60 protein-coding genes and 3 tRNA genes (2 of these 63 cut by a window edge) are annotated in these 55642 nt (G+C 54.9%); 30 read left to right on the forward strand and 33 right to left on the reverse strand.

The genetic code is table 11. The features are described from left to right. Positions 1-407: the final stretch of a DMT family transporter gene (locus P8T57_RS03735; protein ID WP_341364633.1), read on the forward strand. 535 nt of this gene lie to the left of the window's left edge; 407 of the gene's 942 nt are visible here — the last part of the coding sequence; the start codon falls outside the window, past its left edge; its stop codon occupies positions 405-407. 60 nt (positions 408-467) lie between these two features. Here P8T57_RS03735 and P8T57_RS03740 read toward each other — a convergent pair whose 3' ends face one another. The 3 genes from P8T57_RS03740 to P8T57_RS03750 all read right to left on the reverse strand — a co-directional run bounded on the left by P8T57_RS03740 (position 468) and on the right by P8T57_RS03750 (position 2443). Continuing rightward, on the reverse strand, positions 468-1166 hold the full coding sequence (locus P8T57_RS03740) for a hypothetical protein (protein ID WP_341364634.1): 699 nt from the start codon (positions 1164-1166) through the stop codon (positions 468-470). Positions 1167-1286: 120 nt separating this feature from the next. Then, positions 1287-1964, reverse strand: a complete 678-nt coding sequence (locus P8T57_RS03745; protein WP_007092026.1) for a response regulator transcription factor — start codon at positions 1962-1964, stop codon at positions 1287-1289. A gap of 158 nt (positions 1965-2122) precedes the next feature. Further along, the gene (locus P8T57_RS03750; protein ID WP_341364635.1) at positions 2123-2443 is read right to left on the reverse strand and encodes a DUF1476 domain-containing protein; all 321 of its coding nucleotides are present in this window, start codon (positions 2441-2443) and stop codon (positions 2123-2125) included. A 145-nt stretch (positions 2444-2588) separates the two neighbouring features. Here P8T57_RS03750 and P8T57_RS03755 point away from each other — a divergent pair, with 145 nt between their 5' ends. The 5 genes from P8T57_RS03755 to purL all read left to right on the forward strand — a co-directional run bounded on the left by P8T57_RS03755 (position 2589) and on the right by purL (position 7680). Further along, entirely contained in the window at positions 2589-3368 is a 780-nt protein-coding gene (locus P8T57_RS03755) for an NRDE family protein (RefSeq protein WP_181849929.1), read from the forward strand. A gap of 217 nt (positions 3369-3585) precedes the next feature. Next, a complete protein-coding gene (gene purC, locus P8T57_RS03760; protein WP_007092029.1) occupies positions 3586-4344 on the forward strand; it encodes a phosphoribosylaminoimidazolesuccinocarboxamide synthase in 759 nt (252 codons plus the stop codon). A 118-nt stretch (positions 4345-4462) separates the two neighbouring features. Beyond that, positions 4463-4702, forward strand: a complete 240-nt coding sequence (purS, locus tag P8T57_RS03765; RefSeq protein ID WP_007092030.1) for a phosphoribosylformylglycinamidine synthase subunit PurS — start codon at positions 4463-4465, stop codon at positions 4700-4702. 81 nt (positions 4703-4783) lie between these two features. Then, entirely contained in the window at positions 4784-5473 is a 690-nt protein-coding gene (gene purQ, locus P8T57_RS03770; protein ID WP_341364636.1) for a phosphoribosylformylglycinamidine synthase subunit PurQ, read from the forward strand. Next, complete coding sequence (gene purL, locus P8T57_RS03775; protein ID WP_341364637.1) at positions 5470-7680, forward strand: phosphoribosylformylglycinamidine synthase subunit PurL; 2211 nt, start codon at positions 5470-5472, stop codon at positions 7678-7680. The genes purQ and purL overlap by 4 nt, the downstream gene beginning before the upstream one ends. Positions 7681-7757: 77 nt before the next feature. Here the strand turns inward: purL and P8T57_RS03780 are convergent, their stop codons facing one another. After that, entirely contained in the window at positions 7758-8573 is an 816-nt protein-coding gene (locus P8T57_RS03780) for a helix-turn-helix transcriptional regulator (RefSeq protein WP_341364638.1), read from the reverse strand. A 133-nt stretch (positions 8574-8706) separates the two neighbouring features. Here P8T57_RS03780 and P8T57_RS03785 point away from each other — a divergent pair, with 133 nt between their 5' ends. Together P8T57_RS03785 and P8T57_RS03790 are read left to right on the forward strand one after the other, a co-directional pair. Beyond that, positions 8707-9111 (forward strand): hypothetical protein, encoded by a 405-nt coding sequence (locus tag P8T57_RS03785; protein ID WP_341364639.1) that lies wholly within the window; start codon positions 8707-8709, stop codon positions 9109-9111. Positions 9112-9157: 46 nt separating this feature from the next. Continuing rightward, positions 9158-9931, forward strand: coding sequence for a transporter substrate-binding domain-containing protein (locus P8T57_RS03790; RefSeq protein WP_341364640.1), 774 nt, complete (start codon positions 9158-9160; stop codon positions 9929-9931). 16 nt (positions 9932-9947) lie between these two features. On the opposite strand, the gene P8T57_RS03795 is transcribed toward P8T57_RS03790, so the two are convergent. Beyond that, complete coding sequence (locus P8T57_RS03795) at positions 9948-11150, reverse strand: Mrp/NBP35 family ATP-binding protein (RefSeq protein ID WP_114094798.1); 1203 nt, start codon at positions 11148-11150, stop codon at positions 9948-9950. Between the two features lie 277 nt (positions 11151-11427). Here P8T57_RS03795 and hflK point away from each other — a divergent pair, with 277 nt between their 5' ends. The 4 genes from hflK (at position 11428) to P8T57_RS03815 (ending at position 15469) form a co-directional block, all read left to right on the forward strand. Further along, on the forward strand, positions 11428-12558 hold the full coding sequence (gene hflK, locus P8T57_RS03800; protein ID WP_007092037.1) for an FtsH protease activity modulator HflK: 1131 nt from the start codon (positions 11428-11430) through the stop codon (positions 12556-12558). Beyond that, the gene (locus P8T57_RS03805; protein WP_341364641.1) at positions 12558-13430 is read left to right on the forward strand and encodes a protease modulator HflC; all 873 of its coding nucleotides are present in this window, start codon (positions 12558-12560) and stop codon (positions 13428-13430) included. Before hflK ends, P8T57_RS03805 begins: the two co-directional genes overlap by 1 nt. A 132-nt stretch (positions 13431-13562) precedes the next feature. Next, a complete protein-coding gene (locus P8T57_RS03810) occupies positions 13563-13754 on the forward strand; it encodes a DUF2065 domain-containing protein (protein WP_007092039.1) in 192 nt (63 codons plus the stop codon). A gap of 218 nt (positions 13755-13972) precedes the next feature. Next, entirely contained in the window at positions 13973-15469 is a 1497-nt protein-coding gene (locus tag P8T57_RS03815) for a DegQ family serine endoprotease (protein WP_341364642.1), read from the forward strand. Positions 15470-15554: 85 nt separating this feature from the next. Here P8T57_RS03815 and serB read toward each other — a convergent pair whose 3' ends face one another. Together serB and P8T57_RS03825 are read right to left on the reverse strand one after the other, a co-directional pair. Further along, on the reverse strand, positions 15555-16445 hold the full coding sequence (gene serB / locus P8T57_RS03820; protein WP_341364643.1) for a phosphoserine phosphatase SerB: 891 nt from the start codon (positions 16443-16445) through the stop codon (positions 15555-15557). Positions 16446-16530: 85 nt separating this feature from the next. Then, positions 16531-17172 carry a glutathione S-transferase family protein gene (locus P8T57_RS03825; RefSeq protein ID WP_341364644.1) on the reverse strand — a complete coding sequence of 214 codons (642 nt, stop codon included), beginning with the start codon at positions 17170-17172 and terminating at the stop codon, positions 16531-16533. Positions 17173-17303: 131 nt separating this feature from the next. Between P8T57_RS03825 and P8T57_RS03830 the strand changes: the two genes are divergently transcribed. The 7 genes from P8T57_RS03830 (at position 17304) to P8T57_RS03860 (ending at position 23680) form a co-directional block, all read left to right on the forward strand. After that, positions 17304-17558 (forward strand): type II toxin-antitoxin system Phd/YefM family antitoxin, encoded by a 255-nt coding sequence (locus P8T57_RS03830; protein ID WP_341364645.1) that lies wholly within the window; start codon positions 17304-17306, stop codon positions 17556-17558. Further along, complete coding sequence (locus tag P8T57_RS03835) at positions 17558-17977, forward strand: type II toxin-antitoxin system VapC family toxin (RefSeq protein WP_007092044.1); 420 nt, start codon at positions 17558-17560, stop codon at positions 17975-17977. Before P8T57_RS03830 ends, P8T57_RS03835 begins: the two co-directional genes overlap by 1 nt. Positions 17978-18002: 25 nt before the next feature. After that, positions 18003-18971, forward strand: coding sequence for a tRNA (adenosine(37)-N6)-dimethylallyltransferase MiaA (miaA, locus tag P8T57_RS03840; protein ID WP_341364646.1), 969 nt, complete (start codon positions 18003-18005; stop codon positions 18969-18971). Between the two features lie 151 nt (positions 18972-19122). After that, positions 19123-20886 carry an acetolactate synthase 3 large subunit gene (locus tag P8T57_RS03845; protein WP_341364647.1) on the forward strand — a complete coding sequence of 588 codons (1764 nt, stop codon included), beginning with the start codon at positions 19123-19125 and terminating at the stop codon, positions 20884-20886. Between the two features lie 104 nt (positions 20887-20990). After that, complete coding sequence (gene ilvN, locus P8T57_RS03850; protein WP_007092047.1) at positions 20991-21500, forward strand: acetolactate synthase small subunit; 510 nt, start codon at positions 20991-20993, stop codon at positions 21498-21500. Between the two features lie 97 nt (positions 21501-21597). Further along, positions 21598-22617, forward strand: a complete 1020-nt coding sequence (gene ilvC, locus P8T57_RS03855) for a ketol-acid reductoisomerase (RefSeq protein WP_007092048.1) — start codon at positions 21598-21600, stop codon at positions 22615-22617. Positions 22618-22771: 154 nt separating this feature from the next. Next, a complete protein-coding gene (locus P8T57_RS03860; RefSeq protein ID WP_341364648.1) occupies positions 22772-23680 on the forward strand; it encodes a pseudouridine-5'-phosphate glycosidase in 909 nt (302 codons plus the stop codon). Positions 23681-23766: 86 nt separating this feature from the next. Here P8T57_RS03860 and P8T57_RS03865 read toward each other — a convergent pair whose 3' ends face one another. Together P8T57_RS03865 and P8T57_RS03870 are read right to left on the reverse strand one after the other, a co-directional pair. After that, positions 23767-24048: a hypothetical protein gene (locus tag P8T57_RS03865; protein ID WP_317339787.1), complete on the reverse strand. Its 282-nt coding sequence runs from the start codon at positions 24046-24048 to the stop codon at positions 23767-23769. A 495-nt stretch (positions 24049-24543) separates the two neighbouring features. Continuing rightward, positions 24544-25230 carry a GNAT family N-acetyltransferase gene (locus tag P8T57_RS03870; RefSeq protein WP_341364649.1) on the reverse strand — a complete coding sequence of 229 codons (687 nt, stop codon included), beginning with the start codon at positions 25228-25230 and terminating at the stop codon, positions 24544-24546. 134 nt (positions 25231-25364) lie between these two features. Between P8T57_RS03870 and P8T57_RS03875 the strand changes: the two genes are divergently transcribed. Continuing rightward, on the forward strand, positions 25365-25733 hold the full coding sequence (locus P8T57_RS03875) for a hypothetical protein (RefSeq protein WP_341364650.1): 369 nt from the start codon (positions 25365-25367) through the stop codon (positions 25731-25733). Here P8T57_RS03875 and P8T57_RS03880 read toward each other — a convergent pair. Together P8T57_RS03880 and P8T57_RS03885 are read right to left on the reverse strand one after the other, a co-directional pair. Then, positions 25720-26460 carry a hypothetical protein gene (locus P8T57_RS03880; protein WP_341364651.1) on the reverse strand — a complete coding sequence of 247 codons (741 nt, stop codon included), beginning with the start codon at positions 26458-26460 and terminating at the stop codon, positions 25720-25722. The genes P8T57_RS03875 and P8T57_RS03880 overlap by 14 nt on opposite strands. A gap of 98 nt (positions 26461-26558) precedes the next feature. After that, positions 26559-27215 (reverse strand): pyridoxamine 5'-phosphate oxidase family protein, encoded by a 657-nt coding sequence (locus tag P8T57_RS03885; RefSeq protein WP_341364652.1) that lies wholly within the window; start codon positions 27213-27215, stop codon positions 26559-26561. Positions 27216-27349: 134 nt separating this feature from the next. Between P8T57_RS03885 and P8T57_RS03890 the strand changes: the two genes are divergently transcribed. After that, positions 27350-28861 (forward strand): PLP-dependent aminotransferase family protein, encoded by a 1512-nt coding sequence (locus tag P8T57_RS03890; RefSeq protein WP_341364653.1) that lies wholly within the window; start codon positions 27350-27352, stop codon positions 28859-28861. 109 nt (positions 28862-28970) lie between these two features. Then, positions 28971-30455, forward strand: a complete 1485-nt coding sequence (locus tag P8T57_RS03895) for a deoxyribodipyrimidine photo-lyase (protein ID WP_341364654.1) — start codon at positions 28971-28973, stop codon at positions 30453-30455. 30 nt (positions 30456-30485) lie between these two features. Here P8T57_RS03895 and P8T57_RS03900 read toward each other — a convergent pair whose 3' ends face one another. Further along, the gene (locus P8T57_RS03900; protein ID WP_341364655.1) at positions 30486-32033 is read right to left on the reverse strand and encodes a CYTH and CHAD domain-containing protein; all 1548 of its coding nucleotides are present in this window, start codon (positions 32031-32033) and stop codon (positions 30486-30488) included. Between the two features lie 1266 nt (positions 32034-33299). Between P8T57_RS03900 and P8T57_RS03905 the strand changes: the two genes are divergently transcribed. Next, a complete protein-coding gene (locus P8T57_RS03905) occupies positions 33300-34262 on the forward strand; it encodes a hypothetical protein (RefSeq protein WP_114094787.1) in 963 nt (320 codons plus the stop codon). Between the two features lie 105 nt (positions 34263-34367). Here P8T57_RS03905 and P8T57_RS03910 read toward each other — a convergent pair. The 5 genes from P8T57_RS03910 to infA form a co-directional block, all read right to left on the reverse strand. Continuing rightward, positions 34368-34443, reverse strand: a tRNA-Phe gene (locus tag P8T57_RS03910). Between the two features lie 97 nt (positions 34444-34540). Further along, positions 34541-34747: a DNA gyrase inhibitor YacG gene (yacG, locus tag P8T57_RS03915; protein WP_007092056.1), complete on the reverse strand. Its 207-nt coding sequence runs from the start codon at positions 34745-34747 to the stop codon at positions 34541-34543. A 1-nt stretch (position 34748) separates the two neighbouring features. Continuing rightward, positions 34749-36173 carry a ribonuclease E/G gene (locus P8T57_RS03920; protein ID WP_341364656.1) on the reverse strand — a complete coding sequence of 475 codons (1425 nt, stop codon included), beginning with the start codon at positions 36171-36173 and terminating at the stop codon, positions 34749-34751. 2 nt (positions 36174-36175) lie between these two features. Beyond that, positions 36176-36754: a nucleoside triphosphate pyrophosphatase gene (locus P8T57_RS03925; RefSeq protein ID WP_341364657.1), complete on the reverse strand. Its 579-nt coding sequence runs from the start codon at positions 36752-36754 to the stop codon at positions 36176-36178. A 128-nt stretch (positions 36755-36882) separates the two neighbouring features. Beyond that, positions 36883-37101: a translation initiation factor IF-1 gene (gene infA / locus P8T57_RS03930; RefSeq protein WP_007092059.1), complete on the reverse strand. Its 219-nt coding sequence runs from the start codon at positions 37099-37101 to the stop codon at positions 36883-36885. A 220-nt stretch (positions 37102-37321) separates the two neighbouring features. Between infA and P8T57_RS03935 the strand changes: the two genes are divergently transcribed. After that, positions 37322-37846 (forward strand): GNAT family N-acetyltransferase, encoded by a 525-nt coding sequence (locus tag P8T57_RS03935; RefSeq protein ID WP_341364658.1) that lies wholly within the window; start codon positions 37322-37324, stop codon positions 37844-37846. 10 nt (positions 37847-37856) lie between these two features. On the opposite strand, the gene P8T57_RS03940 is transcribed toward P8T57_RS03935, so the two are convergent. The 7 genes from P8T57_RS03940 to P8T57_RS03970 form a co-directional block, all read right to left on the reverse strand. Then, on the reverse strand, positions 37857-38303 hold the full coding sequence (locus P8T57_RS03940) for an arsenate reductase ArsC (RefSeq protein WP_007092061.1): 447 nt from the start codon (positions 38301-38303) through the stop codon (positions 37857-37859). 6 nt (positions 38304-38309) lie between these two features. Continuing rightward, positions 38310-38786 (reverse strand): UPF0262 family protein, encoded by a 477-nt coding sequence (locus tag P8T57_RS03945; RefSeq protein ID WP_110252823.1) that lies wholly within the window; start codon positions 38784-38786, stop codon positions 38310-38312. Between the two features lie 50 nt (positions 38787-38836). Next, on the reverse strand, positions 38837-40132 hold the full coding sequence (gene hisD, locus P8T57_RS03950; RefSeq protein WP_341364659.1) for a histidinol dehydrogenase: 1296 nt from the start codon (positions 40130-40132) through the stop codon (positions 38837-38839). Next, positions 40122-40781 (reverse strand): ATP phosphoribosyltransferase, encoded by a 660-nt coding sequence (hisG, locus tag P8T57_RS03955; RefSeq protein ID WP_007092064.1) that lies wholly within the window; start codon positions 40779-40781, stop codon positions 40122-40124. Before hisG ends, hisD begins: the two co-directional genes overlap by 11 nt. A 74-nt stretch (positions 40782-40855) precedes the next feature. After that, positions 40856-42148 carry a UDP-N-acetylglucosamine 1-carboxyvinyltransferase gene (murA, locus tag P8T57_RS03960; protein WP_341364660.1) on the reverse strand — a complete coding sequence of 431 codons (1293 nt, stop codon included), beginning with the start codon at positions 42146-42148 and terminating at the stop codon, positions 40856-40858. Between the two features lie 82 nt (positions 42149-42230). Further along, a complete protein-coding gene (dcd, locus tag P8T57_RS03965) occupies positions 42231-42785 on the reverse strand; it encodes a dCTP deaminase (RefSeq protein ID WP_341364661.1) in 555 nt (184 codons plus the stop codon). 142 nt (positions 42786-42927) lie between these two features. Next, positions 42928-43110: a hypothetical protein gene (locus tag P8T57_RS03970; protein ID WP_341364662.1), complete on the reverse strand. Its 183-nt coding sequence runs from the start codon at positions 43108-43110 to the stop codon at positions 42928-42930. A 177-nt stretch (positions 43111-43287) separates the two neighbouring features. Here P8T57_RS03970 and P8T57_RS03975 point away from each other — a divergent pair. From P8T57_RS03975 to P8T57_RS03985, 3 genes are all read left to right on the forward strand, one after another. Continuing rightward, positions 43288-43362 (forward strand) — tRNA-Thr (locus P8T57_RS03975). 27 nt (positions 43363-43389) lie between these two features. Further along, a tRNA-Thr gene (locus tag P8T57_RS03980) sits at positions 43390-43464 on the forward strand. A 222-nt stretch (positions 43465-43686) separates the two neighbouring features. Beyond that, on the forward strand, positions 43687-44505 hold the full coding sequence (locus tag P8T57_RS03985; protein WP_341364663.1) for a hypothetical protein: 819 nt from the start codon (positions 43687-43689) through the stop codon (positions 44503-44505). Positions 44506-44519: 14 nt separating this feature from the next. Here P8T57_RS03985 and P8T57_RS03990 read toward each other — a convergent pair whose 3' ends face one another. Beyond that, entirely contained in the window at positions 44520-45551 is a 1032-nt protein-coding gene (locus P8T57_RS03990) for an NAD-dependent epimerase (RefSeq protein ID WP_341364664.1), read from the reverse strand. Between the two features lie 212 nt (positions 45552-45763). Here P8T57_RS03990 and P8T57_RS03995 point away from each other — a divergent pair, with 212 nt between their 5' ends. Both P8T57_RS03995 and P8T57_RS04000 read left to right on the forward strand, forming a co-directional pair. Next, positions 45764-46495, forward strand: a complete 732-nt coding sequence (locus P8T57_RS03995) for a putative metalloprotease CJM1_0395 family protein (protein WP_114094776.1) — start codon at positions 45764-45766, stop codon at positions 46493-46495. A 285-nt stretch (positions 46496-46780) separates the two neighbouring features. Further along, positions 46781-47434 carry a response regulator transcription factor gene (locus P8T57_RS04000; protein WP_007092070.1) on the forward strand — a complete coding sequence of 218 codons (654 nt, stop codon included), beginning with the start codon at positions 46781-46783 and terminating at the stop codon, positions 47432-47434. A 59-nt stretch (positions 47435-47493) separates the two neighbouring features. Here the strand turns inward: P8T57_RS04000 and P8T57_RS04005 are convergent, their stop codons facing one another. From P8T57_RS04005 to P8T57_RS04035, 7 genes are all read right to left on the reverse strand, one after another. Beyond that, positions 47494-49452, reverse strand: a complete 1959-nt coding sequence (locus tag P8T57_RS04005) for a response regulator (protein ID WP_258548472.1) — start codon at positions 49450-49452, stop codon at positions 47494-47496. Positions 49453-49528: 76 nt separating this feature from the next. Continuing rightward, positions 49529-50527, reverse strand: a complete 999-nt coding sequence (locus tag P8T57_RS04010; protein WP_341364665.1) for an MDR family oxidoreductase — start codon at positions 50525-50527, stop codon at positions 49529-49531. A gap of 83 nt (positions 50528-50610) precedes the next feature. Next, entirely contained in the window at positions 50611-50982 is a 372-nt protein-coding gene (locus tag P8T57_RS04015; RefSeq protein WP_341364666.1) for a DUF1232 domain-containing protein, read from the reverse strand. Between the two features lie 56 nt (positions 50983-51038). Continuing rightward, a complete protein-coding gene (locus P8T57_RS04020; RefSeq protein WP_341364667.1) occupies positions 51039-51314 on the reverse strand; it encodes a hypothetical protein in 276 nt (91 codons plus the stop codon). A gap of 129 nt (positions 51315-51443) precedes the next feature. Continuing rightward, positions 51444-52376 (reverse strand): glycosyltransferase, encoded by a 933-nt coding sequence (locus P8T57_RS04025; RefSeq protein ID WP_051682413.1) that lies wholly within the window; start codon positions 52374-52376, stop codon positions 51444-51446. A 27-nt stretch (positions 52377-52403) separates the two neighbouring features. Further along, positions 52404-53348, reverse strand: a complete 945-nt coding sequence (locus P8T57_RS04030) for a glycosyltransferase family 9 protein (RefSeq protein WP_037992252.1) — start codon at positions 53346-53348, stop codon at positions 52404-52406. Between the two features lie 3 nt (positions 53349-53351). Then, entirely contained in the window at positions 53352-54392 is a 1041-nt protein-coding gene (locus P8T57_RS04035) for a glycosyltransferase (RefSeq protein ID WP_037992251.1), read from the reverse strand. A gap of 148 nt (positions 54393-54540) precedes the next feature. Here P8T57_RS04035 and P8T57_RS04040 point away from each other — a divergent pair, with 148 nt between their 5' ends. Beyond that, a complete protein-coding gene (locus tag P8T57_RS04040) occupies positions 54541-55455 on the forward strand; it encodes a folate-binding protein (RefSeq protein ID WP_341364668.1) in 915 nt (304 codons plus the stop codon). Between the two features lie 84 nt (positions 55456-55539). Here P8T57_RS04040 and ppdK read toward each other — a convergent pair whose 3' ends face one another. Beyond that, positions 55540-55642: the 3' portion of a pyruvate, phosphate dikinase gene (gene ppdK / locus P8T57_RS04045; protein ID WP_341364669.1), read on the reverse strand. It continues 2561 nt past the right edge of the window; only the last 103 of its 2664 coding nucleotides appear in the window; the start codon falls outside the window, past its right edge — the gene reads right to left on this strand; it ends in the stop codon at positions 55540-55542.

Below are 55642 nucleotides of genomic sequence, written 5' to 3' on the forward strand. Positions count from 1 at the left end.
TTTCGCCAATTGCACTTTGCACTTATCAGCTTGGTATTTCGGCGGTAACGCTTCTGCTGATTTGCGATTTTTCCGGTATGGATGCGATCTTTACCAACTGGAAAATCGCCACCGGCCTTTTCATCGGCCTTGGCATGTTTGGAACCGGCATTGCCTATATGTGTTATTACTTCCTGATCGGTAAACTGGGCGCTGTCAAAACCGCCGGGGTCACCTATATCCCGCCGGTCATCGGCCTTCTGACCGGCAGTCTGATTTTGGACGAACCGGTTTCCGCAACCGATATCGTTGCGACCGCAATGATCCTGTCGGGTGTCTTCATAATCCAGTCGGGCAGAACGCCGCCGTCATCTACAAACACGACATCACCGAATGTCCGGGCACACAACCTGCCCGAACGTGCCTGAGACTCTCCATCTCATGGACGGCACCCCCGCGTTGATCACGGGGGTGCCCTTTTTGGGTGGCTATTTTTCCGATGCAGCTTTGACAAAGGCCGTGATCAGCGGATGATTTTCACCGCGCAGGGCGGATCGTTCCGGCTGAAATGCCGTGCCGATAAAGAAACGATGATTGTGCAACTCCACCGCACGTGGATCGCCATCTGCATCCCATGCCCCAATCTGCAACGCCTGCCCTGCCAGCAGCCCCGCATAATCACGATTAAACCCATAACTGCACCGATAGGTTTCAATCAGATGATCCGATCCGCAATAATCACGGATCAGGCTCCCCGCGGCCAAATCAATCGCGCCATCCTGATCAATCAATGCACAGGTTAGCGGCGCGATCAGCGGCAATTCCGCATCCGGATCAATTTCGGCATTCGCGGCATTGGAAAGCCCCAGAACATTACGCGCATATTCCAGAACCGCATGCTGATAGCCACCGCACGTGCCCAGAAAGGCAATATCGTTTTCACGCGCAAAACGGATGGCGGCAAGGGCACCTTCAAGACTTTCATACGGACTGGCCGGAACACACCACATCCCGTCATAGCCAGACAGTATCTGCCCCGCACCACCATCAAAACACGGCGTTGCGATCCAGTCATATTCAACGGGAATACCGATTTCGGCAGCCGCGATTCCAATGGCCTTGGGGATAGCCTGATGGGCAGTAACGGCGGGATTATAATCCCCGACAAGGGCGATACGGATGGTCATTTCAGTTCCTCGTTTCAGGTGACATTACGAGGGGAGTAGCCCAAACCGCCAAAGAAAAACGGCCCGTGAAATCACGAGCCGGGTTTCGAGCGTCAGATAGCGCTGCCTTTGACAAGCTTACTACAAGTTTCCTGCGCGCGCCATATCTTCAAGTGCAATTTTTACCGCCTGTGCACGGTTGGACACATGCAGTTTGCGGTAAATGTTTTTCAGGTGATATTTCACCGTAATTTCGCGCAGATCAAGATGCCGCGCGATATCCTTGTTCGGCCGCCCTTCGGCCAAAAGCGCAAGAACTTCACGCTCCCGCGGTGTCAACCGGCTGAAATCGCCTTCGTTGCCAAATCCGCCAGCCATGCGCGGTTCGCCGTCACTACCGCCGCCAAATCCATCCCCCATGTCATTAAGGATCGAGGATGGCAGATACTTTTCACCCGCCAGAACCAACTGGATCGCATTGGCAAGTGCCTGCCCGCGCAGTGTTTTGGGGATAAAGCCGTGTGCGCCATTTTCGATGGCATGACGCACATCTTCGCTGCGATAGGCACCGGAAAGCAAAACGACCGAGGTTGTTTTGGATGCCTTTTCAAGCGTGCGTTTAAGTCCCTCAAGCCCGTTCATGCCGGGCATGCGCAAATCCAGAAGCACCAGATCGAAATCATTCTGAGCTTCGATATGCTCCAGCGCCGGGTCAAGCGCCCCGGCTTCGACCACTTCACAACCTTCGAAATATTGCTGGAATAGCAGTGATAATGCTTCACGAACCAGATCGTGATCGTCTGCCAACAGGATACGCAAAGCCTTTACCCTTCTTTACCTGACCCACAACCATGCCTGAACATTAACAAGCAAAACAACGCGTGGCTGCAACCAGAAATCTTTCTTGATCCGGGAACAGAATACGAAACCGGCTAATGGTTTGCAAATCCGAACTTTTTCTTATTTCGGGGAAACAACTATTCCTCGAGCACTTCGGCACGTGCGATTGGGCGTAACGCTTCGAGTTTACGGTTAAGTTCGCTAACCGTCATATCGATATTGTGCCGTCCGAAATCGGCCAGAATCACCGAAATCACCCCGTTCTCCTGAGGATTTGCAATAACATCGCCGATGACTTTTGCAGCATAGGCCTGACTTTCGGCCTCGGTCATACCCATTTCATCGCCGGCCCAAACGGCAAGCTTTTTATAAAGGTGGGCCTCGATGCGGAAATTCTGTTCAAGATCAAAGCTGTATTTTGCCTCGAAACCGCGTTCGCGTTCGGTCAAATTCGTCATGTGCGCACTCCTCCATCTGATTTGTTTTTTGGCGGGACGTTTCCCCGTTGTCCTTTATTTATGGACTGTACCACGTCATGTCACCGTGGTGCTGTGATACTTTTGAATTTGACAAATGCCGGTCCATGTCGCTTTGATCTGGGTCATGTGTACATTTATCATTCTGCGCCGCCCCGACCATGAATGGCCGGTGATTATCGGCGCCAATCGCGACGAAATGAACAACCGCCCGTGGAAGGCCCCTGCCCGCCATTGGGAGGATCGCCCAGATGTTATCGCCGGACTGGATGAAACCGGCGGCGGAACATGGCTTGGCATCAACGAAGATGGCGTGGTGGCAGCGGTCCTGAACCGGTTTGGCACACTTGGCCCCGCCGACGACAAACGGTCCCGCGGGGAATTGCCGCTTGAAGCACTTGATCATGCCGATGCCATTGATGCCGCCCAGGCACTTGCCGAACTTGATGGCACAGCCTATCGACCGTTCAATATGGTGATTGCCGATAACCGCGATGCTTACTGGCTGGCCAATCGGGGGGATGGCAAAATTGAAATCACCGATATCCCCGAAGGATTGTCGATGATCACCGCCCATGACCTGAATGACAAGACCAACAGCGAACGCACCAAACGCAACCTTCCGCGTTTTTTAACGGCACCGCCACCCAACCCCGAAGCCGATGACTGGTTTGCCTGGCAGGCACTTCTGGCCGATACCGGCTTGATGGAACCCGATCCAGAACATCATGACATCCGTGCTGATGCCATGCTGGTGCGCAGCAATATCGGGTTCGAGACGATCTGTTCTTCCCTGATCGGCCTTCCGGCCATTCCGACTCAGAAAAACGAACTGCCGCGCCGACCGGTCTGGCTGTTCGCCAATGGGCAACCAGACAAGGTTCCGTTTCACCCGGTTGAGATTTAGGCACCCCACTAATTTCGCCTCGCAACGCCCGGATTTGGCGGGCCATTTGCGCTGCAACAACCTGTCAGACGGACGGTTGCAAAATCCTATTATCAAGTCTGCGTAAATAGACCTACACGGCAATTGAGTTTCTGCGTCAGCACTGCTATACGGGGGGCGCGATTTTCAGGGTGCTCGGGGACACTCCCCGCAAGCAAAGATGTGAAAGATCCCGCCAATGTCCAGAAAGCAGCCCATCTACGAGGGTAAAGCCAAGGTTTTGTACGAAGGTACCGAGCCCGGAACCATCATCCAGTATTTCAAGGACGATGCCACGGCGTTCAACGCACAGAAGCGCGGCACCATTGCCGGCAAAGGCGTCCTGAACAACATGATCACCGAATTCGTCATGACCCGTCTGGCGGAAATAGGTATCCCGACGCATTTCATTCGCCGCATCAACATGCGCGAACAGCTTTGCAAGAAATGCGAAATCGTTCCGATCGAAGTCGTGGTGCGCAATATTGTCGCCGGTTCGATGGCAAAACGTCTTGGCCTTGAAGAAGGCGAACGTCTGCCGCGCCCGATTGTCGAGTTTTATTACAAAGACGACGCCCTTGGCGATCCGCTGGTTTCTGACGAGCATATCCTTGCCCTTGGCTGGGCAAGTGCCGAAGAGCTTGAAGAAATCGTTGGCATGACCCTTCGCGTCAATGATTACCTGTGCGGTCTTATGCGCGGCATCGGCATCAAACTGGTCGATTTCAAACTTGAATTTGGCCGCGTCTGGGAAGGTGATTTCATGCATCTGGTTCTCGCCGATGAATTCAGCCCGGACAACTGCCGCCTTTGGGACGCCGTCACCAACGAAAAGATGGACAAGGACCGGTTCCGCCGCGATCTTGGCGGGGTAGAAGAAGCCTATCAGGAAGTGGCGCGCCGTCTCGGCGTCCTGCCTGAGTCAGCAGATATAGAATCGCTGAACAAAGACAAATAATCCAAAGGCCGCGCTTGCGCGGCCTTTTCTTATCGACGCCGGAACCTTCGGAACCGGTACATTATTGTTTGCAAACAAGTATCGCCGTATGGCGAGTGCGCACTCAAAGGAGCTTCTCGTGAAAGCACGTGTCCACGTCACCCTGAAGAACGGTGTTCTTGACCCGCAGGGTAAAGCCGTTCACCACGCCCTTCAGGGTCTTGGTTTTGCCGGTGTCAATGATGTCCGTCAGGGCAAGTTCATCGAACTCGAACTGGATGGCAGCGACGTCGAAAAGGCACGCGCCGAGGTCAAGGAAATGTGCGAGAAGCTTCTCGCCAATACCGTGATCGAAGATTACAGCATCGAGCTGGCCTAACTGCCCGGGCGGGGCTTTGCCGTTGCAGGGCCTTTGTCTGTCGCGATCAAGTAACGGATATTAATCGAGAGACGGTATTTCATGAAATCCGCTGTCATCCTCTTCCCCGGCATTAACCGGGAGAATGACGCCATTGCAGCACTCGAACAGGCCACCGGCACCAAGCCAACCGTGGTTTGGCATGGCGAAACCGAACTGCCAAAGACCGACATCATCATGGTCCCGGGTGGTTTTTCCTATGGCGACTATCTGCGTTGTGGTGCCATGGCGGCCAAATCCCCGATCATGCGTGCGGTTGCCGAACGCGCCAAAGCCGGTGTCACCATCCTTGGCGTTTGTAACGGTTTCCAGATTCTGACAGAAGCAGGCCTGCTGCCCGGCGCGCTGATGCGCAATGCCAGCCTGAAATTCATCTGCAAGAACACGCATCTGAAGATCGAAAATACCAATACGCGCTTCACCAACCAGTACAAAACCGGCGACGTTGTCGATTATCCGGTAGCCCATCATGACGGCAACTTCTTTGCCGATAGCGAAACGCTTGACCGCCTTGAAGGCGAAGGTCGCGTTGTTCTGCGCTATTGCGATGCCAATGGTGTTGTTGATCCGGCAACCAACCTGAACGGGTCGCAGCGCAATATTGCCGGCATCATCAACGAGGCGGGCAATGTCCTTGGCATGATGCCGCACCCGGAAAATGCGATTGATCCGCTCCATGGTGGCACCGATGGCCGCAATCTGTTCAAAAGCTTGGTGGAGGCAGCATCGTGAGTGCTAACGATTTCAACACCCCGATCACGCCGGAACTGGTCAAGGAACACGGCCTGAACGAGGAAGAGTACAAACTCGTCCTCGAAATCATGGGCCGCGAGCCCAATATCAACGAGCTTGGCATTTTCTCGGTGATGTGGTCGGAGCATTGCTCCTACAAATCATCGAAAAAATGGCTCAAAACCCTTCCGACCAAGGCCGACTGGGTCATTCAGGGCCCGGGCGAAAATGCCGGTGTTATTGACATTGGTGATGGTCAGGCCGCCGTATTCAAGATGGAAAGCCACAACCACCCGTCCTTTATCGAACCCTATCAGGGTGCGGCAACCGGCGTTGGCGGCATCATGCGTGACGTATTCACCATGGGTGCCCGTCCGGTTGCAAATCTTAATGCGCTTCGCTTTGGCGAGCCGGATCACCCGAAAACCCGCCACCTGCTAAGCGGTGTGGTCGAAGGCATCGGCGGTTACGGCAATTGCATGGGTGTCCCGACCATCGGTGGGGAAACCAATTTCCATGCTTCCTATAACGGCAATATCCTGGTCAATGCGATGACCGTGGGTCTGGCCGATGCAGACAACATCTTCTATTCGGCGGCGGCGGGTATCGGAAACCCGGTTGTCTATGTCGGTTCGAAAACCGGCCGTGACGGTATCCATGGCGCGACCATGGCCTCGGCCGAGTTCGATGACGACAGCGATGAAAAGCGTCCTACCGTTCAGGTCGGCGATCCGTTCACCGAAAAGCTTCTGCTGGAAGCCTGCCTTGAACTGATGGCGACCGACATGATCGTCGCCATTCAGGATATGGGGGCGGCCGGTCTGACATCCTCCTCGTTCGAAATGGCGTCCAAGGGCGGCGTTGGTGTCGAACTGTGGCTCGATAAAGTCCCGATGCGCGAAGAAGGCATGACGCCCTACGAACTGATGCTTTCAGAATCGCAGGAACGCATGCTGATGGTCCTGAAACCCGGTTGCGAAGACGCCGCCAAGGCGATCTTTGACAAATGGGAACTCGACTTTGCCGTCATCGGTATCCTGACCGATACCAAACGCATGGTTCTGAAATGGCATGGCGAGGTTGCCGGTGATCTTCCGATCGATCCGCTGGCCGAAGCATCGCCGGAATATGACCGTCCGTGGGAACCGACCCCGAAGCAGGATCGTATCGATCCGGCCAGCATTTCGGGCAAGGTCAGCCATGTCGATGCGCTGAAAACCCTGATGGCGTCGCCGGATCTGGCATCGCGTCGCTGGATCTGGGAACAGTATGACCATCTGGTCATGGGCAACACGATTGTCCGTCCGGGGGGTGATGCCGGTGTCGTGCGCGTTTCAGGCACGAACAAGGGCATTGCAGCCACCACAGATTGCACCCCGCGCTATGTCATGGCCGATCCGGTCGAAGGTGGCAAACAGGCCGTTGCCGAAGCCTATCGCAATCTGGTTGCAACTGGTGCCAAACCGCTTGCGATCACGGACAATATGAATTTCGGCAACCCGGAACGCCCGCGCATCATGGGTCAGTTTGTTGGCGCATGTCAGGGAATTGCCGAGGCCTGCATCGCACTCGACTTCCCGGTCGTTTCGGGCAACGTGTCGCTGTATAACGAAACCAATGGCGTCGGTATCATGCCGACCCCGGCAATTGGCGGCGTCGGGGTGATTTCCGATCTGGGCCATCATGCCACCATCGCCATCAAACGTGATGACAGTGCATTGATCATGATCGGTGCCGCGACCGGTGAACTTGGGCAGTCGCTGTATCTTAAAACCATCGAGGGCCGCGAAGAAGGCGCCCCGCCGCCGGTCGACCTGAATGCGGAAAAACGGGCTGGTACGCTGGTGCGCGAACTGATCGAGCTTGGTCTGGTACGTACCTGCCATGATATCGCCGATGGCGGTCTTCTGGTCGCGGTTGCCGAAATGTGCCTTGCCGGCAATATTGGTGCTGACCTGCACCTGCCCGAAGCCGGCAGCGAAGTCGCATGGCTGTTTGGCGAGGATCAGGGCCGTTACGTGATCGCTACCCGCGATCCGGACAAGGTCCTGAATGCCGCTAGCAGCGCCAATGTCGCCGCCGTCATCATCGGTCAGGCCAGTGGCGACGCGGTCACCATCGATGGTGGTGCCAAGGTATCCCTTGCCGAGCTGCGCGAACTGAACGAAGGCTGGATGCCGAACTTCATGGCAGAAGCCGTCCAGTAAGCCGTCTACACTACAAACACAAAACCCCGTCAGAGAAATCTGGCGGGGTTTTGTGCTTTGGCCCGGTTCGGTTCAAATTAACGCAAATCGGCCGCCAGCCCCCGCAAAGTGGCCGCCGTTTGGGTGGCGGCTGGCAACAGGGTTTCGATGGCAAGTTCGGACAATGTGACTTCGACCGGAGTGCCAAAGACCGTGGTTGTGCTGACAAAACGCAATTCACCGGCGTCACTTTGCAAAACCAGCGGCACGACAAGCCCGGACAGATCCTCTGCCCCGTCAGCGGCACCGGGTTCGCCTGCATTTACGGGCGCACGGTAACGGCTGACCTCGTCATAAAGGCCGCGCAGTTTCACATCGGCCGTCACTGCAATCTGGCGACGCAATCGATCCAGCAAATGGTCGCGCCATTCGACGTAATTCACGACCCGAGGTGCAAGCCCGTTTGGATGCAGGCTCAGCCGCAGGATATTGACCGGCGGCCTAAGAAATTCCGGGTCAACCCCGCCAATCAACAGGAGCACAATCCGGTTTGCGGCCACCATGTTCCAGTGCCGATCCATTGCCAGCGCCGGATAAGGTTCATGTGCAGCCAATATCCGATCCACCGCCGCCCGGATTGCAGCCGACTGATCGGTGCCAAGATCATGTTCGGCATAGATGGGCGCAAATCCCCCGGCAATCAGCATCGCATTGCGTTCGCGCAGCGGCACATCAAGACATTCGGACAGATGCAAAACCATGTCGCGGCTGGGCCGGGCGCGACCGGTTTCAAGAAAGCTCAGATGCCGGGTCGATATGGCGGCCTCGCTTGCAAGGTCAAGCTGGCTCATACGACGCTGCTTGCGCCAGACCTTAAGCACATTGCCAAACGGATCGGGTTTTATCGCGCTCATCAGATCACCGTCATTATTGATGACGTAATCCTAACACCGATCAATTCGAACCAACATTACCTGTCAGGTAATCGTATTCTTTCCCACTTTTCGGCAAGGTTCGCGAACCACAATCAACCGAAAGGTAAAAAAGATGTCTATTGATGTGCCAAACAAAATGCTGAAAACCGTCCTGATGCTTGACGCGGTAGCCTGCCTTCTCTTCGGCCTGCTGCTGTGTATCGGCAATGCTTTCCTTGCGGGCCTGCTGGGCCTGCCTGCCGATTTGCTGCTTTATGCCGGGATCATCCTGTTTCCCTGTGCCGTTTTGATGTTTGCCACCGGATGGCAAGCCCGTCCAAATGGCTTTCTTGTCCGGTTGATCGTTGTGGGCAATCTGGGCTGGGTCCTTGCCAGTCTTGCGGTGCTGATCGCCCCGGTTGGCGTTCCTACAGCCATCGGATATGGCTTTGTCATCGTACAGGCACTGGGCGTTATGGGCATCGCGGCACTGGAATATCGCTTTGCAGCATCGCATTCCTTGTCGGTGGCATCCTGACGCCCCATGTCTTCTTTACGGTACAGAAGCATCATCAGGGGCCAGAATGACATTTCCGGCAAGATTATTTGCCCTATTGATACTCGTCGTCGGCATGGCCTTCGCGGTCCTGATGCCGGCGACGCAAAGCCATGCCGAAACCATTTATGTCGACGAAGCCAATCCGCCTTTTATGTATCGTGCCGGGGATGAGGCCGCGGGCATTTACCCGGCCCTGATCCGTGCGATTTTCAGACATGCCGGCATAAATGTCGATGTCGTTGCCGTCCCCTGGAAACGCGCCATTGAAAACCTTGATGCCAACAAGGGCGGTGTTGCCGGGATATACAAGAATCTTGAACGCCAGAAGAAATACGTCTTTTCCGAGCCGATCCATGTAGAACAGCTGATGCTGTATCAGCGCCAGAGCACATTCGACAATCCAACCGAGATTGATGACCTGCGCGGCCAAACCGTTGGTGTCATTCGCGGATGGAGCTACGGGGATCAGATTGATGATGCGCGCAAACGCGGCGTGTTTAGCGCATCCGAAGCCACCGGGGACGAACAGAATTTTCAGATGCTGGCACTTGGTCGGGTCGATACCGTCATCGCGATTGGCGAGGCAGGGGATGTCTGGGTCAAACGGCTGGGACTAAGCGACAAGGTCGTCCGCAGCAAAACCCCGATCCGGGAAAACCCGACCTATATCGTATTCAACCGTGCATCATCGACAATATCGACGGTGACGATGATCAATCGATCCATCGAAGAACTGCGCGAAAACGGCACCCTGCAACGCATCGCTCAAGAAGTTTTGCAGGGTGCCAGCAATTATTAGGCGAAAGTCGGGCGACCTAACGGAAGCTGATTTTCGGGAACAGGCTTTTCTTCGGTGCGGTTTTCGGTCCGACGCGTTCGTCAATTGCCGCGGCGATCTTGTCGGCAATCGCGGCATAGGCCTTGGAATGTTCACCTTCGGGATCGGTATGGATAATTGGTTTGCCTTCATCCGCACCCAGCCGGATTTTAAGGTCCAGCGGGATTTCACCAAGGAACGGGACCCCCAGTTCATCGGCGGCTTTGCGTGCGCCACCATGATCGAAGACATGGTCGACATGGCCGCATTCCGGGCATTTGTAATAGCTCATATTCTCGATCAGGCCAAGCACCGGCACATTAACCTTGCGGAACATATTAAGTCCCTTGCGCGCATCCAAAAGGGCAATGTCCTGCGGGGTGGAAACGATAACCGCCCCCGTGACCGGCACGCGTTGCGCCATCGAAAGCTGGATATCGCCGGTCCCCGGTGGCATGTCGACGACCAGAACATCGAGTTCGCCCCAATCGCTGTCGCGCAGAAGCTGTTCGAGCGCGCCCATCGCCATCGGTCCACGCCAGATCACCGGCTGTTCTTCATCGACCATAAACCCGATAGACATGATCCGGATGCCAAAGGCCGACGGCGGCACCATTTTGCCTTCCTTGTCGGAATGGGTTGGTTTGGCATCACGAAGGCCCATCATCCGTGGCAGGCTGGGCCCATAGATATCGGCATCGAGAAGACCGACCTTAAGCCCCTTGGCCGCCAGTGAAAGCGCCAGATTGACCGAAGTGGTGGATTTCCCCACCCCGCCCTTACCCGACGCAACCGTGACGATCGAACGGACACCCGTCATTTCGAGCGGCTTTTGCCCAGCACCTTGCGGACGTTGCCCTGCTTGCGGTGCGCCCTGTTGCGCCCCATGTGTATGATCATGAGAATGGGGATGCGAATGACCACCTTGAGCCGGGGCAGAAGCCCCTTTGGGACGCTCTGCGGTGAGGGCCACACGAGCTGTTGTGACCCCGTTCACATTGGCAACGGCACGTTCGGCCGCAAGGCGCAGATCTTCAAGAGAAGCCCCGCGTTGCGGGTCAACAGCGATTATGACGTTCACGGTTTCGTCATGAATATCAATGCCTTGTACCATACCCTTTTCAACGATAGTCTTGCCGTCAGCCGGATCGATAACACTTGAAAGGGCTTCAGTAATGCGTTCCCGGTTGGGCGAGGTCATATTGCAGTCTCCGAAAAATGGCTTAAGTCCGTGATCGTACAGAACCTGCAGGCGCGTATCGTTGTTTTGCAGGACAAGCTGTCATATAAGGCCTTAGGGCGTGGCCCCATTAATTACATGCAACTCTGCTTCGATAAAAGGATTGAGACGGTTCTTGACGCGCAAATAGGTCAGATGACCGCGATAAGCAAGTGAACAGGCATGTTATTGATGGGCTCATGTCCCAAGCTCGGTAAGCATAAATAAACACCGAACGGCAAGAAGAGGAAGACACTCGATGCCTTGGAATTCACAAGGGGGCGGCGGCCCCTGGGGTGGTGGCGGAAACAATGGCGGCGGCCGCAATCCGTGGGGACAGCGTCCTCAGGGTGGCGGCGGCGGCGGCGGTAACACGCCCCCCGATTTTGATGAAATGATTCGTAAAGGCCAGGAACGCTTGAAGCGGCTGTTCCCCGGTGGTGGTGGCTATAAGGGCTTTGTCCTGATCGGTATTGCCATAATCGGGTTGTGGCTTTTGACAGGCTTCTATCGCGTCCAGCCGGGTGAACAGGGTGTTACACTTCTGTTTGGCAAATGGGTTGGCACGACCGGTCCGGGTCTGAATTATTTCCTGCCCGCCCCGATTGGCGAAGTCATCAAGCCGAACGTCGAACGCACCAACCAGATTGAAATCGGTTACCGTGGCAATGGCACCGGCACCGGTGGTGCCCGTGATGTCCCGGAAGAAAGCCTGATGCTGACCGGTGATCAGAACATTATCGACATTGATTATGTCGTTCAGTGGCGTATCAGCGATGCGGGTGCCTACCTGTTCAATGTTCGCGATCCGGAAAACACCATCAAGCTTGCAGCTGAAAGTTCGATCCGCGAGGTCATCGGCAAAACCAGTCTGGAAGAAGCCCTGACGGTTGGTCGTGTACGCGTTGAAGAGCAGACACGCACCTTGCTGCAATCCATTATGGATGGCTATGAGTCGGGTATTTTCATTGCAGAAGTGAAAATGCAGAAGGTTGACCCGCCGCGTGATGTTATCGATGCGTTCAACGACGTGCAGCGTGCCCGTCAGGACCGTGATCGTTCACAGAACGAAGCACTGGCGTACCGCAATGACATCATCCCGCGTGCAAAGGGTGAAGCCGAACGGATGGTTCTTGAAGCCCGCGCGTACAAGGATCAGGTTGTGAAGAACGCCCAGGGTGAGGCCGAACGCTTTACCTCGGTCTATAATTCCTATCTGACCGCGAAGGATGTCACCACGCGTCGTCTGTATCTTGAAACCATGCAGGATGTTCTGAAGAACTCCAACAAGGTCATTCTTGATCAGAAGGGTGAAGGTGCCAATGGCGTCGTTCCTTACCTGCCATTGCCCGAAATCCAGAAACGCTCGAACGCAGGAGGCAACAACTAATGGCAAGTCCTAAACTTATTGCCACCGGCGTCGTTGTCGTCATCGCGGCCGTGGTTGCATCCATGTGCATGTTTACCGTCCGTCAGGACCAGCAGGCGCTGGTGCTTCAGTTCGGTAATCCGGTTCATGCGGTTTCCGAACCGGGTCTGCATTTCAAACTGCCGATCCAGAATGTGGAATATTACGAACGCCGCATTCTTGAACTTGATCCGCCGGTGCAGCAGGTTCTTCTGTCGGACCAGAAACGTGTCAATGTCGACAGTTTTGCCCGCTGGAGAATCGTTGATCCGCTGCAATTCCGTCAGCGCGCAACCAATGCAGCGAACTTTGTTCAGCTGTTTGGCCAGCGTCTGAACTCGGTCATTCGTGGCGAACTTGCACAGGCCCCGCTTGTCGCCCTGCTGTCGGACAACCGGTCGCAGATCATGGAGAAAATCCAGTCTACCCTGATCGAACCGGCCAAGGAATTCGGTGTCGAACTGATCGATGTCCGTATCGGTCGTACCGACCTTCCGCAGGAAACGTCGCAGGCGGTTTATAACCGTATGCGTTCTTCGCGTATCGCCGAAGCCGCACAGCTTCGCGCCGAGGGTGAAGAGCTGAAGGCGAAAATCCAGGCAGAAGCGGATCGTGAACGGGTTGGCATTCTGGCCGAAGCCCGCCGCCAGGCCGAAGTCCTGCGCGGTGAAGGCGATGGCGAGCGAAACATCGTTCTGGGTGAAGCCTATGGCAAGGATGCCGGTTTCTTCGAGTTCTATCGTTCGCTTGAAGCCTACCGCGAGGCCCTTTCGGATGGCTCGACGATGGTGATTTCACCAGATTCCGAGTTCTTCCAGTACTTTAATAACTCCACGCCTGGCGCAACGCGCTAGACAAACGGGTGCTGGACAAAGCACTAGGGCGACCGGCATAGTGTGCCGGTCGCCCTTTTTTGTTTGAAAATAATGTCCTGTTGATAGTTATATCGCACACAGGTTCATAGAAACGCCGGAACGTCCACGCCCATGAAGGAACTCGCCACAGCTATTCTCCTGGCCATCGCGCTGGAGGGAATGTTTTATTCGCTGTTCCCGGGCGGGGCGAAACGTGTGATGGAGCTAATGCAGGAAATCCCCGAATCCCAGCTTCGGATCGGTGGCCTTGTTGCCGCGATTGCCGCCATTGCTGCGATCTGGGGGATGCGGGTCTGGCTTTGAGGGCAAAGTTTCAAGGCATTTCGCGCATATTTGCGCCTTCTTGTGTGAAAACACAGAAAAACCAGAGCTCTTCCTTGATTTTTCTCAAGCCTGCCAAATTTCTGACAAACTCGGCGCTAACTTGGCTAGTTAAGCGGTGCATGAACTATCCAAAAGAACAGCATCGCGTGCTGCAAAAATTCAATACCGTGAACGCGGCAACGAACAGGATCAGACACATGCTAAAAGCATTATACAACCCGGCGCGAAGCAAATTTACGGCTGCGCTGGTGATTGTTCTTCTTGGCGTGACCAGCGTCTCGCAGATTGCGAACGCTCGCCCCGCTCCTGAAAGTTTCGCAGACCTGGCCGAAAAGCTTCTGCCCAGTGTGGTAAATATCTCGACCAGTCAGATGGTGGCCGAACGTCAGGGACCGGACTTCCAGTTCCCTCCCGGCTCGCCGTTTGAAGATCTTTTCAAGGACTTTATGGATCGCAACGGACAAGGCGGACAGGGTCAGGGCCAGACTCCGCAACAGCGCCGTGCGACCGCACTTGGTTCGGGCTTTATCATTTCGGCTGACGGTTACATCGTGACCAACAACCATGTGATCGATGGTGCCGACGAAATCACGGTGCGCCTGCATGATGGCGATACCCTTCCGGCAAAACTGATTGGCCGCGACCCGAAAACGGATGTCGCTCTTCTGAAAGTCGAACCGGAAGAAGACCTGCCCTTCGTCAATTGGGGTGACTCCGATCGTTCCCGCATTGGTGACTGGGCCATGGCGATCGGTAACCCGTTTGGCCTTGGTGGCACGGTGACAGCCGGGATCATTTCGGCACGCAACCGCGACATCAATCAGGGTCCGTATGACGATTTCATTCAGACGGATGCATCGATCAACCGGGGCAACTCGGGCGGGCCGCTGTTCAACCTTGATGGCGATGTCATCGGTATCAACAGTGCAATCTATTCGCCGTCGGGCGGTTCGGTTGGTATCGGCTTTGCAATTCCCTCGGCAATTGCACAGTCGGTTGTTGATCAGCTCAAGGAATATGGCCGGACCCGTCGTGGCTGGCTGGGTGTCCACATCCAGACCGTGACCGACGATATCGCAGACTCGGTCGGACTTGATAAATCGACCGGCGCGATGGTTGCCGGTGTATCCGATGATGGCCCGGCAAAAGCAGCTGGCATCAAACAGGGCGACGTCATCCTGTCGTTTGACGGCAAGGAAGTCGAAAGCATGCGCCGCCTGCCACGTATCGTTGCCGAAACCAAAATCGGCAAGGATGTCGATGTTGTGATCTGGCGTGACGGAGAAAAGAAAACCGTTCAGGTCGAACTTGGCGAACTTGAAGAAGACGTTGTCGCAACATCTGCGGAACCGGGCGAAGAACAGGCACCGGTCGCAATTGCCGAAGCCGAAATCAAGCCGCTGGGCATGAAGATTGCCAATGTCGATGATGAACTGCGCCGCCGCTATAACCTGGCCGAAGGCACCGAGGGTGTCATCGTGACCGAGGTTAATCGTGACAGCTATGCCGCCGAAAAGGGTGTTCGCCCGGGCGACATCATTATCGAGGCATCGCACAGCTCGGTTTCCTCGGTCGAGGAAGTTTCAGACGCGGTCAAAAAGGCAATGGATGATGACAAACGCACCATCCTGATGCTGATTGAAACCTCGGCGGGACCGCGTTACTTCGGCCTGACGCTGAATAAGGAAGATTAAGACCTTCGGGTTTTACTCTCCCAAAATCAAAGAGGGCGGCCTTTGCGGGCCGCCCTCTTTGCATTCCGGCTTATGATTGCCGCTATCAGCTCGAAAAATCGGATTGTGCATATCCTTGCAGATACAACAATGCGGTCAGATCACCATGATTGATGCAGATGCGCGCCTGTTCCTGAACCGATGGTTTGGCATGAAACGCCACACCGGTCCCGGCCAGTGAAATCATCTGAAGATCATTGGCACCATCGCCAACCGCAATGGCGTCCTCAACCCCGACACCCTGCTGGGCGGTCAGTTTTTCAAGCGCATCGACCTTTGACTGACGGTCAAGCACCGGTTTCTGAACCTTGCCCGTCAATGTGCCGTCTTTGGTGATCAGCACATTGGCCTGATCAAAATCAAAACCCAGTTCACGACGCACGGCACCGGTAAAGAAATCAAACCCGCCCGACACAAGGGCAGCGTAGGCACCATTGGCCTTCATGGTCGCCACCAACGTTTTGGCCCCGCCGGTATATTCAACGGTTTTCCATGCCTCGGCCAGCATGTCGGTCGACATGCCATCCAGCAGCCCGACCCGTTCATCAAGGGCGGCCTCGAAATCCAGTTCACCATTCATCGCACGCGCGGTTATCGCCGCAACCCGGTCCTTGACCCCGGCAAAGGCCGCCAGCTCATCAAGCGTTTCACCGGTGACCATGGTGCTGTCCATATCGGCAATCAGCAATTTCTTGCGGCGCGTTTTGGCAGTCTGGGTCACGGCATCGACCCCAAGAGCGGCATCGCGAAGAGCCGTATCGGCAATATCGAGGCTGAGCCCGCCAAAGCCGATATCACAGGCCTCACCCGCCGCCAGCCACGAAACATCCCCGACACGCGCCCCGGCCCCGGCCAGAACGGTTTTGGCGCGCGCGACAATATCTTCACCTAGCGCGTTCGAATTGGGGGCAGCGATCAGGGTCAGGACCAGATCCATGGATTGCGGGCTCCTTGACGGGACAAAGGTAAATCAGATTTTCGTCTTTATCCGTATTGCGACCGGCAAAGACAAGGAGTTTTCTTCACGCTATGGGTAAGCCCGGATTACTTTGCCGAAGAAGGGTGTGACCAGCCATCCGGTCCCACCAGCGTTGCAGGCGCGGAAAGCCATTCACAATTTCCTGCCCTTCCGGGGCCAACGTGAAATAGGCCATCATCGCGCCAAGATGCAGATCGGCATGACTGATCGTCGCCCCTGTCAGGAAATCCCCCTCGCGGGCAAGCTTATCAAGTGCTTCACAAACTTTTCGTGATGCGACTTTACCTTCGGCGATAACGTTTTCCTCAGGCTCCTCGCCCTCAGCCACCCGAAAGACGCGATGGGCAAAGAGCTGTCGCACCATGGGCCAGTATCCGTAGCTATCCGCAATTTGGATCATTTGCATCATCAGCGCCCGACTTTCGGGATCGGGTGGTGAAAGCAATACAGGAGGGGAAATTTCATCAAGATATCGCGCAATAGGTGCGGTTTCATACAGGACAAAATCACCATTACGGATCACCGGAACCCGACCAAAGGGGTGTAGATCAAGGTAAGCCAGATCAGGATTGTCGGAAAAGGGATCAATTTCGACATAGCGATACGCAATGTCCTTGGCGGCGAGTACCATTCTGACGATGCGCGTATAAACGCTATAATGATAGCCATACAAGATTACCGACATGCGTTTGTTCCCGCAAAGTCACAACGGTCGAAACATAACACGAGACCTTATCAGATATAGACTTGTTGCTACATTATTGAAAAACGCGCGCAGAAATTGTAGCATTGTTGCTACAATATTGGAGGCGAGCCATGGGTATCACAACAATCACGAGCCGTGATTTCAATCAGGACACGAGCGGAGCCAAAAAGGCATCCCGCAACGGGCCGGTCATGATCACGGACCGGGGCAAGCCATCGCATGTTTTGCTGTCGATTGAAGATTACCAGAAACTGACCGGGCAATTGCCGTCAATTGTTGATCTTCTTGCCATGCCAGCAGCAGGCGATATCGAGTTTGAGCCGCCGCGCATGCAGCCGATCACACGTCCGGTTGATTTTTCTTGATGTATATCCTTGATACGAATGTCATATCGGAATTGCGCAAAGCCGGTAACGGAAAAGCCGACGGAAATGTTGTTCGATGGGCGGATTCTGTCCCGACTGCCAGTCTTTATATTTCGGTCGTAACCATCTTGGAAATCGAGACCGGGATTTTGCAACTAGAACGTCGAGCTCCCGATCAGGGGGGCATATTGCGCGAATGGTTTGAAGCCCATGTCCTGTGCGCGTTTGAAAATCGCATTCTGTCAATAGATGAGACAGTTGTCCGACAATGTGCCCGGTTGCACGTTCCCGATCCGAAGTCAGAGCGGGATTCCCTAATCGCGGCAACCGGACTGGTACATGGCATGACGGTTGTGACGCGGAACATTCGTGATTTTGAACAGACAGGCGTGAAGCTGCTTGACCCGTGGCAGCCATAAAATCCCGATATAGAAACAAATTGATATGACACAGCCAAGCAGCACGATTCCCTTCCAACCCGTCCTTATCGTTGCCGGGCCAACAGCCAGCGGCAAGTCCGCCTTGGCCCTTGATCTGGCGGAGGCGTTTGACGGGGTGGTGATCAATGCCGACAGCATGCAGGTCTATAGGGAACTACGTGTGTTGAGTGCGCGGCCCGATGACCGCGAGATCGCGCGCGCGCCGCATCGGCTTTATGGCGTACTATCCGGGCGCGAGCCATGTTCGGCCGGGAAATGGCGCGACATGGCGATAGCGGAAATTGCCGACTGCCATGTAAACGGCAAGCTTCCGATCATTACCGGGGGTACGGGCATGTATCTGAATGCCCTGACCGAGGGGATCGCGCCGATTCCCGATATTCCTGCCGGGATTCGCGACCAGGTCACAGCCGAGCTTGAAAAAGACGGACATCAGGCCTTTTTTGAAGCATTTGCCAAACGCGATCCCGACACAGCCGCCACCCTTGATCCGTCAAACACCCAGCGCCTGATCCGCGCGGCCGAGGTTCTGGCGGGCACCGGGCGCGGGTTGGCAGCGTGGCATCATGAGCCGATGGTGACACCACCCGAAGGCATGGTTTTCAAAAAGCTGTGCTACATGCCGCCGCGCGACATTCTTTATGATCGCTGCAACCAGCGTTTTGATTTGATGATCGAACAGGGCGCGATTGAGGAAGTTCGCGGACTTTTGGCTGAAAACCTGCCGGAAACAGCGCCCGTGATGAAGGCCGTCGGTGTGCGCGAGATTGCAGCCTACCTTGCCGGCGAGATCGATCTTGAGACCGCCAAAGAGAAATCACAACGCGAAACCCGGCGTTATGCCAAGCGTCAATTAACGTGGTTTCGCCATCAGATGAGTGACAAGGAGATCATCGACACGCAATATTCGGAAAGTTTGGCAGACAAATTGCGTAATGATGTTCACCAATTTCTGTTGACCACGCCAAAGTGAGGCGATAGGTTGGCCCTTCCGCCGTCGAAATGGCGGAAAACCGCCGTTTCGGCGGATTTTTCAACTCCAGTTCAAGGGTAATTGGATCATGTATCAACCACGCGGTTATCACGCGACACGTTGTTGTCGCTAAGGAAGAGGCTCGAAAAACATGGCAGAACGTATTTTAAGCGGTTCGGAAGTAGTGTTGCAGGCCCTGGTAGATCAGGGTGTGGAAGTCGTGTTCGGCTATCCCGGCGGCGCCGTCCTACCGCTATATGACGAGATATTTAAGCAAAACAGGATTCGTCATATCCTAGTACGCCATGAACAGGCAGCCGTGCATGCCGCCGAAGGTTACGCACGTTCGACCGGAAAGGTCGGCGTTGTTCTGGTAACCAGTGGTCCGGGTGCAACGAACGCCGTTACCGGCCTTACCGACGCGTTGATGGATTCGATTCCCATTGTCTGCCTGACCGGGCAGGTTCCGACCCACCTGATCGGCAATGACGCCTTTCAGGAAGCCGACACCACCGGCATCACCCGCCCCTGCACCAAGCATAACTATCTGGTCAAGGATAGTGCCAAGCTTGCACGCACGATGCATGAAGCATTCCACGTTGCGTCAAGCGGCCGCCCGGGTCCGGTCGTGATCGACCTGCCGAAAGATATTCTGGTTGCCAAGGCACCGTATCTTGAACCGTCACAGGTTCAGCACCGCACCTATAACCCGGTTGTCAAAGGCGACCGTGGCCAGATCGAGGAAGCGCTGGAACTGCTGGCATCAGCGAAAAAGCCGATCCTGTATTGCGGTGGTGGCGTCATCAATTCCGGCAGCCAGGCCTGCAAGGTCCTGACGGAATTCACCCGTCTGACCGGCATTCCGATCACGCTGACGCTGATGGGGCTTGGTGCCTATCCGGCTTCGGATAAACAGTATCTTGGCATGCTGGGCATGCATGGTACGTACGAAGCGAACATGGCGATGCACGATTGCGATGTGATGATTGCGGTTGGTGCACGATTTGATGACCGCGTGACCGGCAACCTTGATTTCTTCTCGCCGGGTTCGCAGAAAATCCAGATCGATATTGATCAAAGCTCGATCAACAAAAACGTTCCGGTCGATATCGGGATTGTCGGCGATGTCGGTCATGTCCTTGAAGACATGATGAAAATCTGGAAAGCCAAACAGCACAAGATCGAAGCCAAGGCGCTTGATAGCTGGTGGGATGAGATCGAAGGCTGGCGGGGCAAGCATTGCCTGTCCTACAAGCAGCCCAAGGATATCATCAAGCCGCAGCATGTGATCCGTCGCGTTCATGCACTCACGCGTGATCGCAAGACATACATTACCACCGATGTCGGCCAGCACCAGATGTGGGCGGCCCAGCATTTTGGTTTTGAACATCCGCATGAATGGATGACGTCGGGCGGGCTTGGTACCATGGGTTATGGCATGCCTGCGGCCCTTGGCGTTCAGGTTGCCCACCCGGATGCCACCGTTGTCTGTTTTACCGGTGATGCATCGATTATGATGAATATTCAGGAATGCGCGACGCTGACCCAGTATCGCCTGCCGGTGAAAACCGTCATCCTGAACAACCGTTACATGGGCATGGTCCGCCAATGGCAGCAATTGCTGCACGGGTCGCGCTATTCGGAAAGTTACAGCGAATCCCTTCCGGATTTCGTGAAACTGTCCGAGGCATTCGGCTTTACCGGTCTTACCTGCAACAACCCGGCCGATCTGGACGATACACTTAAGCAGATGCTTGAGATTGATGGTCCGGTGATCCTTGATGTGGCTGTGGATGACAAGGAAAACTGCTATCCGATGATTCCGTCGGGCAAACCGCATAATGAAATGCTGCTTGGTGCGGAAACCACCGGTGACGAAGCCATTGATTCCGACGAAGGGATGGTTCTGGTCTGATCCGCGAAACCCGTTCGCGTCAAGACATCATCAAAACCAAAATCAAAGGCCGGGCCGGGCTGCACATTGAATGCGCCCGCCCGCGCCCTAGCGGAGCAAGACCCGTGAGAGAAACCGAAATTTCGAAACACACGATATCCGTTCTGGTGGATAACGAAGCAGGCGTTCTGGCCCGTGTCATCGGCCTGTTTTCCGGTCGTGGCTATAACATCGAAAGCCTGACCGTGGCAGAGGTTGACGCCAGTTCCCATCAGTCGCGCATCACTGTTGTCACCTCGGGTACGCCCATGGTGATCGAACAGATCAAGGCACAGCTTTCACGTCTGGTGCCGGTCCACAAGGTCAGCGATCTGACCCTTTCAGGACCGTGCGTTGAACGTGAACTTGCCCTGGTCAAGGTGATTGCATCGGGTGAAAAGCGCGTCGAGTCCCTGCGTATTGCCGATATCTTCAAGGCCCGCGCAGTCGATGCGACCAACAGTTCCTTCGTCTTCGAAATCATCGGAAGCCCGGAAAAAATTGACGCTTTCATCAAATTGATGGAGCCGTTGGGGCTTTCGGAAACTTCGCGCACGGGTGTCGCAGCAATTTCGCGCGGCACGCTGACGATGTGAGTTCGCCGGGGGTGCCTTGGCAGTCCCGCTTTAACAATTTGATCCATCCGCCACGCAAAGAAAAATCGCGTGGTCCAACGTCCAGAGGTATCGAAAGATGCGTGTTTATTACGACCGCGATGCAGATGTTAATCTGATCAAGACCAAAAAAGTTGCCATCATCGGTTACGGTTCGCAGGGCCATGCCCATGCACTGAACCTTCATGATTCGGGCGTTAAAGACGTTGTTGTCGGCCTTCGTGAAGGTTCCAGCTCGCGCAAGAAGGCTGAAAATGCCGGCCTGAAAACCATGACCCCGGCCGAAGCCGCCGCATGGGCAGATGTTGTCATGATCCTGACCCCGGATGAACATCAGGCTGCGATCTATGCCAACGAACTGCGCGACAACCTGAAAGACGGTGCCGCCCTTCTGTTCGCACACGGCCTTAACGTTCATTTCGGCCTGATCGAGCCGCGTGCTGATCTTGACGTCATGATGATCGCACCTAAAGGCCCGGGCCACACGGTTCGTTCCGAATACAAACGTGGCGGTGGTGTGCCTTGCCTCGTTGCCATCGAACAGAACGCTTCGGGCAACGCGCTTGAGCTTGCCCTTTCCTATGCATCGGCAATCGGTGGCGGCCGTTCGGGCGTGATCGAAACCACCTTCCGCGAAGAATGCGAAACCGACCTGTTCGGCGAACAGGCTGTTCTGTGTGGCGGCCTGACCCAGCTGATCAAATACGGTTTTGAGACCCTTACCGAAGCTGGTTATGCTCCGGAAATGGCCTATTTCGAATGCCTGCACGAAGTGAAACTGATCGTCGACCTGATGTATGAAGGCGGCATGGCCAACATGCGTTATTCGATCTCGAACACCGCAGAATACGGCGACTATGTCACCGGCCCGCGCGTGATCGACGCATCGGTCAAAGAACGCATGAAAGAAGTTCTTGCCGACATTCAGGAAGGCAAATTCGTTCGTGATTTCGTTCAGGAAATGCATTGCGGCCAGCCGATGTTCAAGGCAACCCGTCGCCTGAACGCCGAACACGAAATCGAAGAAGTTGGCACCAAACTGCGCGCGATGATGCCGTGGATTGCTGCCAACCAGCTCGTCGACAAAGAAAAGAACTAAGCTTTCCGCTTTGTTTTGCAAAACGGCCGTCCCGATGGGGCGGCCGTTTTTGTTTGTCCGCACACAACAGTCATGATGTGTTTGGGGTGGATTTTACAGGCCGATCCGCGTAATCCTGACCTTTAAAACTTTAACTCAACCATGAGCATTCTGAATGTCGGACTTTATCGATATCGCCCCGGAAGTCGCCGAAGCCCTTGCGGCAGGCAAGCCGGTTGTAGCCCTTGAATCCACCATCATCTCGCACGGGATGCCCTATCCGCAGAACCTTGAAACCGCGCAGGCGGTTGAGCAGGATGTGCGTGATAATGGCGCGATTCCGGCCACCATCGCGGTGATCGGCGGGCGTTGCAAAATCGGCCTGTCGCCGTCCGAACTGGAATATTTTGCCAAGGGCACCGACATTCTGAAACTGTCGCGCCGTGATATTCCTTATTGCATCGCCAAAAAACGCGATGGTGCCACAACCGTTTCAGCAACCATGATTCTGGCGGAAAAGGCCGGTATCAAGGTCTTTGCCACCGGCGGGATTGGCGGGGTTCACCGCGAACTGGCGGCAAGTTTCGATATCTCGGCCGATCTGACCGAACTTGGCAAAACCAGCGTTGCCGTCGTCTGCGCCGGTGCCAAGGCGATCCTTGATATTCCGATGACGCTTGAACATCTTGAAACGCTAGGTGTGCCGGTGATTGCATATGGCACCGATGAATTCCCGGCCTTCTATACCGTCAAGAGCGGCCAGAAAGCCCCGATCCGCCTCGACACCCCGGCCGAGATTGCAGAATTCCTGAAATCCAAATGGGACTTTGGTCTTGAAGGGGGTGCCGTGATCGGCAACCCGCCGCCTGCGGACAAGGCACTGGAGCTTGATGCAATCGAACATGCGATTGATAGCGCGCTGATCGAAGCCAAGGGCCTTAACATCCATGGTCGCGAAGTCACGCCCTTCCTTCTGGAACGCGTGACCCAACATACCAAGGGCAAAAGCCTTGAAGCCAATATTGCGCTGGTGCGCAACAATGCCGCCCTCGGCGCCAAAATCGCCGTTGCGCTGGCGGTTTAAGGCGCCCTGTTCCGGAAACATTGCAAACAGTAAAAAGCCCTTGATCCTGTCAGGGGCTTTTTCCTTGGAATTTTCGGAATCTGCGCTTAATCGACCTTGTCGTTGCCTCTGACATCCCCGCATTCACCATTCTCTTTTTCGCCCGTCGCATTTGCCGCCACAAGTGCTCGAATGATCGCCAGAACTGCAGGTGAATCCACATCCGACCCGCGGATGGACCGCTCGTAACGAGCGACATCGTTAGCAAGAAACTGTAAATTGGATAAAACAATATCGGTTGTCTGACGTGACAGATACAACCTGCCACCGTAATCGTTTGCCGCACGGCGCAATAAAGCCGTCATCGTCGATAGTTGTTCACTCAACATCTATTCTCTACGCGATTTATGATTTTAATTATCGACCCACAACTTATTATCGCTATTTTTCGCGTATTAACAACACCAAAATACACCAAATACGCGATAAATACGCAAAATTCGCGTAGATCCAATGCAGAACACTTCACAAATTTGCCTATTCGGAGTAGCCTCCGCGGTATTCCAAACATAGCAAGCAGGGCCGAATTATGAACTCCGATGCAATGACCGGACTGGGCCAGCGGATCGGGATTTGCGAGAAGATCGCAGGATCACGCAGTGCCCTTGCTGCAAAAACAGGTATTGCCGCGCGTACGCTCGAAAACTATAGCCACGGACGCAATGACCCGAAGGCGTCAGCATGTGTTGCCATCGCACAAGCCACTGGCGTGTCGATCGAATGGCTCATGACCGGTATTGGCTCCCCTGCCTTAGAGGCCCCCGAAAGCGAACGTAAAATCGTTTACAATATTGCCTATTTTCTTGCCCGCAAATCCAAGGCGGTCAAAGCGGACCCAGAGGAGTTTGCTGATTCATTTCTATCACTTTACGATTATTGCCGGGAGAAACAGCAATCGGGATCGGAAACGTTTGATGCGCAGGCATTTGAGAATGTCGTGGAATTTGCATCGAAGCGTTTTCAGAAGAATAGCGCCTGATCAATAGCTGCAACCGTTGTCGCAACCGGTTGCAATCATCGCAGACATAGCCGACTTCCGGCAATCGCTGACCTTCAATTACGCGGTCGCGTTTGACCTGACTGCGCCATCCCATTTGCGCATACCAGAAGCGTATCGGATTATCACGGAAAGCCCAAAGCACCGGAGGGGTCAGGCAACGTTCGATCAAAAAGTCAACCATGGTCAACATCATGATCGGTCCAGTTTCTCGACCACGATAGTCCGGTAGAACATAAGCAGCGTGCATTTCGCCTTTTCCGTCGATGTCCGGATCCTTATTGCGACAACAAAAACAAAACCCAACGACCTGTTGGCCCGATTCGATAACGAATAATCCATCGCTATCTTCGTGGGAGTCGAACCAATCCAGCCACTGCTGTTGACGATATTCTCGCGACCGACTGCGCAAAACGGCTTCGGGCATGAAGGCATATGTTTCACGCCAGCAGAAGGCATGAATCTGCGAAATCATTGAAACATCGTCGATTTTTGCAGCCCTGATTGAAATCATTGATTTTCCTCCAATGGATGATTGGAGGAAAATCATTGCACATCTTTCGCGTGTTGCGTTTTCCGTATAAAACTATTTTAAAGAAACAAGTGAAAACCATTACCGTCTTAAACGATAGTAACCGGATTTAATGCATGCTTGATGTCGATCTTCAGAAACGTCTTGATCAGGCTGCCTCTGGTGTTCGTAAAGAGAAGCCAGTCTTATCCAGAACTCAGTATATCGCGATTACGATTGCGGTTTCGCTGTTCATAACCACAGTTTGCATTACAACCTACGCACAGCTTAACAGCATTCCCCCCATGCCATCTGACGATCTGGGAAAACTTGCTGTCCTGGTCAGTGATGTGACTGAGTCGGTACCAGCTGATATCTGGGCGGCGATGGAAAATCATATCGGCAAGCCAGCGGAAAACTTCAGCGCTGATGATCAGGTTCGTGCAATTGCGTTCCTACTGGAACTGATCGAAAATCAGCCAAAGCCCACAATCAATATATGGTAACTACTGAACTTGTCACGACAACCGGATAATCGCGCAATCTACGCCACATTGTACGCGCCGGATAGGTATTAAGCTTTGTCTCGGTAATACCCGACAAACCGTTGCCAACCATTAAACTATCGAAGAAACCCGAACTCAGTTCCATTTGAGCAGGGCTGGTCATGACTGCAACACCATCCGTGGTGAAAGCTGAATAGAAGCACAAACGGCATGCGCGCTCTGCCGGAAGCCATGCATCAGGTGTCATTACCGCCACGAGAACTCCGATCGTTTTGCCCGATACCCCCCGCAACACGCGTGTTACAGGAATAAAGGGAACACCGGATTGCTGACCGGTTACCGGCGTCCCGATATTCAGGGCTTCGCTACCTGTAGCAATGGTCTGACTGAAATAATCGCGGCTCGACAAATCCAGATCTGCCGCAGGATAACGTGTCGTATCGAAACGCAAAATCCCCTTGGCATCAATAAACAAAAGAGCACGAACCGCAGAAACCTGTTCAGTAAACCGTTTCAAGCTGCCTTGCAGGACCACTGCGTTCATGTTGCCGTCATTTCGCAATAAGTCCGCTGAACGGCGCATCAGACCATCGGTCTGGTTCAATATGTTTTCGACATGGGTGGCCATCAGAAGAACGTTCTCTTCCAAAGAGATACTAGCCGGATTGGCGGAAGCCGTCCCAGGCAACCACATCAATCCGATCAGAATTACCAACCATCTATTCATCAAATCTCCGCACTGTTGATAGCAACAGCTATTCAAATTTGAACTTCCCGTAAATCAAACAACAGTGACGAGCTGCAGGCAACATCTAATATATGCTTCTAGGCACTTGTTTGATGGCGGTGAGCCGCATCAAGACGGGTATCATCAATCGGCTCGCCCCAGATATTCTTGCAGGGCAAAACCCCGGCCCAGACCGGCAGACTGTAATCCTCCTCGTCATCGACAGGATCACCGCTACGGACCTTGGCCGATACCTCGTTCAGGTCAAAACCAAGGAACATGGTGGCCTTGAGCTCCTGTTCACTGGGGTGACGGATCTGGTCCCAGCGGCCTTTGGACAACTTTTCAACAAACAGCCGGGAATGTTCCATTTTGCCTTCCGGGTCGGCCACGATTTCGCCCCTGCCGTAAATCACCACCGACCGATAGTTGGCCGAGTGATGGAATGCCGAACGCGCCATGACAAGACCATCCAGATGGGTGATGCACAGGCAGGCTTCCTCGCCATTGGCGATGGCGGCCAGAATGCGGTTCTTGGATGCACCATGGATATAAATCCGTTCGCCCACGCGCCAATGCGCGGTCGGGATCATCGACGGGCGACCATTCACAACGGTTCCGACATGGCAGATCAGGGCATCATCGATAATGCCATGCACAAGTTTACGGTCGTAACTGGCGCGTTTGGGGCCGCGCACGATTTTGGTTGATGGATGGATTTCATACTGGTCGGGAAGGTCGATGGTATCTGACATCTTCTTTTTACTCTGTAACTTCTGGTGGCATGAGGAGTTAAGGCCATCATCGACAGAATTGGACTTTATCACAGGTCCGTTATAAGAATTTTGACAGAACCAATTTTGCTGAACCTGATTTTCGATAGGCCACCATGCGCAGCGACTTTACCTGGATCTATCCCAGCCATGCAGCCACGGCAGGCGATGAGAACGGCGATGCGGCCTATCGTCGGCTTTATCTTGGCATCCGCCAGGCCATTCTGGACGGGCGACTGCATCCGGGTGAAAAGCTGCCTGCCAGCCGTGATCTGGCCAAAAGCCTTGGCATTTCGCGCAATACGGTGGTGACGAGTTTCGATCTGCTGGTGTCTGAAGGTTATCTTGAAACCCGGATCGGGGCCGGAAGTTTCGTTGCCAGTAGCCTGCCCGACCGGGAAATGACGGCAACCATCCTGCCCGCCTCGGCCGATCAGACCCGTAAATCCGCAAACCTTCCACGGCTTAGCCAAAGTGCGACCCGCATGCTGGCCTATGACCGGCGCTTTCCAAGGTTTCGCGTGGCGCGTCCGTTTAACCCGGCAACCCCCGATCTTGATGCCTTTCCATTTGATCTTTGGGCCCGGTTACTGCGCCGAAGCTGGCGGGCTCCCACCCTTGATCTGACCATGCCGGTTGATCCGCTGGGCATGCCTTCATTGCGGGACGAGGTTGCCAAATGGTTGCGGCAATCGCGCGGGGTCAAATGCGATGCCGATCAGGTGATGATTGTTTCCGGTGCGCAGCAGGCGCTCGACCTGATTGCGCGTGCGCTTGTTGATCCGGGTGACGTGATCGCGACCGAGGACCCGGGTTATGAAGGTATTCGCGGGGTCCTTGCCGCCAGTGGTGCGACGTTGCTTCCGATCCCGGTCGATACCGATGGATTGCAGGTCGACAGGCTTGATCAGGGGCCCCCGGCGCGCATTGTGGTCACGACGCCATCGCGCAATTATCCACTGGGCACGACATTGTCGCTTGCCCGTCGTCTTTCCCTTTTGGCATGGGCGGATGCCCATGATGCGTGGATCGTCGAAGACGATTATGACAGCGATTATCGCTATGACGGACCGCCGTTATCGTCCCTTCAGGGCTTGGACCGGCAAAATCGCGTGCTTTATGTCGGCACGTTTTCGCGCGTCCTGTTTCCCGGTATTCGGCTTGGATATCTGGTTTTGCCCCCTGCCCTGATCCCGGTATTTCGCGGGATGCGCGGATTTGCCGATGGTGTGCCCGCCCCCACCGCACAGGCAGCACTGGCCGCATTTTTTGCCGAGGGGCATTTTGGCGGCCATGTCCGCAAGATGCGGCTGAGTTATGGTGAGCGCCGGGCGCATCTGCGTGACCTGATCGAGACACGCGCCAGCGATATTTTGCAGGTCCTGCCATCGGATGGGGGATTGCATCTTTGCACGCGCCTTATCGGTGACCAGGACGATGTGGAATTGCAGGACCAGATGGTCAAGGCGCAGCTCGACTGCCGGGCGCTTTCATCCTACTATCATGATAAATCGACACAAAATCGCGGCAACCTGCCCCACGGACTGGTGCTTGGATTTGCCGGATGGAAAAAGAATGTGATTTCGCAAAGTTTCGATGAACTGATCAATCTGGTCCGCCGTACATGATGATGTACCCCGAGCCAGAGAGAGCGCATCGACATCCCTCTATGCTGTCACAGTCGATGTGCTCTCTCACCCTTTTGCCCCCTCCCTCCCCCAAGGTACGAGTTCCCGGATGCCTTCTGCTTCTGCCGCACCGATTGCCGTCATGTGGTTTCGCAATGACCTTCGTCTTGCCGACAACCCGGCATTGAACGCCAGCGTAAAGTGGGCACAGCAAAATAACGGCATCGTGCTTCCGGTATTTATCCTTGATCAGGTGATTGATGCCCAATTGGGCGGGGCGACGCGCTGGTGGCTGGAAAAAACCCTGACGCGTCTTGATGAAAGCCTTGCAACGGTGGCCGGAAAAAAGGCCCCCTGTCTGCGGGTTTTCAGATCGGATGCGCGGGACGTTTTCAATCAGTTGCAAACTGATCACAAAATCGGCGCGCTTTTCTGGAATCGGCTTTATGACAAGGCGTCCATCGCACGCGATACTGATATCAAATCATCCTTGCGCGATCAGAATATCGAATGCGAAAGCTTCAATGGTCAATTGCTGTATGAACCATGGGAAGTCAAAACCGGTTCCGGAACCGACTTCAAGGTTTTCAGTCCGTTCTGGCGGGCGTGTTTGAAACTGCCAACCCCCGCAGAACCGAAAAAAGCCCCTGAAAGCATCCCGCTTGGCGATCTGCAACTGAGCGATGAAGCAGATATTGCCGGGCTTGATCTGTCGCCCAAGCCGTTTGACTGGGCCACCGGCTTTGCCGATCGGTTCACGCCGGGTGAACAGGGCGCGATGGATCAGCTACATGAATTTATTGATGGCAGGCTTTCTGATTACGCCGACCTGCGCGACCGGCCCGATCATCGGGTGACGTCGGAACTGTCCCCGCATCTGCGGTTTGGGGAAATCAGCCCGCGGCAGGTGTGGCACGCGGCAAACCATTATGCCGACGCCCATCCCGGCCAAGGCAAAACCGCATCAAAATTCATGGCCGAACTGGGTTGGCGGGAATTTGCCCATCACATCCTGTTTCATGCCAGGGATTTGAAATCCGTGCCGCTTCAGGGGCAATTCACCGATTTCCCGTGGGATGATGATCCGAAGGCGCTTGAACGCTGGCAACGCGGGCAAACCGGTTTTCCGATTGTCGATGCCGGAATGCGGGAACTTTGGCATACCGGCTATATGCATAACCGGGTGCGGATGATTGTCGGGTCGGTTCTGGTCAAACACCTTCTGATCCATTGGCGCGAAGGTCTGGCATGGTTTGACGATACGCTTGTCGATGCCTGCCCGGCCAATAATCCGTTTTCCTGGCAATGGATTGGGGGCTGTGGTGCCGATGCCGCCCCCTATTTCCGGATTTTCAATCCGGTCCTGCAAGGCGAGAAATTTGACCCGGACGGCCGTTACGTCCGGCAATGGGTCCCGGAACTTTCCGATATGCCCGCGCAATATATCCATAAGCCGTGGGAAGCATCCCCGCTGATCCTGAAGGCCGCAGGGGTGGATTTGGGGCAGAGCTATCCCGAGCCCCTGATCGGGGTCAAAGAAGGCCGTGAGCGGGCGCTGGCGGCTTATCAGGATATGAAACGGGCAGCGACCTAGCCGCCGCCCGGTTTCGATTTGCCGGGCGGGCTACTTCCAGAACGGTTTCTGCTTTTCGAATTTCTTCCATGCCTTATCAAGTCCCTGAAGGCGATGATCGGCGCGTGCACCGAACCAGCCGGAAATCAGGCCAATGGCGATCATGCCGTCTTTGGAAAGCTGCGGCCGCAAGGCCATCAGGCGGGATTCTGCCACGGCAACATCATTCAGCCAGCCAAGAATTTCCTGCAAACCCATCAGTTCCTTGCGGAATTTATTGACCGGTTTGGCCGCATAAACCTCGCCAAAGAAATCGCTGCCATAGCGCATCTGTTTGACATCCAGACGCAAGGCGTGAAGTTGTGGCACCGTAAGCTTGCCAACGTCGCCGCCGCGTTTGGTCAGGCGTTTATAGGCCTGGCTCAGCAAGGGTTCTGCCAGCTTGGTCACGGATGCCGACATCGCCTTCATCTGGGTCGCATCCGCCCCCGATGCCCAGCGCGAATAACTCGACCATGCGCCAAGCAACAGCAAAAGCTGCTGATACTCGAAACTTTCAAGCATTTCGCGCGCGATTACCAAGGCCGCTTCGCGCTGTTTGGTGGCAGCCTTGCGCAAATCGGCGACGCCGGGATGATCGGGAAACCGTTCCTCGACCATCGGCAGGGTTTCGGTCAGGAAAACATCCCAGTCGCGCAGACCATCAAGCGCCTTGGTGCAATGTTTCAGCAGGCGGCGGATCAGAACAGCCTCGCCCTGCGGCAGGTTTTTCTTGAACAGGTTGAACGCAACCCGAAGGCGGCGCATACCCACCCGCATCTGATGGCAGCCTTCGATATGAAGGTCATCACGCACGCAGACCTCGTTGCCAAGGATCATCCGAAGCCCTTGCGCAAGAACCGCCCGAAACGAAATTTCGGCCGACATATCGGCAGCAAGCCCGACCGGAGGGGCCTTATAGAAGCCTGGTGTCTCGTTAAGATAAAGCGCACGTCCGCGCGATGCCTTTGAGCGCAGGCTCAGGAACAGGGGTACGGTGCGTTGTAGTTCAAGTGCCAGATCAAACAGGGCGGCAGGATGGCCTTCCTTCAGCTCCAGCTCCACCTCGGACAGGGGTGATTCTTTTTCCGCGGTGCGCACCACACCCTGATCGATTGCCAGTTCCATGATCGCATCGCGATAGGTCAGATCAACCGCACTGCGTTTCAGATCGGTTTCAAAAATCCGTTCGATCTTTTTCTTTTTAACGTGCTTATCAAGCAGCCCGACGACGTCTTCATCGGTGAATTTATCCAGATCAAGAACGCCATCGGGCAGTTCGACATTCCATTCATGACGTTCCGGCAGGGCTTCGCGAAGTCCGTTTGATGCCTTGACGGTCTGCTCCCACCCGTTCGTTCCCTTCTTGCGCACACGCAACGCCAGCCCCTTGCGGGCCAGCGAAAGTTTGGGGGTGTCGTGATAGATGGACACAAGATGGGTGGTCAGAAGACGACGGCCTTCCTTGACCTCGCGCAGGACGGGTGCCTGCTTCAAACGCGATACATGTTTCGGATCGATACGGAGTTTCAGTTCGATCTCGATCTGCTTTTCGGCCATCAGGGTCCCCTGGATGTTTGTTATTGCAGCGCAGAACACGCTGTCTGCCATAACGTCATAGCCCGATTTGTGTTTCAGCAGTTTGAAACCAGCCGCCAGACATCATGGTAACGGGATGTAAAATTTCTGCAACATTCCTGACATAACTGTCTCTTTTCAAGCGTTAATGTTGCGGCTGACATCTTGCGCGCACGGTTGTTTTCATTTGAAAAGCGAACCGACGCGATACGTTCGTTTGAGCAGCAAAGGTATGAGGAATCATCAAAACACCCGGACGAATCGCAAATTTGTCGAGGGTGAAAAGCTGCCGTTGCCCGCGATTCCCTCCCCTTTTCTGACGGCATATAAAGTTTTTCAAAAAAGTTCTTGATTTGTTCTTTTATTTATGGCATAAGATAAAAGTCAACGGGAGAAATGCCCCCGGACCGAACCCCGCAAGGCCTTGTGCCTTGCGGGGTTTTGCGTTTGGGACCGGATCAAAGAGGTGATCAGAATGCGGGAACAAAGAAACAGACAGGACTGTGGGGTAATCCGCAGGATATGGGTCGGCGGATGGCGGAGCCATTACGGCGGCATTCCGCGTTCGTTCTAACACGCTTTTAATACGCTTATTTATCATGACGGGAGAGGTGCGTCTTGTCGGGGAAAGGACCCCCGATTTGCCGGAGGCGGCAGCGATGGCAGCAGCGGGCTTTGGCCCGCCGATGGTGGAAAGGTGGGGCCGTGCGCACGAAGTCCGTCTTTGGCGCGAATGACAGACGCCCGAAGTGTGTCCGGGCCGAACCGGTTGCCGGAAATGCCATCAGGGCCGAAAGTGATCAGAGCGGGTCAGAAGCCCGAGAGCCGTCGGTTGGCGAGGATGGCGAAGGCCCGAAGTTTGTCTGGGCCACATCCGTTGCCGGAAGTACCGTCTGGGCCGAGAGTGACCGGAGCAAGGCGGAAAGGCCGTCTGTCGGCGGGGAGATGGTGACAGCCCGCGCTGTGTCGGGGTTTCCGGGGGGCCATGACGACGCCAAGCATCCGCCGTCTACTGTCCGGATTCCTGATCCCGGATCATCCCGAGAGATTCGTTTGAGCCGGAAAAGTATGAGGAATCGTCAAAACACTCGGACAAATCGCAAATTCGTCGAGGGTGAAAAAGGTACCGTTGCTTGCAATTCTCGTTACAACTTTGCCTGTAATCCGCACCACCCCACACTTTCGGACAGGTTGCGAGGCATCGCCCCGTTGCTATTCTGAACCTGGACGTTAATCGAGGGATAGAATATGAAATTTGATAAATTTACTTTTCTGGCAGTAATTGCCGGAGCATTAGTTCTGAGCGCATGCCAGACCACGCGTGATTATGCATTTTCGGAATGGCAAGAGATGCCGATTGGCAAATCGCGATTTAATGTGCCATCCGTTTCCTCGGTACCAGTCACGAAGCTGGAACAGAATGACCGCAATAATGGTCAGGTCCAGAACGAGAAATGGGAACTGGCGTGTGGCCAAGGATATGTCTCTCTGGAATACACTTTTGACGTCTGGTTCACGCAGGGGGTGGAAGACAGCCTGAAGGATAAGGCAGAGTTTATTTCCCATTTCAAGGAACGCAAAATAGCGGTCTCGAACCTGAAGGCTGTTTCCAACGAGAACGGCAGGTCGGTCGGTTATATGGCAGACGCAAAACTGGCAGATGCTACAAGCTGCAAGGCTGCAATGTTCGGTTTTCGGGCATCCGCGGGTTCCAAAGGTTACAATAACGATCTTGGCGGTATCGACACCGTTGCAAATGCAATCTATTGCGGATCGGAGCCGTTCAATATGGAAAGGCTGACCTCACAAATCAGTCTTGTTGAAGACCGGGAAGCATATGCACTTGCAGCCCATACCTTGCCAAAGTTGACATGCAGGGGCAACCTGAACGCACAAGCCACCCCGAAAATGACGGTCAACAAAGTTGTTAGTGCCAGTATCAATTGGGCCAATCTTGCCAAAGATACGACGGCGGATGTCTGGTTGCGTCGCAATGACACCACAGGAAAGTTTGATGTCACCCTTGCAGGCAAGAATTGCAATGGCACCTTTACCACCAACGAAGCGGCAAAGAATAAAGGTGTCTGGGATTTGATTTGTGACGAGGGTAGCAGTGCAAGCGGTGATTTTGAAATCAACAACGCCAGGCAAATGACCATGCATGGTGTAGATCGCAATGGCAGGTCGATTATCGTTCAAATGCCGATTTAGACGATCAAGGCAACCTTCCAATCCAAACGGCTTGGAAGGTTTTCTTTGAATTTCTGACACAAAAAAACCCGGCCAATGGCCGGGTCGTTTTGGGCTACCTAAAGATGGTGCCCGGGGGCGGATTCGAACCACCGACACGCGGATTTTCAGTCCACTGCTCTACCAACTGAGCTACCCGGGCATTCTTTAAGCGTCTCCGTTTCCGGAGCGTTCCCTGCGGAACGAGCGGGGTTATACAAACTCCTTCGGGGCTTGTCCAGCCTCAAATCGCATTTTTTTTATGCGCGAAAATCTTCTTCATCTTCAAGGTCTTCAAGATACTCCGGCGGTTCGGTCGCCGGGACGGCATAGCTTTCATTGAGCCATTTGCCGAGGTCGAGATCAGCGCAGCGTTTCGAGCAGAACGGCCTGTATTTTTCCACCACCGGCTTGCCGCACATGGCACAGCCCGAGCCTGCTGTTTTAACTGTGTTTTTTTCAACCATATCAGAGTTTCTCCAGCCTGTAGTCAGCGCGCGAAAGGCTTTCGTCGGCGGCCAGTTCCGGCGCCATCCCCATCGCACGTTCAAGAATTTGTTGCCCGTGGCTTCCCGGCGCAAGGTCCGCGACAAGGTCCTTTGACAGATACAGTCTGTATCGACCGCCCTGCCCGCTGCGCGTATCGCGAATCACGGAACGCAGCACAAAGTTCAATGCTACCGTTCGCGTCGGCATCGGATCAGGCAGCCTGCCTTGCATCAAGTCGACAAGGGCAATGCCGCCGCGCTGCCGGGTCAGTTCAAACAGACCCAATCGTGTGAACCCGCCAAACTGAACCGCACCGCTCATTTCCGGGCCAAAGGCATCACGAAGGGCGGTTTCGAACCGGTCGCGCGATGCCTTGCCCGCCATGCGAAGCGGATCAATCACCACCAGACCGCCAATATTGCGCAACTGCAATTGGCGGACAATTTCGGGTGCTGCGCGCAAGTTGACCTGCTCTGCCCGCCTTGCCTGATCATTGTCGGAATCCGATCCGCCCGCATTGACATCAATCGCACAAAGTGCGGTCGTCTGTTCGATGGCGATCCAGCCACCGCCCGGAAGCGGCACACGCGGTTGCAGGGCGGTTGCGATATCGTCTTCGATATCCTGATCATCAAATAGCAGGCGCGCGCCATCATGACGGATCAGGTGCGCATCATCCAAACCACGTGCGCGCAACAATCCACGCAAACGCACAAATTCGTCCGAACCATCAACAATGCATTCGCCGCCCGCCATCACGTGGCGTTCGATCAGCTGATCGGCATCCGACAATGCCTTGAAAACCACAACCGGCATTGCCGGTGATGCAAGGGCCGCCTGGGCGCGTTTCCACACAGCCCGAAGCTGTCCAAGTTCGCCTGCCAATGCTCCGTCATCCCAATCGATTGCCAGACTGCGCAGCGTGATGCCCTCTTCGCGGGCGATCAGCCCCTTGAACAGGGTCATGAGCACCGCACGCCGGTTTTCGTCCTTGAGCTTGCGGGGGAGTTCCACCAGACCGCCGCGCTTTGCGTCGGTGGGATGCTCGTTCGGGCGCAGGATCATGCCCAGCCCCTCTATCGCGATGCGGCCGGTCAGTTTCGGGCCTTTATCCTCGAACCCGAGGCGGGAAATCTGCACGATGACCCATTGGCCTTCATGAAGCGGGCCGTCAATGCGATCAAACGGCAACAGACCATCGGCAACGCCATCAAGAACCACCATGGCCGCCGCCATTTCAGGAAGAATTTTCGAAACACGGCCCAGATGGATATCAAACCGCGCCGGGCCACCGCGATCAATCCACAAACGCGCCAGCCGGTCATTGCGGATCAGGGCGATGCGCCGTTCGCATGCGACGGCATCAATCAGCAGGCGGTCTGTTTCTGTTCCGCCAGCCATCATGATCACATCCCCTGTTTGAAACCAAGACCGCGCAGCATCCCGTCAGCCTCGCACAGCGACAGGCCAACGACATTGGAATAGGACCCGGTGATGCTTTTAACAAACGTTGCGGCAAAGCCCTGAATGGCATAAGCGCCTGCCTTGCCCTGCCATTCGTCATGGGCCAGATAGCGCACAAGATCGTCATCGCCAAGGCGGCGGAAAATCACCTGTGTTTCGATCACGCGCGCGCGGGTCGTACCATCGGGCGCAACCACGCAAAGACCACCATAAACACGGTGACGTCGACCGGAAAGCAGCGAGAGGAATTTGCGGGCCTCGTTCGTATCGGTCGCCTTGCCCAAGGCGCGACGGCCACAGGCCACAACCGTGTCGGCGGCAAGAACAAAGCATCCCGCATGGTCGGCGGCAATCGCACGTGCCTTTTCCTCGGCCAGGCGCAAGGCAAGCCGACGGGGGCTTTCATCATCATGCGGAGTTTCGTCGATATCAGCAGGGATAACCTGATCTGGCACAATTCCGATCTGTGCCAGCAGCTCAAGACGCCGCGGCGATGCAGAGGCCAAAATCAGTTTCGACAAGTCGCGGCTCCCCACAGACATCCAAAGCCAAACCAGAAGGGTTGTAGACACAGCAAAACGCAACCTTGCGCGCAAACCTAAACTGCGCGCCCGGCAACGTCAATTTTTGCGGTATTACAGGTTCCGGATTACTTGAAACGGAAGGTAATACGACCCTTGGTCAGGTCATAAGGCGTCATTTCGACGCTGACGCGGTCACCAGCAAGAACACGAATGCGGTTCTTGCGCATCTTGCCCGAGGTATGAGCAAGAATTTCGTGATCATTGTCCAGCTTCACGCGAAACATCGCATTGGGCAGAAGTTCGACAACAGTGCCCTGAAACTCGATAACGTCTTCTTTAGCCATGAGACTCCTAGCTTTCGTATTGCAATACCAATTACCGGTGGCCCGCAAACTGCTCCGAACGCGCAAAAAGGTCAAGCCCTTTCACGCAAGGGACAAAGCGGCCCAGCACTGCATTTCAATCATGCCCTGCGTGATGGCATTAACCCGCACCGGGAAATCATGTTGTTTCCCATGACCGATCCCCTTTATGGTTCCAAGGCCCCCATCAAGGACCCTGACCATGACCGCCAATCATCCCCATCCCGTCAACCCGCCCCAAATCCGGCCCGCCACCGCACAGGATGTTGACGATATCCATGCCATGCTGTTTGAAATTGCCCGTGCTACCGGGTGCGAGGATAAATTCAAAAGCACAGCGGAAGATCTGGCGCGTGATGGGTTTGGCCCCAACCCTGCGTTCGAGGCCCTGATTGCACATGACGGGGATACACCGGTCGCACTTTGCCTTTATTTTCCGAGCTATTCGACATTTCGTGGCAAGGCTGGGATTTACATTCAGGACCTGTTTGTCGCCCCGGAATATCGTGGCGGCGGTTTTGCCCGTCATCTGATTGCAAAGGTTGCCGAACGGGCCCGAACACGTGGCCAGCATTATATCCGCCTGTCGGTCGATGCCGAAAACGTCATCGGGCAGCGGTTTTATGCCCGTATCGGCATGCGACATGCCCATGATGAAAGAATATACGTGCTGGACGGGGATGCGTTTGACGCGCTGATTGACGGCCCGTACGGAGCGTCTGTTTAGACCTTGGGTGTCAAACCTTGGGTGCAGGGCCAACCGGGAAGCGTTCAAGGATGCGTTTTTTGATCTGGTCGCGGACCTGTCGATAGGCTTCAAGGCGGATTTCGCGTGAACCTTCGACAATCGTGGCGTCGAAGGTATTCCAGAATTCGACATCACAGGCCATGGTGCGGGTCATTTCGACCGCCCTGTGCTGGGCTTCGGGTGACAGGGTGATGATCAGATCGAAAAACCCGTCTTCAAGTTCGTCAAATGTCTTGGATTTATAGGTCGAGATATCCAGCCCGATTTCTTCCATGACCGCGACGGCAAAACCATCAAGATCACCGGCACGCAAGCCGCAGCATTCAACATACACCTTCGTTCCGTGATAGTGACGCATAAGCGCAGCCGCCATCACGGATCTTACAGCGTTGAAGCTACAGGCAAAAAGAACCGAACCGGGGAGTTCTTCTGCCACCGTGCCCTAACCCCGGATATGAAGGACGCAGATCAGGGTAAACAGGCGACGCGCGGTGTTTTCATCAATCGTCACCTTTTCCGACAGCAGTTCGCGAAGCTGTTCGGATCCTTCGTTATGCAGGCCGCGGCGCGCCATATCGATGGTTTCGATCTGTGCGGCACTCGCCTTTTTGATCGCGTCGTAATAGCTTTCGCAGATCATGAAGTAATCCTTCACGATCCGGCGGAACGGGGTTAACGGCACGACAATGGTGGTCAGGTTTTCGGTATCGTCATCGCCGCGCACATCCATATAGATGCGGTTGTCCTCGATGCGCATATGAACGGAATACGGACCTTCGAAGCCGCCCTTGGGCACGAAATGGTTATCTTCGAGAAGGTCATAGATGGCCACCGCCTGCTCGTGCTCGACCTCGGGGCGGCGACGCACCTTGTATTTCTCGTCGAGATAGATACCGGCAATGCATTGGTTGTCTGCAATTTCTGCCATCTTAGTCTCCCTGCGATCCCTCGGCGCTGCACTGCAACAGCTTACATGCGGTTGGACCGGATCGCCACAGAAAGTCCGTGTGCCTGCAAACCTTCGCTTTCGGCCAGTGCAATCGCCGCCGGGCCGATTTTGGCCAGACTTTCAGGCGTGCATTTGATCAATGACGACCGCTTGATGAAATCAAGCACACCCAGACCCGACGAGAAACGCGCCGAACGGGCGGTTGGCAGAACGTGGTTTGGCCCGGCAACATAATCGCCAATCGCCTCGGGCGTGTAACGGCCAAGGAAAATGGCACCGGCATGATGAATGTCTTCGGCAAGTGCGTCCGGGTCATCCACAGCCAGTTCAAGATGTTCCGGTGCGATCCGATCAACCAAGGCCGGAGCCTGCGTCAGATTTTCGACCAAGACAATTGCACCAAAGTCGCGCCAGCTTGCCCCGGCGATTTCGGCACGCGGCAGTTTTTCAAGATGCGCGTCAATGGCGTCCTGAACACGATCGGCAAAAGCCGCATCATCGGTAATCAGGATCGACTGTGCGACCGGATCATGTTCGGCCTGCGACAGCAGATCAGCCGCGACCCAGCTTGGATCGTTGGAACCATCGGCAACAACAAGGATTTCCGACGGACCGGCGATCATGTCAATCCCGACCTGCCCGAAAACACGACGCTTTGCGGCCGCGACAAAGGCATTGCCCGGACCAACGATCTTGTCGACCGGCTTGATGGTTTCCGTGCCGTATGCAAGGGCGGCAATGGCCTGCGCCCCGCCGATACGGTAAATTTCGTCAACACCGGCAATCCATGCGGCGGCCAGAACCAGCGGGTTCATTTTATTGTCGGGGGTGGGGACGACCATCACCAGACGTTCGACACCGGCAACCTTGGCCGGAATGGCATTCATCAGGACGGACGACGGATAGGATGCCAGCCCACCGGGCACATAAAGACCGGCGGCTGATACCGGACGCCAGCGCCAGCCGAGTTCGACCCCGGTTGCATCGGTATAACGTTCGTCAGACGGCATTTGCCGATCATGGTAGGAACGAATGCGTTCAGCGGCCAGTTTCAGCGATTTCAGAAGATCAGCATCGATTGCGGCAACGGCAGCATCGACTTCGTCCTTTGTCACAACCATACCGGCGGCATCAATATTCAGGCGATCAAACTTGTTGGTGTAATCACACACCGCTTCGTCACCGCGCGCGCGGACATCGGCAATGATATCGGCAACCGCAGCATCAACATCGGCATCCGATTCCCGCTTCATGCCAAGCAGTTTGACAAAGCCGTCTTCGAAATCGGCATCGGTGATTGAAAGTTTAATCGGCATTGCGCACCTCGGAGAAACGGTCAATCCAGGGCTGAACATCGGTCGGACGGGTTTTAAGCGCGGCCCGGTTGACGATCAGGCGCGAGGTGACATCGGCAATATGTTCGATTTCGCGAAGCCCGTTGGCCTTAAGCGTATTACCGGTCGATACAAGGTCAACGATACGACGGCACAGGCCAAGGGTTGGTGCCAGTTCCATCGCCCCGTTCAGCTTGATGCATTCGGCCTGCACCCCACGCGCGGCAAAATGATTGCGGGTGACGTTGGGATATTTGGTGGCAACACGGACATGCGACCAGCGCGACGGATCATCGCCATCGATCATTTCTTCGGGTTCGGCCACGGCAAGGCGGCAATGCCCGATATCGAGATCAAGCGGCGCATAGATTTCGGAATAATCGAATTCCATCAGGACATCATTGCCGCATACCCCGATATGCGCCGCACCAAAGGCAACGAAGGTTGCAACGTCGAAGCTTCGCACACGAATGATATCGATATGCGGATGATTGGTGGCGAAACGCAGGGCCCGGGATTTCGGATCGTCAAATGCGGCTTCCGGTTCGATCCCGGCTGCGCGCACCAGCGGCATTACCTCGTCAAGAATGCGCCCCTTTGGCAGGGCCAGCACCAGCTTTTCGTCACTCATCAATCAGTCGCCTTACGCGTTTATCTGTCTGTCCCGGCCTGCTGGCCGATAGCCCATGTCATTATGCAGGGTAATTATGCAGGAACACGGACACGTTCGATCTGCGCCCCGCAGGCGCCAAGTTTTTCTTCCAGCCGCTCATAACCGCGGTCCAGATGATAGACACGGTTAATAATCGTCTCGCCCTCGGCTGCCAAGCCTGCAAGTACCATCGATACCGATGCGCGCAGATCGGTCGCCATGACTTCGGCCCCCGACAGTTTGGCACTGCCGCGCACGATGGCGGACCGGCCATGCACGTTGACATCAGCGCCCATGCGGCTCAGTTCCGGGACATGCATGAAACGGTTTTCAAAAATCGTTTCGGTAATCATGGATGCGCCATTGGCGACTGCCATCAGGGCCATGAATTGCGCCTGCATGTCGGTCGGGAAGCCGGGATAGGGTTCGGTCATGACATCAACGCCCTTTAGGGCGGCGCGATTGCCGCGCACGATCATGCCGTCTTTGGTTTCCTCGATCTCGACACCGGCCTTGCGCATGGAGACGATCAGGCTTTCGATCAGTTCGGCTTTGGTGCCGACCAGCTCGATCTCGCCCCCGGTAATGGCGGCGGCAATGGCATAGGTACCGGTTTCAATGCGGTCCGGCACGACGGAATGTTCCGCACCATGCAGGCGTGATTTGCCGGTGACCTTGAGCGTATCGGTGCCGATACCTTCGATCTCGGCCCCCATCGCGACAAGGCAATGGGCCAGATCGGTGACTTCGGGTTCGCGCGCGGCATTGGCGATTGTGACCACACCATCGGCAAGGGACGCCGCCATCAGGGCGTTTTCGGTCGCGCCAACCGATACCTGCGGGAACAGGATATGCCCGCCCTTGAGCCCTTCGGGGGCGCGGGCTTCGATATAGCCCTCGGTCAGGTGGATTTCAGCACCCATGGCTTCAAGCGCCTTCAGATGCAGGTCAACCGGACGGTTGCCAATCGCACAGCCACCGGGCAGCGACACACGTGCCACACCACACCGCGCGACCAGCGGCCCCAGCACCAGAACCGATGCCCGCATTTTGCGGACCAGATCATAGGGTGCGGTTGTCGATGCGATTTCCCTGGCCGTCATTTCCAGAACCCGACCGGTATGGCCGCCATTGGGCGCATGGCCGTTCATATGCAACGCGACACCATGCTGCCCCAACAGGTTGGCCATCGATGTGATATCGGCCAGATGCGGCAGGTTGGAAAGGGTCAGCGTCTCATCGGTCAGAAGGGCTGCTGCCATTAGCGGAAGGGCCGCATTCTTGGCACCGCCAATTGCAATTTTGCCCTGCAAGCGGCGACCGCCGGAAATCTTGATCTTGTCCATTCAATCCTCGTATGACCATGCCGATTGCGACATGGCGGTTACTCGTGTCTTTGGCGATGCCGCCTTTATGCCATTGCCTTTATCACAGGCGTGGCAGCGTGACACCTTTTTGGCCCATATATTTTCCTGCACGATCCGCATAGGAGGTATCGCATTCGCTTTCGGCTTTCAGGAAAATGAACTGGCAGGCCCCTTCGTTGGCGTAAATGCGGGCCGGAAGCGGCGTGGTATTGGAAAATTCAAGGGTGACGTGCCCTTCCCATTCCGGTTCCAGCGGCGTGACATTGACGATGATGCCGCACCGCGCATAGGTCGACTTGCCAAGGCAGATCACCAGCGTATCGCGCGGGATACGGAAATATTCCACCGTGCGCGCCAGGGCGAAACTGTTGGGCGGGATCACGCAGACATCGGTCTGGCGATTGACGAACCCTGCATCGGAAAATTCCTTGGGATCGACAATGGCCGAGTCGACATTGGTGAAAATCTTGAATTCGTCGGCAACCCGGGCATCATAGCCATAGGAACTGACCCCATGGGAAATCACGCCATCGCGCCGGAAACCGTCGACAAACGGTTCGATCATGCCTTTTTCCTGCGCCATCTGGCGTATCCAGTGATCCGGTCTTACCGACATATCGCCACCCCTGTTATGCAAATTGGCATTGTGCCATTGGTTTTACCCGTGCGGGGCATGCAAGATCAACCGGGTGATGCGGGCAACGGGGCCAATTTGGTATTTTTCTTGAAATGGGGCTCCGAAACCGGTGGGAAGCGGACTAATCCTTGCCCGAACCGTCCGAACCCCTGCCCTGTTCGTCCGCCTCGGTATTCTGATCCACCGTCTTGCGCGAACGCTGCTGCTGTTTTCGGCGCGCCAGATTGGCACGCAGGGCTTCGGCTTCGCGCTTTTTGCGTTCTTCGTTGGTCGCGGGATATTGCTTGCTTTGCTGTGCTGTCATCTTGCCAATACGTTTCTGGTTCCAAAGGTCCGGCTTTTATAGAATATTCCGAAGCAGAATGCAGCCTTGACCAACAAAATTGCACCATCCGCGCAAGATCAAAAATCTTCGCATAATTCGGGCTTGACCAATTGCCAGCCAGTGGCCTATAACCCGCCCGCACCGCAAGGGCTCGATGCTGCTGTAGCTCAGGGGTAGAGCACTCCCTTGGTAAGGGAGAGGCCGGGAGTTCAAATCTCCCCAGCAGCACCATTGCCCGACGATCAGCCTTTTTTAAGGGCTGCTGTAGCTCAGGGGTAGAGCACTCCCTTGGTAAGGGAGAGGCCGGGAGTTCAAATCTCCCCAGCAGCACCATTTTCCAGATATTTACGACCTGCCCTGACAGACGCACAACCCGACTGTGCGATGGTGTTTTTTTTCCGCCCAAGATGCAATTTCTGCCTATCCCTTTGATGTGGGCGGCACTCTTTTGCATAGCGACGGGTCAAATCCCCCTCTCCGAACGGCAACTTTTGCGTGTAAATCCCGGCATGTTAATTGCTTGGATTGTTTCCTCAATTGCATGGGGAACGCATCATGACCATCCTGACAAACACATATAGTGCCAGCTCCGCAAATGCTGCCTATGCGTCTTCGACGCAATCTTCAAACGGGTCGCATCCGACCTTTAGCGAGGAAATGTATTCCGATCCGGAAATGCGCCCTTATCTCGAACAATATTACGAGAAAGCCTATGCCCCGATGCGCGAACGCATCGCCGCCATGCGCGAAGATGGATATACGCCCAAAACCATCCAGACCGAAGACGGTGGCATTGCGCAGGAAATTTCGGCGGATCAATATGAAGCCATGATACCGGATTTCGACAAATGGCTTGAAGGTCAGAAAACCATCATTCCGGGGATTCGTGACTCTGTCGACATATTCCGCGAAGGTGCGCAAAGGCATGTTGATTATCTGGAAAAAAATCATCCGGACAGTCAATCGGACGTCCGGGCCGTGTTTTCCAATGGTGATCAGATTCTGGGATATCTGTATGAAAACGGGGGAATGGTGACGCACGATAGAGGCAGCCATCTGCGGACATATAGCGATCAGGCAGACAAGCTGGGTTTGAGAGGCCAGGCGCGTGTTGATTACATCGCCGATGCCATATCGCGCGATTATTCCAGCATCGATGTTTCGCGCTATGACGACCAGAACGCACCGACACGGCGTGAATTTTCAGAACGCTGGTATCCTGATCACGATGTGGACCAGTCATATCAGGCCAGCCTGCAAGAGGCACGATCACAGCTTGCGGCGGCAGAGGAACGCTATCGCCAACAGCAGAGCAACATCACCGAGATGCATAGCTATCTTCTTGGCCTGATGGAACAGGAACAGCAGGCCTGAGCGGACCGAGTGCGTTATCCGTAAAAGGACATGTACCATTCGACGAAACGACCGATGCCGGTTTCAATCGAGGTTGCCGGCTTGAAGCCGACGGCATCGGTCAGGGCATCGACATCGGCATAGGTCGCCGGAACGTCGCCCGCCTGCATCGGCAGCATGTTTTTCTCGGCCGTTTTGCCCAGTGCCTTTTCGAGCGTTCCGATCATGTGCATCAGCTCTACCGGACTGTTGTTGCCGATATTGAACACGCGATAGGGTGCCGAACTGGTTGCCGGGTCCGGTTTGGCCGGGTTCCAGTCGGGATTAGGGGCAGCAACGGTTGAAATGCAGCGATGAACACCTTCGACGATATCGTCGATATAGGTGAAGTCGCGGCGCATTTTTCCTTCGTTAAAGACGTCAATCGGACGTCCTTCCAGAATGGCCTTGGTAAACAGGAACAACGCCATATCAGGCCGCCCCCAAGGACCATACACCGTAAAGAAACGAAGGCCCGTGGTCGGCAAGCGGTAAAGATGGCTGTAGGTATGCGCCATCAGTTCGTTGGCTTTTTTCGATGCGGCATACAGGCTGATCGGGTGATCGACATTGTGATGCACCGAAAACGGCATTTCGGTATTCATGCCGTAAACCGAACTGCTTGAAGCATAGACCAGATGCTTCACACCGTTATGACGGCAACCTTCAAGGATATTGGTAAAACCGACAAGGTTGGCGTCAATATAGGCATGCGGGTTTTCAAGCGAATAGCGAACGCCAGCCTGGGCCGCAAGGTTGACGACATAGGTCGGCTTTTCGGTTGCGAACAGATCAGCAATACCATCGCGATCTTCCAGATTCATGCGGACAAATTTGAAACCGTCCCGCCCTTCAAGCCGTGCAAGCCGGGCTTCTTTCAGCGTGACGTCATAATAATCGTTGACGTTATCAAGCCCGATTACGGTGCTGCCCTGATCCAGCAGTTTCTGGCAAAGATGCGATCCGATAAAACCGGCAGCCCCGGTGACCAGAACCGTTTCATCTGCGGGAATGACAAAGTCGGACATCACGATCAGTTTTCCTGTCTTGAAAGGCTATTGCCCAAGAATTGGGGGCATCCAAAATCCAGACTTTCCTGTAACAGCCTATAGTTTGGCACGCAAGACAGCATGCTTCATGCAAGGCACCAAAGGTATAGACACCGGGCGAGACTCCTGCGAATTTTCCTGCTATCCTTACGTATCGATTTTGTATCGCCACGGAAAACCATTTCGATCCGATGATTACGACCGGTCAAACCATAACGAACCCCGCTGGTGGTGGATTGGGCATCGTCCTGAATGTCAGGCAGATTGCGCAAACCGCTGATGGCAGTGTTTTGGCCGAATACGAAGCGATAGAAGTTAAGTCTGGCGAGAAGTCAGGGCTGTCGCAAGGACCTTATGGTATTGGAGGCGAAGCAGGCACCGGACTTCGCACCCGTATTGTAGACCCCAGAACGCTGACCGAAGCACAGGCCGTTGCCAATGGCGCCAGCCGAAGCGAGTATCGCGAAGCCCTTGAAGCAAGCGACAACAAGGCGGACAGTAATAATTCCGGCGCAAAAACTTCTGGTGAGCTGAGTGCGACGGAAAAAGCTGACATATCGCGATTGCAAGCCCGCGATTCTGCCGTAAAGCAGGAAGAAAAAGCGCATGCTGCCGCGGCAGGGCCTTATGGCTCTGCCCCGCAATATGAATACCAGATCGGACCAGACGGAAAGGCATATGCCATTGGTGGACATGTTGATGTCGGCGTCAGCCTTTCGGGTAGCGCAGAAGATAAGGAACGCGCGCTTGCGACCCTTCAGAATGCAGCGCTTGCTCCCAACGCACCATCAGGCGCGGATATGGCGGCATTCCGACAGGCAAGCCTGCAACGTGCAACGATTGGTGGCGATCAGCCAAAATCGATCCCGGGTTACGGACAACCGCAGAACGACGCGAACGACATTTTTTCGATTTATGCCTGATTAAAGAATCCAGACACCTTAGAATCCGGTCAGTTTCACTATGCAATATGCGACAATATTTTTATCATCCTTAAACAAATACTATCCTCACGGATAATTCCGCCCCCTGAAATCCGTCCTGCAGTTTGACAGGACATCAGAATTATTTAATGCTGCGCTCGCGTCCGGGGGGACGCGAAATTTGGAAGATGACAACTTTGCGTGTTTCCGTATGTTTGGGTGCGGGACGCGATACCGGTACCGCCTTTTGCGGGAGACGGCTAAAAACGGGTACGGCACAATAACATGAACATCCTGCTAGCGGACGACCATGACCTCGTTAGAGACGGGATCACATCCTTTCTGAAAACGGCGGCGCCAGAAGTCGAAATTGCCCAGGCAAAAGACTTTGCCGAAGCACTTTCCATCGTCGATGGCGATACGCCGGTCGAACTGACGATCCTAGATCTCAACATGCCGGGCATGAACGGGCTTTCGGGCCTGACCGTAATGCGGCAGAAACATCCGGAAATTCCGGTCGTCATTTTGTCGGGATCGGTCAAACGCAGCGATGTGCTCAATGCACTTGAACATGGTGCGTCGGGCTATTTGCCCAAAACCCTGTCTGGCAAGTCGCTGATCAATGCGCTCCGCCTGATCATGTCAGGGGAAAAATACATTCCGTCGGCACTTCTGGAAGATGATGGCAGCAACACGCGTCCGGGTGAAATTGATCTGGATGGGCTTGCTCCTGACAATCCCCTGCGTCAACTGACCAATCGGGAACGTGAAGTTCTGGCCCTGCTGACCAAAGGTCTGTCCAACAAGGAAATCGCCAAACAGCTTACGGTCCGCGAAATCACGGTGAAGGTTCACCTGACCGGTATTTTCAAAAAGCTTGGTGCCGCGAACCGTACACAGGCGGTTAAAATAGCCATGCAGCTTGGCTGGGAAGCCTGATTTTCCCGCATCAAGCCGAAGCTTTCAAAACCCGGCCCCTTGGCCGGGTTTTTTGTATTTCAGCCCGCAACGACTTCGGAAATTTCATCAAGGGTTGCCAGAAGCTCTTTTAAATCAAGCGGCTTTGCCATCACCATGACCGGCGCATCATCCCCATCCTCTGTCGGCCTGTCGGCATCCCCCGGATGACCGGTCATAACGATCACCGGCAAGGCGGGATTGCGTGAACGCAGTTCCCGAACCAGACTATTGCCATCCATCTGCGGCATCCGGATATCGGTAATCAGGATATCGGGCTGCACAACACCGGCCAGTGCAAGCGCATCTTCGCCGTCGCTTGCCGCCGAAACCGAGAATCCCTGCGCTTCGAGATAGGCTGCGATGATCTCCATCGCATCAATTTCATCATCGACAACCATGATCCGCAAATCGCGCGACCTTGCCTCCGAAACTTTTTCCTGCTGAGGCAATAACGGGGCGTCATCAGACGGATCATTCTCATCCCCCTGCGTTTCGCCGATATGCGTCGCAGGCAGAACAATCTCGAAACAGGCACCGTCTCCTTCATTGCGAACATCAATATGCCCGCCCATTCCCTCGACGATGCCATAGCTTACCGAAAGGCCAAGCCCCGTTCCCTTTCCGACATCCTTGGTCGTAAAGAACGGATGGAAAATAAGGCCAATGGCGTCCTCGGGGATGCCGCCGCCATTGTCATTAATCGCAATTCGAAGCACTTCCTGATCGGGATCAAGCATGGCTGTTAATCGAATGAGCCCGCCAATCCCGCCGGTATCATCGCCGTTTTCCGTGATTGCATCACGCGCATTGGTCAACATATTGACCAGAACCTGTTCAAGCTGGACCTGTCGCCCAAGCACCTGGCAACTTTGTGCCGATGGAACGACATCGACGACGATCCCTGCCAAACGGCAATCATGCTCGATCATGTCCACCGCACGGGTGACCGCGCGCATCGGATCGAAAAGCTCGAAATCGTCCTCGTCTGGCCGACTGTATATCTGCAAATGTCGAATAATTTCGGCCATACGCTGGGTTTGCCCGCTGATCAGGGACAGTCGCTCTCTCTGAAACGAGGGTTGAACCTTTTCAAGTTCATATTGAAGCGCGCAGGTATCAGCCGCCATCCGAATGACATTAAGCGGCTGGTTCATTTCATGGGCGACGGATGCGGCCATCTCGCCAAGGGTCGCCAGCTTGGAGGTCTGAACCAGTTGCCGTTCGATTTTGCGCTTTTCCGTCACATCCTCGGCCAGCATCAGCATGGCTGGCGCGCCTTCGTGGGTGAAGGCGATGGCGGACACTTCAAGTTCGACATTCTCGCCGTCGCCCCGTCGGCAGATGATGACAAAATCCGCCCGCCCCGTATAACCGCCAGCGTAACGGGCAATATATTCGCTCATGATTTCGCGGCTGTCTGGATGGACCATCTCCATGAAGCTGCGCCCGACCAGTTCGGAACTGTCGTTACCATGCAGAATGGCAACGCCCTGCTGGTTGATATAGGTAATTTCCTCACCGCTAAGCACCGAAATCAGTTCCGGTGCCAGTTCCACCAGCTTGCGATACCGTTCTTCGCTTTCCTTCAAAGCCTGCTCGGCACGCGACCGTTCAATCGCATAACGGATGGATCGGCGAATGGTCCTGCCGTCGGGGAATTCTTTGGTCAGGTAATCTTCTGCGCCGTGCTGAAGGGCTTCAAAGGCAAGTTCTTCGTCCTTGTGGCCGGTCAGGACAACAACCGGTGCACTATGCGCGCAACCGCGAATTCGGCGGATGGTTTCAACCCCCGATGAATCGGGCAGCGTCAAATCCAGCAGAACAACATCAAACTGTCCATCAGGTGACGGATCATTCAGCAGGGCCATGGCCGAAGCAAGATCGGACCGATGTTCGATACCGAATTGCTCACCGGTTTCCTCCAGCAATGTTTTTACAAGGAACGCATCGCCGGGATTATCTTCGACCAGAAGGATGCGAAACCGGTTTTCGGTCATATGGCACGGCCCATTCATTTCAGAATTTCAGGATTGGCAGCTCGGATCAGACTGATTCTGCATATATTTGCCTCTGCTAGCAATCCTGCACATCAATCAGCAAACGCCCGCGCACCTGCCCTTTGAGGATTTTTTCGCCCCACGGCAGGATATCACGAAGTCCAACCTTTGTTGTCACAGCATCCAGTTGATCCATGGGCAATTCCTGTGTCAGACGTTTCCAGGCTGTGACGCGCTTTTCATAGGGGCACATCACGGAATCAATTCCGATCAACCGGACCCCGCGCAGCAAAAACGGGAGAACCGTTGCAGGCAAATCCGGCCCGCCAGCCAACCCGCAAGCAGCAACCACGCCATGATACTTCATTTCCGATAAGACATGCGCCAGTGTCGTGCTGCCAACACTGTCAACAGCCCCCAGCCAACGCTCGCTCAGCAAGGGCTTGCTTGCCTCGCTTAACTCTGATCGATCCAGAATTGAATGCGCACCAAGGCTTCGAAGATAGTCATGCGTGTCAGCCCGCCCGGTCGAGGCGGCAACACGATAACCAAGATTGGAAAGAAGACCTACCGCGACCGAACCAACACCGCCCGCCGCCCCGGTAACGAGGATTTCGCCATCCTGATCGGGAGATACGCCCTGCTCTTCCAGTGCCATGACCGCCAGCATGGATGTAAAGCCCGCGGTACCGATGGCCATGGCGTGCGCGCCATCAAGCCCACCTGGCATTGGCACCAGCCAATCGGCTTTGACGCGGGCATACTGGGCATATCCGCCCCAATGCGCTTCGCCAACCCGCCATCCGGTCAGGATGACCTGATCGCCGGGCGCATAACGCGGATCATCCGATGAAATCACTTCGCCGGCAAAATCGACACCGGGCACATGCGGGTATTGCCGGACAAGACGGCCAAGCCCGTTCAGGATCATGCCGTCCTTGTAATTCAGGGTCGACCATCGTACCCGAACCAGCACATCGCCGTCAGGCAGATCATCAAGTGTCAGATTTTGAAAATCGGCCTGAACTGATTTTTCCTGCTGGCGCAGAACCAAGCCACGAAATGTATCTGCCATGGTCGTATCCCCGTTTCATGATGGAATTGCATCCAAGCTTAAAAGGGCGGGGCAAAGACTGTCAAAGGCGCAAAAGTCGTGTCTTAACCAGCAGACGGAGTTTTCAGGAAGCTGTCATCAGGTCCTGTAAGCATCACAATGCCAATCAGAACCAGGATCAAAATCAGAAGATACAGCCATTTACGAGACTTTGCCGGCGTCTCAAGATTGTCGGATGCCATATCCGATTTTATGGATGGCGGCAGGCTTTTATATGAAAGCCATCCCAACAGGGGCACGATAACAAGATCATCAATCCAGCCAATACCGGCAATGACATCGGGCAACAGGTCAATCGGGCTAACGAGATAGATAATCCCGGCCAGCAACAGGAACTTGCTTCGCAGTGGCACATCCGGTCGAAACAGGCTGCGCAACAAATTGGGAATAATCGCCCAGACAGTCGGTTTGGCCATTGGATACTCCAGACATTAACCCTGCATTACCAACGCGTCAGGTCGACTTGGCGATATCAGCGACGCGCCGTATCCAGAGGAAGGCTTACCTGCATATATGCGCCACCTATTGAACTGGCCTTTTCCAGATCAAATGCACCGCACAGACTGCCACAAGATGCGTTATCGGCATTCCCATAACGGATGGCATACATTTCAAACCCGGATTTGTAGGCAGGAACCGGCACAAGATTGAGCTGGCTTCTCTGATCCCCCACAGCCACCTGAAGCCACGCCATGGAAACGGCAAACAGCAACACCACGATCATTGTCAGATGCTCGGTACGGATCATCTTTCTGGTCCGGAACAGTTGAAACAAAATTCACATGATAAGCAAATGCATTAGCATGCGAATTGTTCCCGATTGATCGCAAACAGGATTGTCCGGACCTTAAAATTTCAGCTTTAAGAACGCCCGCCATTAAACTCTTTGAGGCTTGGCGATCGTAAGTTTCTCTGCCGCAAACAGGGGATAGCGATAATTGACCGATACCGTTTTGCCATCGGTCGTTTCAATTTCGGTTTTCACATCTCTGTCTGCCCGAATATCGTCGACACCTGACAGGTGCATTATTCCAATGGTGGCATGCGGTTCGTTGGGTTCGACAAAAACCGATTTCTCTGCATCCCAGAATGGCTTGTGCTGGCATTGCCACATTGCATAGGCAGGCAGGTATTCGGCCTTATAGCCTTCAATGTGGATGATCTTGCCCAAAGACAGCTGCTCGGCCGGGAACATCTTTCCCTTCATGGCAGCTTCAACAATAACTTCCTGCCAACGCTTCCAGTGCGGCGCCTTTGCTGCAATCGCGAATGTCGCCGCAGACAGCACATAGTGGGGGATCATTTTTTTGGCTGTCGCCCAGCCAAAAGCCTTTTTGCCATTGGCGTTATAGAAACTGCCTATTTTCCGGGGCCATCTTCCAAGCCACGAAATACGGATCGGCTTTGGATAAGATCGATCCGCACCGTTCGTGATCGCCAGACGGTCGCCTTTCGCAGCGGATCGAATGAACATCTCTACAGATGACCAGTCCTGAACCCAGGTATCGCAGTCCATCCACAGATATACGTCATATCCGGGAAATATTTCGGGGATGAAGGGGCGGCAAATACACGCCTTGAGGTAGTCCTTACCTTTTGATTTTTCTTCCGAAATGCCATTGGGCCAGTCAGGGATAACGAGTTGGTTGACCAGAGGTGACAGTTGTTCCCTCTGGGATTCAGCCAAACCTGCATCCATCACACAGATGTCGATATTTCGGTCGACAGAGAATTGTCTGACCGAATGCACCATTTCGATCAACAAAGGAAAATAGTTTTTGTCGGAACCTGAAACGATGGCGATCCGCATGCTTCCCCGCTTAAACAAACCGATAATTCATTTTAAAAACTTACATGAAAATTCAAAAACTTTGTCAACAGACAGGTCCGTCATCAAAGACTTCTGAGATTTCCAGTCGACACCGTCAGCCAAAATCTGATCATAGTTGCGATCCGTGCAGACATAAGCTGTCTTCTTACCATATGGCGCATAGTTTTCCGGTCGGGATGGACCAAAAAGCCCCACGGTGGGAGAACCGGAAGCCGCCGCCATATGCATCAAGCCGGAATCATTACCGATATAAAGATCCGCCTTCTCCAGACAGGCTTGCACGGTCAATAAATGCTCGGTTCCAAAAACAACCGTTCTGCGATCATCCGCAATGGATGAAATCAGTTCCTGCGCCTTTTCGATTTCAGAAGGCGCACCAACAAGCAAAACATGCGCATTCGGCAAAGAACCCGTTATAGACGTCAGCCGCCCGACAAGGTCCTGAAAACGATCAATCGGCCACATCTTTCCTCCCCAGTTTGCCGTCGGGCCAACCACAAGAAGCGGTCGCCCGGCAAAAGAGGAAAGAATTTCCTGAGCCCGTTTCACATGTATCGGATCAAGCCATATTTTGGGATATAGAGGACGATCAACACCGATCAGACGCGCAAGCTGCTCCACCCGGTGGACACTGTCATCGTTGCCTTTGAGCACCACCCGCTTCCAGCCCGGCAACACATAAGCCGTCGCACTGCCACGCAGATCGACGATGATGTCCCACCAGCGAAACGCGACCGATTTCCAGAGCTTCCACCAATGGCCGCCGCGTTTCTGCTTTGGCATTTCGATGATGCGTTCAAGCCCCGGCACCGCTTCAAAAATCGGGGCGGCGACCGGGCCGCAGGCAACCGTTACCCTGATGCCGGGATAGGTTTCGACATAGTGGCGCAGCACCGATGTCGAAAGAACGGCATCGCCCAGCCGGTTCGAGGTGATGAACAGCAAACGCACGGTTTAAAGTTTCTCCAGCTCGCCAGCGACGTTAAGCCATTCGCGGCGGCTGTTGCGCGCCGCTTCGGACTGGCTGGCAAAAATCTGCCGGTCGGCCAGCAACTGCATCACCAGATTGCCATAAGCCGTTTCATCGGGAACGATATAGCCGGTCTTGCCATTTTCGACCCGCGCCGTGGCAATCCCGCCATAGGACACAACCGGGGTTGCCGCCGCCAGGGCATCGTAAATCCATTGGCCGACCTGATCATTGCCGTATTTGCCGTGATGCAGAAACGCCCGCGCGGTTGCGACACGTTCGGCCATGTCGGCCTCGGGCATCGGGTGGCAAACGCGCACACCCTTGTCGATATTGTCACGCACCATATCGACGAGTTCGCCGGAAACATCGTCATTTTCGCCCGCCATCGCCAAGAACAGGTCGGCGGCATAAATTTCCAGAATGGCACCGGGCAGTTTGGGCGCGACATAAGCCGACCAGATGCGAATGATCTGGGCAATGCCGGTTTTGCTGTTGGCAACCGTCACGGCAAGGTTTTCGCGGCTCTCGAACGCCCAGTGCATGTTTGATGCCATGGCAAAGGCCGGACACGCCCCCGGCGCAATCACAATGGGGCGTTTGGCGATATCGCCATCAAATGCCTTGCCCTGATCCTCGTGGGTGAAAATCACCTGCGCACCGGTTTCAAGCAACGCTAGACGCGCCTTATCCGCATTCAGATCGGATACCATGCCATCAAACCAAAGCCAGCAATCGCTACCTTCGGGGATTGAGGGATGACGCAGCAGCTCCGCATCGCGCCATACCAGAACCCGATCCACCGGATCCCCGCCAAAGGGCGGCATGGCACTGTCAAGCTGTCGCCAGGCGACACCATGATGATCAAGGTCGATACCACCATTCCGGCGGGCTTCAACCTTGTGGCCACGGGCAACAAGGGCCTCGGCCAGCGCGATAAATCCGCGTTGGCGCGCGCCCAGCGGGCGGGCTTCACGATCCTTGGGATCAAAGCCGATGGAACGATCAAGCATCAATATTTTCATACATTGCGTTCTATCGGTTCCCGCGCAATTTATGAAGGCTTTTCTTGTGGCGGGTTGCTTTTGCCTTTGCCAAACCACCCCTTGCCAAATGCCCCCCATTGCCCCACATTTCGGCCAACAATTCCGATAAACCGGAGCCATAAGAATCATGAGTGAGACTTTATATGCCCCCCTGCCTGACCGGGCCGTGATCCGGATCAGCGGGCCTGATCGCGTCAGCTTCCTTCAGGGGCTGGTGTCAAACAATATCGAAAAAATCACGGCTGATCATTCCGGCTATGGCGCGCTTTTGTCGCCACAGGGCAAGTTCCTGTTCGATTTTTTTGTCTATCAGCAGGACGAGGACAGCCTTCTGATTGAATGCGAACGCGGCGAAGATGGTGCGCGCGCGGCCGAGCTGTTCAAAAAACTGCGCATGTATAAATTGCGCGCCAAGGCGGAACTGAGCGACGTCACCGAAAGCTATGACGTTGTGGCCGTTTTCGGCGATGGTGCGCTTGCCGCACTTGACCTGCCCGATACGCCCGGTGCCACTGCACCGTTTGCCGACGGGATCAAGGCGGTTGATCCGCGCCTGAGTGCGATGGGTGCGCGCGTGTTGCTGCCCAAAAACGAACTGGCACAGATGGCGGCCATCGGTGCGACCGAAAGCGATGAAAGCACCTATCATCAGCATCGCGTGCTGCTGGGCCTGCCCAATGGCAGCGAGGAAATGGAAATCGACCGTGCCATCCTGCTTGAAAACGGGTTCGAGGAACTGGGCGGCGTCGATTTCAAAAAGGGCTGCTATATGGGGCAGGAACTGACCGCGCGCACCAAATATCGCGGGCTGGTGCGCAAACGCCTGCTGCCGATCACGATCACCGGCCCGGCACCGGAAATCGGCAGCCTGATCATGAATGGCGACAAGGAAGCCGGTACGATCCGCAGCATCCATGGCAATGCGGGTCTTGCCCTGATCCGGCTGGAACGGATCGGCGATGATGCCGAGCTGACGGCGGGGGATGCCAAAATTTCGGTCAAGATCCCCGACTGGGTCAAGTTGCCGGAAACGGCGGCCTGATCAGCCGATCATCGCCTCATGAATGACAAGCGGCGGCAGAAATTCTGCCGCCGTTTGCTTTATCAATGCTGCCCGTCAGCAGCCTTATTTCTTGAGCGCGGCCTGTGCGGCGGCAAGACGGGCAATCGGCACGCGATAGGGCGAACAGGAGACGTAATCAAGCCCCTGCGCCTCGCAGAAGGCGATG

The sequence above is a fragment of the Thalassospira sp. SN3W genome (assembly GCF_038070535.1).
GTDB lineage: Bacteria > Pseudomonadota > Alphaproteobacteria > Rhodospirillales > Thalassospiraceae > Thalassospira > Thalassospira xiamenensis.

What these genes read in the sequence shown, in the direction of transcription:
- P8T57_RS03785 (WP_341364639.1), top strand. Translation starts at nt 8,707, where the DNA reads ATGTCTATTGATGTGCCAAACAAAATGCTGAAAACCGTCCTGATGCTT.
- P8T57_RS03750 (WP_341364635.1), bottom strand. Translation starts at nt 2,443, where the DNA reads ATGACGAATTTGACCGAACGCGAACGCGGTTTCGAGGCAAAATACAGC.
- P8T57_RS03845 (WP_341364647.1), top strand. Translation starts at nt 19,123, where the DNA reads ATGGCAGAACGTATTTTAAGCGGTTCGGAAGTAGTGTTGCAGGCCCTG.
- P8T57_RS03875 (WP_341364650.1), top strand. Translation starts at nt 25,365, where the DNA reads ATGCTTGATGTCGATCTTCAGAAACGTCTTGATCAGGCTGCCTCTGGT.
- P8T57_RS04010 (WP_341364665.1), bottom strand. Translation starts at nt 50,527, where the DNA reads ATGGCAGATACATTTCGTGGCTTGGTTCTGCGCCAGCAGGAAAAATCA.
- P8T57_RS03835 (WP_007092044.1), top strand. Translation starts at nt 17,558, where the DNA reads ATGTATATCCTTGATACGAATGTCATATCGGAATTGCGCAAAGCCGGT.
- P8T57_RS03860 (WP_341364648.1), top strand. Translation starts at nt 22,772, where the DNA reads ATGTCGGACTTTATCGATATCGCCCCGGAAGTCGCCGAAGCCCTTGCG.
- P8T57_RS03970 (WP_341364662.1), bottom strand. Translation starts at nt 43,110, where the DNA reads ATGACAGCACAGCAAAGCAAGCAATATCCCGCGACCAACGAAGAACGC.
- P8T57_RS03815 (WP_341364642.1), top strand. Translation starts at nt 13,973, where the DNA reads ATGCTAAAAGCATTATACAACCCGGCGCGAAGCAAATTTACGGCTGCG.
- P8T57_RS03935 (WP_341364658.1), top strand. Translation starts at nt 37,322, where the DNA reads ATGACCGCCAATCATCCCCATCCCGTCAACCCGCCCCAAATCCGGCCC.
- P8T57_RS03895 (WP_341364654.1), top strand. Translation starts at nt 28,971, where the DNA reads ATGCCTTCTGCTTCTGCCGCACCGATTGCCGTCATGTGGTTTCGCAAT.
- hisD (WP_341364659.1), bottom strand. Translation starts at nt 40,132, where the DNA reads ATGCCGATTAAACTTTCAATCACCGATGCCGATTTCGAAGACGGCTTT.
- P8T57_RS04035 (WP_037992251.1), bottom strand. Translation starts at nt 54,392, where the DNA reads ATGAAAATATTGATGCTTGATCGTTCCATCGGCTTTGATCCCAAGGAT.
- P8T57_RS03985 (WP_341364663.1), top strand. Translation starts at nt 43,687, where the DNA reads ATGACCATCCTGACAAACACATATAGTGCCAGCTCCGCAAATGCTGCC.
- P8T57_RS03795 (WP_114094798.1), bottom strand. Translation starts at nt 11,150, where the DNA reads ATGACCTCGCCCAACCGGGAACGCATTACTGAAGCCCTTTCAAGTGTT.
- P8T57_RS04020 (WP_341364667.1), bottom strand. Translation starts at nt 51,314, where the DNA reads ATGATCCGTACCGAGCATCTGACAATGATCGTGGTGTTGCTGTTTGCC.
- P8T57_RS03880 (WP_341364651.1), bottom strand. Translation starts at nt 26,460, where the DNA reads ATGAATAGATGGTTGGTAATTCTGATCGGATTGATGTGGTTGCCTGGG.
- P8T57_RS04000 (WP_007092070.1), top strand. Translation starts at nt 46,781, where the DNA reads ATGAACATCCTGCTAGCGGACGACCATGACCTCGTTAGAGACGGGATC.
- hisG (WP_007092064.1), bottom strand. Translation starts at nt 40,781, where the DNA reads ATGAGTGACGAAAAGCTGGTGCTGGCCCTGCCAAAGGGGCGCATTCTT.
- dcd (WP_341364661.1), bottom strand. Translation starts at nt 42,785, where the DNA reads ATGTCGGTAAGACCGGATCACTGGATACGCCAGATGGCGCAGGAAAAA.
- ilvC (WP_007092048.1), top strand. Translation starts at nt 21,598, where the DNA reads ATGCGTGTTTATTACGACCGCGATGCAGATGTTAATCTGATCAAGACC.
- P8T57_RS04040 (WP_341364668.1), top strand. Translation starts at nt 54,541, where the DNA reads ATGAGTGAGACTTTATATGCCCCCCTGCCTGACCGGGCCGTGATCCGG.
- P8T57_RS03870 (WP_341364649.1), bottom strand. Translation starts at nt 25,230, where the DNA reads ATGATTTCAATCAGGGCTGCAAAAATCGACGATGTTTCAATGATTTCG.
- serB (WP_341364643.1), bottom strand. Translation starts at nt 16,445, where the DNA reads ATGGATCTGGTCCTGACCCTGATCGCTGCCCCCAATTCGAACGCGCTA.
- P8T57_RS03920 (WP_341364656.1), bottom strand. Translation starts at nt 36,173, where the DNA reads ATGATGGCTGGCGGAACAGAAACAGACCGCCTGCTGATTGATGCCGTC.
- purC (WP_007092029.1), top strand. Translation starts at nt 3,586, where the DNA reads ATGTCCAGAAAGCAGCCCATCTACGAGGGTAAAGCCAAGGTTTTGTAC.
- P8T57_RS03900 (WP_341364655.1), bottom strand. Translation starts at nt 32,033, where the DNA reads ATGGCCGAAAAGCAGATCGAGATCGAACTGAAACTCCGTATCGATCCG.
- purQ (WP_341364636.1), top strand. Translation starts at nt 4,784, where the DNA reads ATGAAATCCGCTGTCATCCTCTTCCCCGGCATTAACCGGGAGAATGAC.
- P8T57_RS03995 (WP_114094776.1), top strand. Translation starts at nt 45,764, where the DNA reads ATGATTACGACCGGTCAAACCATAACGAACCCCGCTGGTGGTGGATTG.
- P8T57_RS03780 (WP_341364638.1), bottom strand. Translation starts at nt 8,573, where the DNA reads ATGAGCGCGATAAAACCCGATCCGTTTGGCAATGTGCTTAAGGTCTGG.
- P8T57_RS03805 (WP_341364641.1), top strand. Translation starts at nt 12,558, where the DNA reads ATGGCAAGTCCTAAACTTATTGCCACCGGCGTCGTTGTCGTCATCGCG.
- P8T57_RS03790 (WP_341364640.1), top strand. Translation starts at nt 9,158, where the DNA reads ATGACATTTCCGGCAAGATTATTTGCCCTATTGATACTCGTCGTCGGC.
- P8T57_RS03825 (WP_341364644.1), bottom strand. Translation starts at nt 17,172, where the DNA reads ATGTCGGTAATCTTGTATGGCTATCATTATAGCGTTTATACGCGCATC.
- yacG (WP_007092056.1), bottom strand. Translation starts at nt 34,747, where the DNA reads ATGGTTGAAAAAAACACAGTTAAAACAGCAGGCTCGGGCTGTGCCATG.
- P8T57_RS04005 (WP_258548472.1), bottom strand. Translation starts at nt 49,452, where the DNA reads ATGACCGAAAACCGGTTTCGCATCCTTCTGGTCGAAGATAATCCCGGC.
- P8T57_RS03885 (WP_341364652.1), bottom strand. Translation starts at nt 27,215, where the DNA reads ATGTCAGATACCATCGACCTTCCCGACCAGTATGAAATCCATCCATCA.
- P8T57_RS03890 (WP_341364653.1), top strand. Translation starts at nt 27,350, where the DNA reads ATGCGCAGCGACTTTACCTGGATCTATCCCAGCCATGCAGCCACGGCA.
- hflK (WP_007092037.1), top strand. Translation starts at nt 11,428, where the DNA reads ATGCCTTGGAATTCACAAGGGGGCGGCGGCCCCTGGGGTGGTGGCGGA.
- P8T57_RS03905 (WP_114094787.1), top strand. Translation starts at nt 33,300, where the DNA reads ATGAAATTTGATAAATTTACTTTTCTGGCAGTAATTGCCGGAGCATTA.
- P8T57_RS04025 (WP_051682413.1), bottom strand. Translation starts at nt 52,376, where the DNA reads ATGCGGATCGCCATCGTTTCAGGTTCCGACAAAAACTATTTTCCTTTG.
- P8T57_RS03755 (WP_181849929.1), top strand. Translation starts at nt 2,589, where the DNA reads ATGTGTACATTTATCATTCTGCGCCGCCCCGACCATGAATGGCCGGTG.
- P8T57_RS03740 (WP_341364634.1), bottom strand. Translation starts at nt 1,166, where the DNA reads ATGACCATCCGTATCGCCCTTGTCGGGGATTATAATCCCGCCGTTACT.
- infA (WP_007092059.1), bottom strand. Translation starts at nt 37,101, where the DNA reads ATGGCTAAAGAAGACGTTATCGAGTTTCAGGGCACTGTTGTCGAACTT.
- miaA (WP_341364646.1), top strand. Translation starts at nt 18,003, where the DNA reads ATGACACAGCCAAGCAGCACGATTCCCTTCCAACCCGTCCTTATCGTT.
- murA (WP_341364660.1), bottom strand. Translation starts at nt 42,148, where the DNA reads ATGGACAAGATCAAGATTTCCGGCGGTCGCCGCTTGCAGGGCAAAATT.
- P8T57_RS03810 (WP_007092039.1), top strand. Translation starts at nt 13,563, where the DNA reads ATGAAGGAACTCGCCACAGCTATTCTCCTGGCCATCGCGCTGGAGGGA.
- P8T57_RS04015 (WP_341364666.1), bottom strand. Translation starts at nt 50,982, where the DNA reads ATGGCCAAACCGACTGTCTGGGCGATTATTCCCAATTTGTTGCGCAGC.
- P8T57_RS03990 (WP_341364664.1), bottom strand. Translation starts at nt 45,551, where the DNA reads ATGTCCGACTTTGTCATTCCCGCAGATGAAACGGTTCTGGTCACCGGG.
- P8T57_RS03830 (WP_341364645.1), top strand. Translation starts at nt 17,304, where the DNA reads ATGGGTATCACAACAATCACGAGCCGTGATTTCAATCAGGACACGAGC.
- P8T57_RS03865 (WP_317339787.1), bottom strand. Translation starts at nt 24,048, where the DNA reads ATGTTGAGTGAACAACTATCGACGATGACGGCTTTATTGCGCCGTGCG.